A 56,426-nucleotide genomic window follows, 5' to 3' on the forward strand; every position below is an offset into this window, starting at 1 on the left:
CGTCCGGACGCTGGCCACCGGCGAGCTCGGCGGCACCTTCGACATGGTGGCCGGCCCGAACGGCGGCACCAAGGTGATCCTGGAGATCCCGGTCCGCTGAGGCCCGCCGGGAATTCGTCGCATCGGGGCGCTCGGTCGGGGCGTGCGCTCGGCGGAAGCGCCGGGTGCGCACTCCGCAAGCCCTTACGCGACGGGCGCGGAAACAGAAACGAGGCCCTGTCGACCGGGGGGGGTGGGTCGACAGGGCCTCTCAACCCGTTCCGGCCGTCGGGGGGAGTCGGCCGGAACGGGGGCTCTGGGTGGTGCGACACCTCGCCGGTGCGTTGCACACGGTGAGCGCCTCAGCTCCACAATATTGCTCTCAGTGAACAGTATCAAGTGGCTGGACGGCCCGGTGTCGCGGGACCTCGCCAGGCAAGGCCCTTTGTGCGGAAGGCTTCACCAGGAGGTGCAGGGAAGCCTTTGATCATGTGTTGATCGGTACGGCGGTTACTGCTGATGCTACGGCGTGTGATCAGACGGGGCTGATCAGGCGGTGCGGGCGCGGTTGCGGGCGGCACGGCGCTTCATCGCGCGGCGCTCGTCCTCGCTCATACCGCCCCAGACGCCGGCGTCCTGGCCGGTCTCGAGAGCCCACTGGAGGCACTGCTCCATCACCGGGCAGCGGCGGCACACGGCCTTGGCTTCCTCGATCTGCAGCAGAGCAGGACCGGTGTTCCCGATCGGGAAGAACAGCTCCGGGTCCTCTTCGCGGCAGACAGCGCGGTGGCGCCAGTCCATGGTCGTCCAACTCCTCCTGCCGCGGGGGGTGGCCCGATCGGCATAATCGAATGGCTTGTGAATGTGAACGCTTTCACGAATCCCACAACAGCAAAAGAGACCAAAGGCCCGCCGGGCCCGGGTGGTCTGTGCTTGGGGGATTCGGCGATTCGAGGGACACCCCACGGTCGGTGCTCCTGTGGTTCCGGAGTCGCCGTCGCTGCGATGCGTCCCGATCGCCATGTAGAGGTTCGCAAACCTCGGGCTCGGATACAACCCCCTTCGGGGAGGAATTTTTGATTCTTCGGTGTCGCCTAGCTCACAGCCAGTACTTCTATGGAGTGAAGGGGGCTTGTGCGTTCGAGAAGAAGGGTGAACCCCACTTCCGGTCACACAATCACACGCAGTGCCCGCCGTACGCCTGTGAAACTGACGCGACTCCGGTCTCCAAGATGGTCCCCGTCCACCTGGAATGGGACGGGTTCCTGGGAAACCAAGGTGAAGTGTTTGACGTCGTGATAGGAGACGACGTGTTTTCCGGACGGGCCGACCGCCGGGGCGCCGTCGCTCGAAGGCGCGTGCGACCGCAGGATCTGACGGATCGTTCGAGCCGTACCGAACGCCGTCATCACGGTGATTCCGAAGATGTCCAGATCCGTGTCGAAGGAGGCGAGCGGCGAGGGGTAGACCGGACGGTTGCCGAGGAAGGTCCACGGCGAGGTGTTGCTCACTATCGCCAGGACCAGGCCCGGCACGGCCTCGTGGCCCGGCAGTTCCAGGGTCACCGGGCCTCTGCGGCGCTGCTCACGCTGGGTGAAGTAGTGCCGGATCGCCTGTCCCACGTAGAGGGCGTGGGTGGACTTGCGCCCGGCCTGGCGCTGCTCCTCGACCCGGCCGACCACCCCGGCGTCGAAGCCGAGGCCGGCGGTGAAGGTGAACCAGCGGTCCGGCAGGCCGTCGGTCATCGCCTTGCCCAGCCCGATCGGCCGCTCCTGCCCCTGCTCCAGCGCGTTCAGCAGGGCGCCGGTGGCCTCCACCGGGTCGTTGGGCAGGCCCAGCGCGCGGGCGAAGACATTGGTCGAACCGCCCGGCACCACGGCCAGTCGCGGGACCTTCTCGCCGGGGCCCTGTGTCAGCAGCCCGTTCACCACCTCGTTGACGGTGCCGTCACCGCCCAGCGCCACCACCAGGTCGACCGTGCCGTCCTGCGCCGCCTCACGGGCCAGGTCGCGCGCGTGGCCCCGGTACTGCGTCTCGGCGACCTCCAGCTTGAGGTCGCTGCGCAGGGCGTGGATCAGCACGTCTCTGGTCCGGCCACTGGTGGTGGTGGCCTTGTGGTTCACGACCAGGAGAGCGCGCATGGGGAAAGCCTACGGGTCGGTACGGACCGACCGGCGGCTACCCTGCTGGAGTGACCGCAGAAACCCCCGCACCCGCACCCGCTCGCCCGGTTTCGCTCACCCTGGGCGCCGCCATCACCGCCCTGGAGGGCGCCGCGCTGGCCGTCGTCGGCGTCTCGGACATGGTGTCCGCGCTGTCCGGCCAGGCCAAGCAGCTGGCCCTGAACGAGTTCGGCGGCCTGGTCATCGTGCTGCTCGGCGTGCTGCCGATGCTGGCCGCCCGCGCGCTGCTCAAGGAGCGCCGCTGGGGCCGCAGCCCGGCCGTGCTGACCAACTCGATCTGCCTGCCGGTCGCGTACTACATGATCCAGAGCGGCGGCGGGATGATCGCGGTCGGCGCGGTGGTCGGGCTGCTCGGCCTGGTGGGCATCGGCTCGCTGCTGAACCCGAAGTCGACGGCGGCCCTGTACACCCAGCACGAGGGCTGAGCGCACAGGGCCGCCGAGGTCCTGAAGCCCGCTGGGCCGAAGCCTGCTGAGCGGCCGCTCGAAGGAGCTGAGCGGCCGTCAGTCCTACTCCTCCACCAGGAGCTTCTCCCGCAGCTGGGCCAAGGTCCGCGCCAGCAGCCGGGACACGTGCATCTGGGAGATCCCCACCTCGGCGGCGATCTGCGACTGGGTCATGTTCCGGAAGAACCGCAGCACCAGGATCTTCTGCTCGCGGGGCGGCAGTTGGGCCAGCAGCGGCTTGAGCGACTCGCGGTACTCGACGCCCTCCAGTGCCTCGTCGGTGGCGCCCAGGGTGTCCGCGACGGCCGGCGACTCGTCGTCGCTGTCCGGCACGTCCAGGGACAGCGTGGAGTACGCGTTGGCGGACTCCAGGCCCTCCAGGACGTCCTCCTCGGAGATCCCCAGGTGCTCGGCCAGCTCGTGCACCGTGGGGGAGCGGCCGTGCCGCTGGGAGAGCTCGCTGGTCGCCGTGGTGAGCGACAGCCGCAGCTCCTGCAGGCGGCGCGGTACGCGCACCGCCCAGCCCTTGTCGCGGAAGTGCCGCTTGATCTCGCCGACGATGGTCGGCGTCGCGTAGGTGGAGAACTCGACCCCGCGCTCGTGGTCGAAGCGGTCCACCGACTTGATCAGCCCGATGGTGGCGACCTGGGTCAGGTCGTCCAGCGGCTCGCCCCGGTTGCGGAAGCGCCGGGCCAGGTGCTCGACCAGCGGGATGTGCATCCGCACCAGCTGGTTGCGCAGCTCGACGCGCTCCGGGGAGCCCTCGGGCAGTGCGGACAGTCGGACGAACAGCGCGCGGGCGGCCTCCCGGTCCGGGGCGCCGGTGCGGTGCGAGCCGCCCTGGGCGGGCACGGCGCCGTGCAGCTCCGCGGCCCCGTCCGCCTGGTCCGGTGGAGGCGTGGAGGCGGGCGTCGGCTCAGACGTCGGCTCGGTCGGGTGGCTCATCCGGTGGGCGTCCTTCGGGTGCGCTTCGTCGTTGGCGGCGAGGCCGGGAACGCTCGCCTGGGTCGGTACGGCAGGGCCCGCCGTCGCGAGGCCGGTACGGTCCAGATCACTCACGGCCATTCCCCCGTTCCGTTCCGGGAGCACCGGGGCCGACGGCCTCGGCATCGTCTCGTTGGTCGTACCGCGTGGGGGGCGGTACCGGGAGCCGCCCGCCGGGCCCCGGTGGGGGAGCGGCGGACGGCCCTTGCAGGGTGCTGCTCGGTGCCCGGCTAGTGGGCGGCGGACCCGCCGCGCTTCTTGTGCAGGCTGATCGACACGGTGTTGTCCTCGTCGACCGAGGAGTCGACCTCGCCGGCCAGCGCGGAGAGCACCGTCCACGCGAAGGTGTCCCGTTCGGGCGCCTTGCCGTCCGTGGTGGGAGCGGCGACGGTCACCTTCAGCGAGTCGCCGACCAGGCGGAACTCGCAGGACAGTACGGAGCCGGGTACCGCCTGCTGGAGCAGGATGGCGCAGGCCTCGTCCACCGCGATCCGCAGGTCCTCGATCTCGTCGAGGGTGAAGTCCAACCGGGCCGCGAGTCCGGCCGTCGCTGTTCGCAGCACGGAGAGGTAGGCCCCCGCCGCGGGCAGCCGGACCTCCACGAAGTCCTGAACTCCGAGATCGCTGTCGATCTGGGACACCCTTGCCTCCTGGGTGACGCGCTGTGCTTGCTTGGTACCCCCACTGGGGGCCTTGCTACCGCTGTTACTACCGCTGTTGCTACCCCGCGAAGGGGCGCCGATGCCGCTGATCCGCCATCGCCGCAGGTGTTCCGCGCCCCGGTGCGAGAGTTACTCATGGTAAGGCATTGCGACGCTGGGTGGCAGGGCCTTTGCCCGTACTCACCGGTCGGTTCGGCGACTTCTCAGCGTCTTCTCAACAACTCTCAACGACTGCCGGCGGCGGTCAGTGCCTCGCCGGTGAGCCGGTAGACGGTCCACTCGTCCATCGGCACCGCGCCGAGCGACTTGTAGAAGTCGATCGAGGGCTGGTTCCAGTCGAGCACCGACCACTCCACCCGCGCGTAGCCGCGCTCGACGGCGATCCGCGCGAGCTCCAGCAGGAGCGCCTTGCCGTGGCCGCCGCCGCGGGCCTCCGGGCGGACGTAGAGGTCCTCCAGGTAGATCCCGTGGGTGCCGCGCCAGGTCGAGAAGTTGAGGAACCAGACCGCGAAGCCGACCGTCTCGCCGGTGGTGTCGTCCTCGGCGATCAGGCCGAACAGGGCCGGGTTGGCGCCGAACAGCGCGTCGCGCAGCTGCTCCTCGGTGGCCACCGCCTCCTGCGGGGCCTTCTCGTAGTCCGCGAGCTCGCGGATCATGGTCAGGATGACGGGGACGTCGGTGACGACGGCGGTGCGGATCATGCCGCGAGCCTACTGCTCGGGTCCGGTCTCGTCCCAGGCCTGGATCGAGGTCTGGTCGACGATCCGGCCGTCCCGCAGGTCGGCCATCGAGGACATCAGCACCCGCACGCCGTCGGGGTAACGGCAGGACTCCAGGAAGGCGACGTGGTCGCCCTGGACCACCACCTGTTCCAGCTTGTGGGTCATCTCGCGGCCGTAGATGTCGTTCAGCATGGCGCCGATCTCGTCCCGCCCGTGCATCACCAGGGGGTGGCTGGGCTGGGTCTTGCGGTCGACCACACGCAGTTCGGCGTCCTCGGCGTACAGGGCCAGCAGGGCCTCGGAGTCGCAGCGCTCGATGCCCTCGCGCAGGGCCCGGGTGTCGAAGGCGGACGGCGCCGCCATGGTGGTCATGATCTCGCTCCTCCGGTCGGGTCCGTCGGCTCGTACCTCTGAGCGTACGCCCGGCGGACCCGGTCGGAAGCGGTGCTGCCCGGGCCGGTCAGCGGGCCGGGACGGTGCGCAGGTAGTCGGCCAGGGTGCTGATCGCGGCCGGGTTGCGCGGGCTCTCGACCAGGTCGACGTAGTCCATGACCACGATCCGGTCGTTCCTGACCGCGGAGACGCCCGCCAGTGGCGGGAAGGACTTGAGGAACTTCCGCTTCTCCTCGGCGTTCGGGGTCGCGTAGTCGTTGATCACGATCACCTCGGGGTCGCGCCGCACCACGCTCTCCCAGCCCGCGGTGACCCAGGTGTCGGCGAGGTCGCCCATGATGTTGGCCCCGCCGGCCTTGTCGATGATCTGGTTGGCGGCGGCGAACTTCCCTGCGGTGTACGGCTTGTCCTGCCCGCTGTCGTACAGGAAGACGGACGGGCGGCGCTCGGGCTGCGGGACGGCGGCGATCTTCGCCTTGAAATCGGAGACCAGGCGGTCGGCGCGGTCCCTGACGTCGAAGATCTCGCCGAGGTTGGCGAGGTCGGTGTAGAGCGCCTCCAGCGGGTCCATCACCCCGCGCTCGGGGCCCTTGCCGCTGCGGCAGGACTCGCTGAGCACATAGGAGTCGACGCCGAGGGCCCTGAACGCCTGCGGGGTGACCCCGCTGCCCTCGTCGAAGCCGTAGTGCCAGCCGGCGAAGACCAGGTCGGCCCTGGCGTCCAGCGCGATCTCCTTGGTGAGCACCTTCTTGGAGAGCCAGGTGGTCTGCTGGTACCCGTCCTTCCAGGCCACCTTGTCGATCTGGCCCTTGTCGTCGGGCATCACGTAGCCGGCCATCCGGTCGGCGAGGCCGAGGGAGAACATCAGCTCGGCCATGTTGACGTCGTTGGTCACCACCCGGGCGGGCTTCTGCGCGAAGGTGAGCCGCTCCCCGCAGTTGTCCACGGTCACCGGGTAGTGGGCGGAGGCGGTGGTGGCCGCGGTGGGGGCGATCTGCGCGCCGCAGGCGGTGAGTCCGAGGGTGAGCAGGGCGGCGGTGGCAACGGCCTTGGTGCGCATGTCACTTCTTCCGGATCGGAGCGGTCTTCGAGTGGTTCAGGGGAGGCGGTCGAACAGCAGTTGGAGGGCGCCGGTGTCCGGATGCCGGATCGGGGTGGCCCGGACGCCGAACACCTCGGCCAGCAGGGCGGGCCGGAGCACCTCGTGGGGCGTCCCGGAGGCGACGATCCGGCCGGCCCGCAGCACGTACAGCAGGTCGCAGTGGCCCGCCGCCAGGTTGAGGTCGTGCAGCGCGGTGAGCACCGTCGGCCCGGCCTCCCGGGCCAGCGCCAGCACCTCCAACTGGTGGGCGATGTCCAGGTGGTTGGTGGGTTCGTCCAGCACCAGCAGCCGGGGTTCCTGGACCAGCGCGCGGGCGATCAGCACCCGCTGCCTCTCGCCCCCGGACAGGCTCAGGAAGCCGCGTTCGGCGAGGTGCCCGGCCCGGACCCGGTGCAGCGCCTCGGTGCAGCGCCGCCGGTCCTCGTCGGTCGGGCCGCCCATGCCGCGGCGGTGCGGCAGCCGGCCCATGGCGACCACCTCGGCCACCGTGAAGTCGAACCCGGCGGAGTGCTCCTGGGTCAGTGCGGCCACCCGCCGGGCCGCCCGGCGCGCGGTGAGCGCGTGCAGGGCAGAGCATCGCTTGGTAATGCCGCTAAGGGAGTTGAGCCGTTCGATTTCCGTGAACTACGGTCGGATTCGTGAAGGTCGTTGTCCGGGTGAAACTGGATCTGTTGCAGTATCAGGCGGACGCGCTCGCCGCGACGCTGCGCGCGTGCAACCTAGCTGCGAATCGTGTCTCCGGGGTGGCCTTTGCGACCGGCGAGATGCGGCGCAACGGTCTCCAGCCTTTGGTGTACCGGGAGATCAAGGACGAGTTCGGCCTCTCGGCGCAGCCTGCCGTGCGGGTAGTGAAGAAGGTCTGCGACGCTTACGCCGCGTTGAAGGCGAACATCAAGGCCGACAACCTCGGCCGGAAGGGATCGAGGCGCCGAAATAGGGCCGAATCCAAGCCGATCGGCTTCCGCGAGGACGCCGCTCAGCCTTTCGATGACCGTTGCCTCAGCTGGAACACCGATGCGCGGACCGTGAGTATCTGGACGACGGCCGGCCGGTTGAAAGGCGTCGGCTTCCGCTGCTCCGAGGCGGCCGCTGCGATGCTCGGTGCCTACCGTCAGGGCGAATCCGATCTGGTCCACCGCGACGGGTCCTGGTACCTGTTCGCGACCTGCGACGTTCCCGCGCGAATGCCGACTGAGCCGACGGACTGGCTTGGGGTGGATCTCGGGATCGTCAACATCGCCACCACCTCGGACGGCAAGGTGATGGCTGGGCGCGGCCTGAACCGCCACCGCGCCCGAATGCTCGCCCTCCGCGCGAAGCTGCAGGCCAAGGGCACCAAGTCCGCCAAGCGCGTGCTGAAGCGCATTTGCCGCCGTGAGCAGCGGCACGCAACCGACGTCAACCACCGCATTTCCAAGACCATCGTCACCACCGCTGAACGCACCTCGCGCGGGATCGCCCTGGAAGACCTCACAGGCATCCGCGAGAGGGTCAAGGCCAAGCACGACCAGCGGTACCGCCTCCACTCCTGGGCGTTCGCCCAGCTCGGAGCCTTCGTGGAGTACAAGGCCCGCAGGGCGGGCGTGCCGGTCGTGCACGTCAACCCGGCCTACACCTCCCGGCAGTGCTCCGGCTGCTGGCACACCCACAGGCAGAACCGAGTGGACCAGGCCACGTTCGCGTGCCGCTCCTGCGGGACGACCATGCACGCGGACGTCAACGGTTCCCGCAACATTCGCCATCGCGCGGACAATGCGTGGAAGCGGGCAGCAGTCAACCTGCCCACCAGCGTGTAGAGCGCTGGTCAGATGCGGACGCCGCCGACGGGGTGACTCGCCGGGCACACGGTGAACTGCAAGCCCGCCCATCAGGGCAGGTCGTTGACACCGGACTTCCCCCTCGGACGCCCTGGCAGCATAACAGCCACTCAGGCCAGGCAACCCTTACCGGGCATGGATCGGGCGTGAACGCACGACCGCCCCCGTCCGACGGGCGGACGGGGGCGGCCGGGTGGCGACGCGTCAGGCTCAGGCCTGCTTGGTCTCCCAGAAGATCTTGTCGACCTCGGCGATCAGGTCCAGCAGGGCCTGGCCGGTGGCCGGGTCGGTGGACGCCTTGGCGGCCGAGGCGGCCTTCAGGGTGTCGTTGATCAGCTTGTGCAGCTGGGGGTACTTCTCGAAGTGCGGGGCCTTGAAGTAGTCGCTCCACAGCACCGAGATGTGGTGCTTGACGGCCTCGGCGCGCTGCTCCTTGATGATGATGGCGCGGGCGCGGAAGTGCGGGTCCTCGTTGGCCTGGTACTTCTCCTGGGTGGCCTTGACCGACTCGGCCTCCAGCTTGGCCTGGGCCGGGTCGTACACGCCGCAGGGCAGGTCGCAGTGGGCGTGAGCGGTGGCGCGAGGTGCAAACAGACGAGAGAACATGGGAGTCCTTCCTTAGATCGTCTTCCCGCGCCCGAGATTACCCTTCCGTCCGCCGGGTTTCGCGATCGGGCGGTGGGCCTAGGGCGAAAGGCGGACCCGGAACCGGGGTAATCCGGACATCGAACGGATGACGGTCCGTACGGCAGACTGGGTGCGGACGGTCCGGGAGGAGGAGTCGTGGCGCGGAGCGCGGACCCGCAGGGTGGTGCGGGCGGCGGCGTGGTGCCGTTCGGGCTGATCGACGTGGCGGGCCCGTCGATGGTCCCGACCCTGCGCGAGGGCGACCAGCTGCTGGTCCGCTACGGCGCGCCGATCCGGCCGGGCGCGGTGGTGCTGTTCCGGCACCCCCTCCAGCAGGACCTGCTGGTGGTGAAGCGGGCGGCCGAGCGCCGCCCGAAGGGCTGGTGGCTGCTGTCCGACAACCGGCCGGTGGACAGTGACAGCCGCAGCTACGGCCCGGTCCCGGACGACCTGGTGCTCGGCCGGGTGCTGCTGCGGCTGCGCCCGAGCCCGGCCTGGCTGGCGCCGGGCCGCCGGCTGGAGCGGCTGCTGCTCAGCCCCCGGCTGGCCAGGGTGCCGGGCCTGGCCCGCCGTCTCGGGGTCTTCGTCGAAGAGCTCTGAGGCCTACTGCCCGGCGCGCGGCTAGTTCCCGGAGCTCAGGGCCGCCTCGGCCTCCTGGCGCTTGCGGGCCCGGTAGGCGGCCACGTTGGCGCGGGTCGCGCAGCGGTCCGAGCAGTAGCGGCGGGAGCGGTTGGTCGAGGTGTCCAGGTAGGCGTTACGGCAGGGCGCGGCCTGGCAGATGCCGAGCCGGTCGGCGCCCAGTTCGGTGAGGTGGACGGCCAGGCCCATGCAGGCGACCGCGCTGAAGTGGGCAGTGGCGGTCGGCGAGTTGTCGGCCAGGTGCAGGTGCCAGCGCGGCCGGCCGGCGTCGTCCAGGTAGTCGTGCCCGGAGACCAGCGGGCTGACGGGGTACTCCATCAGCAGGCTGTTCAGCAGGTCGACGGCCCGGACCTCGTCCCCCTCGGCGGCGGCCTCGAACACCCCGCGCAGCCTGGTCCGCACGCCCCGCAGCCGGGGCACGTCGGACTCGTCGGCCAGCGCGGCGGCCCGGGAGGAGTCGGAGAACAGGGCGCGCACCGCGTCCACCGAGGTCAGCGTGTCGGTGCCGCGCTCGGGTTCCTCGGTGTTCACCAGCCGAACGGCGAGATCGGCGTACGAGGCGAGCTCCACGGCGGTCCTTCCAGAGATTTCGGTAACGGGCCGGATGGTTCCAGCCTATTACCCGGCTGGGGAAAACGTCGGCGCCCGGCAGGAAAGGTGCCTGCCGGGCGCCGATCGTGCGGGGTCAGAGCACCTTGGAGAGGAAGGCCCTGGTCCGCTCGTGCTGGGGGTTGGTGAGCACCTCGCGGGGGTTGCCGGACTCGACCACCACGCCGCCGTCCATGAACACCAGAGCGTCGCCGACCTCGCGGGCGAAGCCCATCTCGTGGGTGACGACCACCATGGTCATGCCCTCTTCGGCGAGGCCGCGCATGACGTCCAGGACGTCGCCGACCAGCTCCGGGTCGAGCGCCGACGTGGGCTCGTCGAAGAGCATCAGCTTGGGCTTCATGGCCAGCGCGCGGGCGATGGCCACGCGCTGCTGCTGGCCGCCGGAGAGCTGCGAGGGGTAGTTCTTCGCCTTGTCGGCGAGGCCGACCCGCTGCAGCAGGGCCATACCGCGCTCGCGGGCGTCGGCCTTGCTCTCGCCCTTGACCTGGACCGGCGCCTCCATGATGTTCTCTATGGCGGTCATGTGCGGGAACAGGTTGAAGCGCTGGAACACCATGCCGATGTCGCGGCGCTTCAGGGCGACCTCGCGGTCCTTGAGCTCGTGGAGCTTGTCGCCCTTCTGCCGGTAGCCGACCAGCTCGCCGTCCACCCAGAGGCGGCCGCCGTTGATCTTCTCCAGGTGGTTGATGCACCGCAGGAAGGTCGACTTGCCGGAGCCGGACGGTCCGATCAGGCAGAACACCTCGCGCTGCTTGACCTCCAGGTCGATGCCCTTGAGGACCTCGACCGAGCCGTAGGACTTGTGCACCGCCTCGGCTCGGACCATGGGCTCGGTGGCCGCGACGGAGTCGGCGGGCGTCTTGGTCAGATCGGTCATACGTGACCACCTCCCTCGAGCCCCGGGACGACGTCGGCGGTCGTCTTCGGGGTGGGCTTCCCGGAGAACAGGCCCCGCAGCCGTTGCAGCGGGGTGGGTGGGAGGGTGCGGTTGGAGCCGCGGGCGTAGTAGCGCTCGATGTAGTACTGGCCGATGGTCAGCACGGAGGTGAAGAACAGGTACCAGAGGCTGACCACGATCAGCAGCGGGATGTTCTGGTAGTTCCGAGAGTAGATGACCTGGCCGGCCCGGAAGATCTCCTCCAGGGAGATCACGGAGACCAGCGAGGTGGTCTTGAGCATCGAGATGGTCTCGTTGCCGGTCGGCGGGATGATCACCCGCATGGCCTGCGGCAGGACGACCCGCCGCATGGTCTGGAACCGGCTCATGCCGAGCGCGTGCGCGGCCTCGGTCTGGCCCTCGTCCACCGACTGGATGCCGCCGCGGACGATCTCCGCCATGTAGGCGGCCTCGTTGAGACCGAGGCCCAGCAGCGCGGCGACGAAGGTCGGGATCAGGACGTTGGTCTGCTCCGACCAGAACTCCGGTCCCCACGGGACGCCGATCGACAGCTTGGCCCAGATCAGGCCGAGGAAGTTCCAGATCACCAGCTGCACCAGCACCGGGGTGCCGCGGAAGACCCAGATGTAGACCCAGGCGGTGCCTGCGAGCAGTGGGTTCGGGGACAGGCGCATCACCGCGAGGATGATGCCGCCGACCACACCCATGAGCATGGAGAGCGCGGTCAGCTCCAGTGTCACGACCATGCCGTGCACGATGCTGTCGTGGAACAGGTACTGCCCGACGACGTCCCACTTGAATGCGGGGTTGGTGATGAGGGCGCTCAGCAGCATTGCCGCGAGCAGGGCGATGACGACTGCGCCCGCCCAGCGTCCGGGGTGGCGAACCGGGACGGCCTTGATGGTCTCAGGCCGTCCCTGCCCAGCCGTCCCCTTGTCCAAAGAGTTCACGGTGTGGCCTCGGGGGAGAGATGAAGCGTACGAGGGGTCAGCTGACGGCGCCGTTGACGGTCGACTTGTCGATGGCGCCGGCCTCGACGCCCCACTTGGTGAGGATCTGCTTGTAGGTGCCGTCGTCGATCAGCGACTGGATGGCGCCCTGGATGGCCGGGGTCAGCTTGGAGCCCTTGGCCAGGGCGACGCCGTAGGGGGCCACGCCGTAGGTGTCGCCGAGCTTCTCCAGCTGCCCGCCCGCCTGCTTGATCGCGTAGTCGACGACCTGGGAGTCCGCCATCATCGCCTGGTCGCGGCCGGAGACCACGGCATTGGTGACGTCCGTCTGGAGGTCGAACTTGTCGCCGTCGTTCTGGATGCCCGGCTTGCCCGCCTTGGCGCAGTCCGGGTTGCGGGTGTCCTTGATCTCGTCGGCCTGGGTGGTGCCGGTCTGGACGGCGACCTTCTTGCCGCAGAGGTCCTTCGGGTCGATCTTCTCCGGGTTGCCCTTCTTGACCGCGATGGCGCTGCCGGAGTTGAAGTAGGTCACCATGTCGACGACCTGCTCGCGCTCCTTGTTGTCCGTGAAGGACGACATGCCGAGCTGGAACTTGTTCGACTGGATGCCGGGGATGATCGCGGTGAAGCCGGAGTCCTGGACCTCGGCCTTCAGGCCGAGCTTGGCGGCGATGGCGGTGGCGAGGTCGACGTCCATGCCGATGACCTTGCCGCTGTCGTCCTTGAACTCGTCCGGCGCGTAGGAGGCGTCGGCGCCGACCATGAGCTTGCCGGCCGACTTGATGTCGGCCGGGAGGAGGGCGACCAGCTTGTCGTCGGCCTTGACCTCATTGACGGTCGCGCTGGCGTTGGGCGCACCGCCGCCTTCGCTCTTGCTGCTGCTGCACGCGCTCAGCACGAGGGACACGGAGACGGCGGCCACGCCGGCCGCGAAGAGGCGGGTGCGCTGGGTACGGGCGGTCATGAGGGGGATCTCCTCCTGGGGAGAGAAATCGGGCGGAGTACGCCGCGGGGAGCGGCGCACCGGGCAGCTGGCCGTACGGAGCCGTACGGATGGGTATGTCGCTGTACGTCGTCGTACGGGCATGCCGGGTGGTGCAGTGTCCTGGGCGCAGGGGGCCGCCCAGGGTGGTGCGGGGTACTGCTTCCGCCACCCTCCGCCGAGGTGGACGTTGGCCGGAACCGCCTCGACCAGTGGTCGGCTCGATCCGAGATGGGGGGAATCCTGCCATCTGATGACGGTCAGGTGGCCCTCATCCAGATCAAAATCGGATAACAAGGGCTCGCACCGTCCGCTATTCGGACGAATCGCGTGCCCCTGTCACCCTGCGTATAAGTATGCAGATCCCTCCGCATTGCGCCCGGGAGGCCGGGCCGGGGGCCGCCCGCCCCCGGCCCGACCGCTGCCGCTCAGATGCCCCCGTTGACGACCGCGTTCTGCGCCGCGCCGGCGCTCACGTTCCACTTGCCGAGGATCTTGTCGTACTCGCCGCTGCGGATCAGCTGGTCGACCGCCTTGGACAGGGTGTCCCGCAGGTCGGTGTCCGTCTTGCGCACCGCGATCCCGTACGGGTTGGAGGTGGACTGGGCGCCGGTCACCTCGAAGCGGCCGCCGCCGTCGGTGGTCTTCGCCGCGTAGGCGGCCACCGGGAAGTCGTTCAGGCCGGCCGCGGCGGCGCCGGAGGTGACCTCGGCCAGCGCCTTGGCGTCGGTGTCGAACTTGTGCACGGTCAGCTGACGGCCGGTGCGGGCACAGACGGCCACCTGCCGGGTGCCGATGTCGTCCTGAGTGGTGCCCTGCTGGAAGGTGATGGTCTTGCCGCACAGGTCGTCCAGGGTCTTGATCCCCTTGGGGTTGCCCTTCGGGACGACGATCGAGGTGCCGGCGATGAAGTAGTCCACGAAGTCCACGCCCGGGTTGACCTGCTTGCCGTTCTCGTCCAGGCCCTCGCGGCGCTGGCGGATGTCGCTGAGCGCGGACATCGCCACGTCGAACTGCTTGCCCTGCAGGTTCGGTATCAGCTTGTCGAAGGAGGTGTCCACGAATTCGATCCGCACGTCGAGGATCCGGCCGAGGGCCGTGGCGAGCTCCGGGTCGAGGCCGGCCGGCTTGCCGTCCTGGCCGCGGAACTCCACCGGCGCGTAGTTGACGTCCATGCCGATGCGCAGCACCCCGGCCGAGCGCTGGGCCTTGGGCAGCTTGGCGCGGATGTCCTTGACCGGGTCGCTCGCGGCGGCCGGCCCGTCACTGCCGCAACCGGTGAGCAGCAGCGCGCCGGCGACGGCGAGTGCGGCTCCGGCGACGGCCGGACGACGGACCTGGGGGACATGACGCATGAGGGCTGCTCCTGTGGGTGGGACGCGCGGTCGCCGGGGTGTCAAGGTGCTGTCCGCCAAATGGCGGACAAGCGATCCTGACATCCCACCCTGCCGGGCCCGGCAGCGGGTGTGTCAGAATTCGGTACCGGGTGACCCCCGAACGCTCGAACCAGACCGACGAGCCCCGACAGGCTCGGGGTGCCCAGGACCGGAAGTCATCACGTGGCTCCGTATCCGGGGTGCCGACTCCCCTTCGGGTCTGCGTTCACTCCTGCGGGTGTGCGTGCGTTGACGCCGTTGCCGCCGCCGGAGCCCGTCGCTTCCGACGCCGGGCCCCGGCTCACGCGACAGCGCGGCGATGAACGCCATGTGACGAGGACGAAAAGGCATAGGTGCGATGTCTTTGTCCGACTTACGCTCGGCCCGGTAGCACAACGCGGACAACACAAGACCCCATAAAACCCTCATCCGAGGGCGCCACCCGACGGGCGCCCCGACCCTGACCCCGGGTCCGCTTCGGCGTACCCGGTTTCCGGTTTCCGGACGGGTCGTCCTGTCGGCCGCGCACCTCGCCAGATCAATGACGAAGAGGTCATCGTGGCAGCGGAGATCATTCACAGCAGCACCCAGGACACCGACGATCCGGTCGACGCCGTTTTCGCGCTCCACCGCGGTGGCAAGATGGAGATCCGGGCGACCGTGCCGGTGCGCGACGCGGACGACCTGTCCCTCGCCTACACCCCCGGTGTCGCCCGGGTCTGCACGGCCATCGCCGAGCAGCCGGAGCTGGTCAACGACTACACCTGGAAGTCCAACACCGTCGCGGTGGTCACCGACGGCACCGCGGTGCTGGGCCTGGGGGACATCGGCCCGGAGGCCTCGCTCCCGGTGATGGAGGGCAAGGCCATCCTGTTCAAGCAGTTCGGCGGGGTGGACGCGGTGCCGATCGCGCTCGCCTGCACCGAGGTCGACGAGATCGTCGAGACCGTGGTCCGGCTGGCGCCGTCCTTCGGCGGCGTCAACCTGGAGGACATCTCCGCCCCCCGCTGCTTCGAGATCGAGCGCCGGCTCCAGGAGGCCCTGGACATCCCGGTCTTCCACGACGACCAGCACGGCACCGCGATCGTCACCACCGCGGCCCTGTGGAACGCGGCCAAGGTGACCGGCCGTGAGATCGGCTCACTGCGGGCCGTCATCTCCGGCGCCGGCGCGGCCGGCATCGCCATCGCCAAGATGCTGCTGGCGGCGGGCATCGGCGACGTGGCCGTGTGCGACCGCAAGGGCGTGGTGTACGAGGGCCGCGGCGACCTGACGGACGTCAAGGCCGAGATCGCCGGGCTGACCAACCGCACCGGCCTCAAGGGCTCGCTGGCCGACGCGCTGGCCGGCGCCGACGTGTTCATCGGCGTCTCCGGCGGCACCGTGCCGGAGGAGGTCGTGGCGACCATGGCCGAGGGCGCGTTCATCTTCGCGATGGCCAACCCCAACCCGGAGATCCACCCCGAGGTCGCGCACAAGTACGCGGCGGTCGTCGCCACCGGGCGCAGCGACTTCCCGAACCAGATCAACAACGTGCTGGCCTTCCCGGGCATCTTCGCCGGCGCCCTGCAGGTGCGGGCCTCGCGGATCACCGAGGGCATGAAGCTGGCCGCCGCCAAGGCGCTGGCCGGCGTGGTGGCCGACGAGCTGACGCCGCAGAAGGTCATCCCCTCGCCGTTCGACGAGCGGGTCGCCCCGGCGGTCAGCAAGGCGGTGGCCGAGGCCGCCCGCGCCGAGGGCGTGGCGCGGATCTGACGATCTGACGAACCCCGCCCCCGGGCCTCCGAGCGAGCGGGGGAGTCCACCCCCCCCCGAGCCAAAGGGCGCGCCGCTGCCGAAAGCGAGGAGCGACAAGCGAGGCACGAGCGCCGGAGCGACGACCGTCGGCAGCGGGCCGGAGCGCCCGGAGGCGAGCGGGGGGAATCAGAGTCACAGTCTGAGGCCGGGACACGCGTCACACCCACGCGTGGTTCCCGGCCTCGGCCGTCCCGGCTATCGTCCGGGGCATGTTTGCTGCCTACGCCGCACGTATCGACGCCGACGACCCGCTCAGCGGGCTGGAGTTGGGTGAACTCCCCGAACCGCAGGCCCGCCCCGGGTGGAGCGTGGTCACGGTCAAGGCCGCCAGCCTCAACCACCACGACCTGTGGTCGCTGCGCGGGGTCGGCCTGCCCGCCGAGAAGCTGCCGATGATCCTCGGGTGCGACGCCGCCGGGGTCGACGAGGACGGCAACGAGGTGGTCATCCACTCGGTGATCGGCCAGACCGGCCACGGGGTGGGCCCGAACGAGCCCCGGTCCATCCTGACCGAGCGCTACCAGGGCACCTTCGCCCAGCAGGTGGCCGTGCCCACCTGGAACCTGCTGCCCAAGCCCGCCGAGCTGAGCTTCGAGGAGGCCGCCTGCCTGCCCACGGCCTGGCTGACGGCCTACCGGATGCTGTTCACCAACGCCGGGGTCAAGCCCGGCGACACCGTCCTGGTGCAGGGGGCCGGCGGCGGGGTGGCGACCGCGCTGATCGTCCTCGGCAAGGCGGCCGGCCTGCGGGTGTGGGTCACCGGCCGGGACGAGGCCAAGCGCCGCCGGGCGGTCGAGCTCGGCGCGGACGCGGCCTTCGAGAGCGGCGCCCGGCTGCCCGCCCGGGTGGACGCGGTGATGGAGACGGTCGGCGCCGCGACCTGGTCGCACTCGGTGAAGTCGCTGCGCCCGGGCGGCACCATCGTCATCTCGGGTGCCACCTCCGGCCCCAACCCGAGCGCCACCGAGCTCAACCGGATCTTCTTCCTGGAGCTCAAGGTGGTCGGCTCGACCATGGGGACCAAGGAGGAGCTGGCCGGGCTGCTGTCGCTGTGCGCGACCACCGGCGTCCGTCCGGTGATCGACTCGGTGCTGCCGCTGTCCGAGGCCCGGGAGGGCTTCGCCCGGCTGGCCAAGGGCGACGTCTTCGGCAAGATCGTGCTCAACCCCTGATTCGCGGCGCCCCTGAGCGCGGCGGGCCCGGTGCCCCTCGAACGGGGCACCGGGCCGAAGCCGTCGGGGCCGGCGACCTGTCGGGGCCGGCGGCTCAGCCGAGCAGCCGCTTCAGCCGCTCGCCGGCCGCGCCCAGCACCGAGCGGGCCTCGGCCAGCTCGTCGGCGCTCACCCCGCCGTCCCGGGCCGCGTCGCGGACCTGGTCGCGGAAGCGGTCGAGCAGTCGCTCCAACTCGCGGGCCGGGTCCTCGGCCGGGTCGGTGCGCGCCCACGACGGCAGGTCGGCGGGGGCGGTGTCGCCGTCCTTGTCCAGGTCGATCCGGGTCACCGTGATCTTCTCGGCCGGCTCGTCCGCGGGCTGGCCCCAACGGGCCGCGTCGGCCAGCCCGGCCAGGCCCTTGGTCAGCTCGGACAGGCCCTCGGCCAGCCCGGTCGGCCAGTCGCCCTTCGCGGCGTGCTCGCGCACCTGCTGCTCGACCCGGCGCTTTATCCGCAGCGCCTCCTGCTGGGCGGCATTGCGGGAGGCCTTGGCCTGCTCGCGCAGTCGGCGGGCCTCCTCCTCGGCGGCCTTCGCCTTGGCCTTGGCGGCCTTCTCCTGCTCCCGGGCGCGCTTGGCCTGCTCCTTGGCCTGCCGCTTGAACTGGGCGAACTCCTCCTTGGCGCGCTGCCAGGACTCGTTGTCGCCCCAGGGCCCGGCCCACGGGTCGCCGCCGCCCTCGGTGCGGTCCGGCCGGGGGGCCTGCTTGGCGGCCTGCCACAGTTCCTCGCGCAGGTCCTTGGCGCTGTCCCGGACGTCCTCCCGGATCGCCCCGGCGAGCTGCGCCACGGAGTCGTGGATCTCCAGTTCCAGCTCGTCCAACTCGCCCTGACGGGCTTCGAGTTCCGTGCGCCCGGCGTCGGTCAGCCGGTAGACCTTGCGGCCGCCCTCGGTGCTGTGGCTGACCAGGCCCTCCTGCTCCAGCTTCGCCAGGCGCGGGTAGACCGTGCCGGCGGAGGGCGCGTACAGGCCCTGGAAGCGCTCCTCCAGCAGGCGGATCACCTCGTAGCCGTGCCGCGGGGCCTCGTCCAGCAGCTTCAGCAGGTAGAGCCGGAGCCGGCCGTGGCCGAACACGGGGGTCATCTCAGGCCTCCTTGGTGAGGTCGGGCCCGGCGGGCGTGTCGGAGCCGGGGGCGGCCGGGAGCTCCTTGACCACCGCCTGGGCGTCGTCCTCGGGCTCGGGGCGGCGCAGCACGGTGACCGCGCCGGAGACGGTGGTGACGTTGAGGCTGCCGCGGCCCTCGCCGAGCTGGCCGGAGATCTTCTTGGCGCCCCAGGTGCTGCTCATCTTGAGTTCGTCGAAGGTGCTGGAGACCTCGCCGCTGGTGGAGCCGGCCTCGACGGTGGCGTCGGCCAGCGAGGGGATGCGGACCACGACCGCGCCGCTGACGGTGTTGACCTTGACGTCGGTCCCGCCCGCCACGTCGAGGTCGAGGGTGACGGCGCCGGTGACGGTGTTGGCCTGGACCTTGTCGGCGGTGCCGGCGATCACGGTGAGCTGTCCGGAGACGCTGTTGACCTTGAGTCGGCCGCCCACCGCCTGGGCGTCCACGTCGCCGGTGACGGTGCCGGCGTCGATCCGGCCGGTCAGGGCGGCCAGGGTGGTGTCGCCGCTGGCGCTCTGCACCGAGACGTGGCCGTCGATGCCGGTGACGCTGGTGTCGGCGGAGACGGTGCCGAGCTTGACGTCGGTGCCGGCCGGGACGGTCAGGGTGACCGCGACGGAGCGCTTGCGCTTGAAGGAGTCGAAGAAGCTGCGGACCGAGCCGATCGACTTGATCCAGTCGCCGAACTCGCTCCAGCTGTTGATGTCCTTGTAGGTGACCGTCAGGACGCCGTCCGCCAGGGTCACGTGCAGGGGATCGCCCTTGAGTTCGGTGACCTCCAGCCGGGCCGGGCCCTCGGCCGCGACCACGTTCACCGAGCCGTCGATGACGCGCACGTGCAGCGCGCGGACCGCGTCCTCGAAGGTGGTCCTGCCCGGCCCTTCGATCGTCCACTGGCTCATCTCTGCCGCCTCCCGTTGCGGATCGCGATGTATCGCGTTCTCTTCTGAAGACGATATATCGCGTTCCGGGAAATGCAAGGGCTTCCGCCCCGGACCCGCCCCGGAGGAATCCCGGAGCCGACCGCGAGGCCTCCCTTACGGGGACACACGAAGGGCCCGGGAGGCGGTTGCCTCCCAGGCCCTTCGTCCGGCGGTCACCGGGTCACTCGTCGTCGTCCTCGTCGTCGAGCCGGGCCAGCCAGGTGGCCAGCCGCTCGACCGGGATCTCGAAGTCCGGGTTGAGGTCGACGAACTCGCGCAGGCGCTCGGCCAGCCACTCGAAGGTGACCTCCTCGTCGCCGCGCCGGTTCTCCAGCTCCTCGATGCCTCGGTCGGTGAAGTACACGGTTCGCTCCGGTCGGATGGGGATTGACCTGGTCAGGATAGACCGGCCGGTCAGCCGGCCCGCCAGGTGCTGAGGGTCACCGAGGCGGCACCCGTGGTCGGGTCGGCCGTGGTGATCGCGGCGATGGCGATGTTGCGGGTCTCCCGGTCACGGATGCAGAGCAGACGGCCGGGCGCGACCCGGTTGTAGGTCAGGTCGGTGTCCGGCCGGGAGTCGATCGCGGCGGCGCACTGCTCGGCCGTCACCGTGGGCTCGGTGATCACGGCGAAGTCGGACTTCTCGTCCCCCGCGCTCTCGAAGGAGTTGGCCTTGCTGCCACTGCCGGTGTTGGTGACGCCGAGGCCCCACTTCAGGTCGCTGGAGCCGCTGCGCGGCACCACGGTGCCCGCGTTCAGGTCGATCCGGTACGCGTCGGAGGAGTACTCGGCGGCCGGGACGGAGAGCGGCTTCTTGTCCAGCAGCAGGGTGTAGCCGACCGGCCGGGCGGGGGCGGAGACGGAGCCCGGGCCGGACTTCGAGGGCGCGGCCGTCACCGGCGGGTTGGCGGCGCCGGTCGGGCTGGGGAGGGAGTCGCCCTGGGTGGGCGCCGGGTTCGTGCCGGGCTGGGCGCCCGTGCCCGGCTGGGCCGCGGTGCCGGTGCTGCTGGTGCCCTTCCTGCCGTCGTCCAGCTTCTTCATCAGCACCACGCCGCCGGCGGTGCCACCGACCGCCATCACCAGGGCGACGGTGAGCAGCACCTTCCAGGACACCCCGCCCTTGCGCCCGGGCTCCGGCTCCGGTGCCTGGGTGACGGCGGTGACCACCGGGCCGGGCGGCGGGGTGTCGAAGGACGGCGGCTCCGGCTGGAGCTGGACGGTCGGCGGGGTGGGCAGCACGGGGGCGGTCGGCGTCTCGGTGGGCGGCTGCGGCGCGCCGTACGCGCCGAGCGGCGGCGGGGCGAAGCCCGGCGGGGGTGTGGCGGGCTGCTGCGGCGGGGGCACCGCGGTGGCCGGGTGGGTCGGCGCGCCGGCCGGCTGCGGGGGAGCGGCCGGGGCCGGCGGGGTGGTGGGCGTGGCCGGCAGCGGGGTCGGCGGGGTCCTGGGCAGGTCGGAGCGGCGGGTGATCTCGGTGTTGACCTGCCGGGGCAGCCAGTCCTCGCCGAACCGCAGCTGGCCGCCGACCTCCGGGTGGTTGCGGGCGGCCTGGATGATCTCGGCGGGCTTGGGGCGGTCCTCCGGGGACTTCGCCAGGCAGCGCTGGATCAGCTCCCGCAGGTCCGCCGGGACGGCCTCCAGGTCCGGCTCCTCGTGCACCACCCGGTAGAGCACCGCGGTGTCCGGCCCGTCGCCGAACGGCGCGGTGCCGCCGGCCACGTACGCGGCCAGGGCCCCGAGCGCGAACACGTCGGTGGCGGGGGTGACGGCACGGCCCTGGGCCTGCTCGGGGGCCATGAAGGCGGGGGAGCCGATCCGGTAGCCGGTGCCGGTCAGCGCGGTGGCGTCGGCGGCCCGGGCGATGCCGAAGTCGATCACCCGGGGGCCGTCCCCGGCGACCAGCACGTTGGCGGGCTTGAGGTCGCGGTGGACCACCTCGACGCTGTGGATCGCCTGCAGCGCCTCGGCGATGCCGCCCATCAGCAGCAGCACGGTGCGGACCGGCAGTGCGCCGTTCTCCCGCACCACCTGCTGCAGGGACGGGCCCGGCACGTACGCGGTGACCAGCCAGGGGGCGTCCGAGTCCAGGCCGCCGGAGTCGATCACCTGCGCGGTGTACAGTCCGTGGATCCGCTGGGCGTTGCTGACCTCCTGCGCGAACCGGCGGCGGAACTCGACGTCCTCGGCGAACTCGGGACGGACCACCTTGAGCGCCACCGGACGCCCGCCCGGCGTGTACGAGAGGTAGACCCGGCCCATGCCGCCGGCGCCGAGCCGGGCGAACAGCCGGTAGCCGCCGACCTCCCGGGGGTCATCGGGCAGGAGCGGCTGGAAGACCGGAGGGAGCTTGCCGGGATGCGACGTGTCGGCGGTCATGCGGTGATCCCCCTGGGAGAGCGGTGAGGTCGTTCGGCCGGGGCCGCGGGCACAATGACGGGCGCCGGGCGGCGATCTGGCGAGGCATAACCTATCGATCCGTCAGGAACTCGTGCGGGCCGGTCCCCGTTTGGTTGCAGAGCTGCGACCTTGACGTGAACAGGAACGCCCGCGGCCCCCGACTCCCTGGTCGGGAGTCGGGGGCCGCGGGCGTCAGCGGTGGTGCGGGGCCTCAGCGCGTCAGAGCGCGTAGACCTCCTCGATCAGCGCCTGCTGCTCGGCGGCGTGCCGCTTGGCCGAGCCGACCGCCGGGGACGAGGCCGAGGTGCGGGCGACGCGGCGCAGACGGGCGTCGCCGCCGCTGCGGCCGATGACGACCTGCAGGTGGTCGACCAGGTTCATCGCGATGAACGGCCAGGCACCCTGGTTGGCCGGCTCCTCCTGCGCCCAGATGAACTGGACGTTGTCGCCGTAGCGGGCCAGCTCCTCCTGGAGCTCGGCCACCGGCAGCGGGTAGAGCCGCTCCATGCGGACGATCGCGGTGTCGGTGACGCCGCGCTCGGCGCGGGCCGCCGCCAGGTCGTAGTAGAACTTGCCGGAGGTGATGATCACCTTGCGGACCTGCGCCGGGTCGACGGTGGTGTCGCCGATGACCGGGCGGAACGAGCCGGACAGGAACTCCTCGGTCGCACTCGCCGCGGCCTTCAGACGCAGCATCGACTTCGGGGTGAAGACGATCAGCGGCTTGTGGTGCGGGTTGTGCGCCTGCCAGCGCAGCAGGTGGAAGTAGTTCGACGGCAGGGTCGGCGCCGCAACCGTCATGTTGTCCTGCGCGCACAGCTGGAGGAAGCGCTCCGGGCGGGCGGACGAGTGGTCCGGGCCCTGGCCCTCGTAGCCGTGCGGCAGCAGCAGGGTGACGCCGGAGTGCTGGCCCCACTTCTGCTCGGCGGAGGCGATGTACTCGTCCACCATGGTCTGCGCGCCGTTGACGAAGTCGCCGAACTGCGCCTCCCACATGACCAGCGCGTTCGGGCGGGTCAGCGAGTAGCCGTACTCGAAGCCCATGGCCGCGTACTCCGACAGCAGGCTGTCGTAGACGGTGTAGCGGGCCTGGTCCTCGGTGAGGTACTGCAGCGGGGTGTAGTCCTCGCCGGTCTTGCGGTCGATCAGGACGGCGTGCCGCTGGCCGAAGGTGCCGCGGCGGCTGTCCTGGCCGGCCAGGCGGACCGGGTGGCCCTCCATGAGCAGCGAGCCGATGGCGAGGGTCTCGCCCATCGCCCAGTCGATGGTGTTGTCCTCGACCGAGGCGGCGCGGCGCTGCAGCTGCGGCAGCAGGCGCGGGTGGACGGTCAGCCAGTCCGGGTGGTTGACCTGCGAGGCGGCGATCCGCTTGACCATCTCCTGGGAGATGCCGGTCTGGATGGAGACCGGGAAGTCGGCGACCGGCTTGCCGGTGGTGGTGCCGGCCGGCGCCTGGGCCGCGTCGCGGACCTCGGCGAAGACCTTCTCCAGCTGGCCCTGGAAGTCCTGGAGCGCCTGCTCCGCCTCTTCCATGGTGATGTCGCCGCGACCGATCAGGCCCTCGGTGTACAGCTTGCGCACCGAGCGCTTCTTGTCGATCAGGTCGTACATCAGCGGCTGGGTGAACGACGGGTTGTCGGCCTCGTTGTGACCGCGGCGGCGGTAGCAGATGAGGTCGATCACGACGTCCTTGTGGAACGCCTGGCGGAACTCGAAGGCGAGCCGCGCGACGCGGACCACGGCCTCCGGGTCGTCGCCGTTCACGTGGAAGATCGGGGCCTCGATCATGCGGGCCACGTCGGTGCAGTACATCGAGGAGCGCGAGGACGCCGGGGCGGCGGTGAAGCCGACCTGGTTGTTCACCACGATGTGCACGGTGCCGCCGGTGCGGTAGCCGCGCAGCTGCGACATGTTCAGGGTCTCCGCGACGACGCCCTGGCCGGCGAAGGCCGCGTCACCGTGGATCTGGATCGGCAGCACCGGGAAGGTGGTGCCGCCCTGGTCCAGGATGTCCTGCTTGGCGCGGGCGATGCCCTCGACGACCGGGTCGACCGTCTCCAGGTGGGAGGGGTTGGCGGCCAGCGAGACCTTGATCTGCTCGCCGTCCAGGCCGGTGAAGGTGCCCTCGGAGCCGAGGTGGTACTTGACGTCGCCGGAGCCGTGCATCGACTTCGGGTCGAGGTTGCCCTCGAACTCGCCGAAGATCTTGCCGTACGGCTTGCCGACGATGTTGGCCAGCACGTTCAGGCGGCCGCGGTGGGCCATGCCGATGACGGCCTCGTCGAGGCGGTGCTCGGCGGCGGAGTCGATGGTCGCGTCCAGCAGCGCGATCAGCGACTCACCGCCCTCCAGCGAGAAGCGCTTCTGACCGACGTACTTGGTCTGCAGGAAGGTCTCGAAGGCCTCGGCGGAGTTCAGGCGGCGGAGGATCCGCAGCTGCTCCTCGCGCTCGGGCTTCGCGTACGGCTTCTCCAGGCGCTCCTGCAGCCACTTGCGCTGCGTCGGGTCCTGGATGTGCATGTACTCGATGCCGACGGTGCGGCAGTAGGTGTTGCGCAGCAGGCCGAGGATGTCGCGGAGCTTCATCATCTTCTGGCCGCCGAAGCCGCCGACCGCGAACTCGCGCTCCAGGTCCCACAGGGTGAGGCCGTGCGTGGTGACGTCCAGGTCGGGGTGCTTGCGCTGCTTGTACTCCAGCGGGTCGGTGTCGGCCATCAGGTGGCCGCGGACCCGGTAGGAGTGGATCAGCTCCATGACGCGGGCGGTCTTGTTGACCTCGTCGTCGTGGGTGGTGGCGACGTCGGTGGCCCAGCGGACCGGCTCGTACGGGATCCGCAGCGACTCGAAGATCTCGTCGTAGAAGCCCTTCTCGCCGAGCAGCAGGCGGTGGATCTCGCGCAGGAACTCGCCGGACGCCGCGCCCTGGATGACGCGGTGGTCGTAGGTCGAGGTCAGCGTCATGATCTTGGAGACGCCGAGGCGGGCCAGGGTCTCCGGGGCGGAGCCCTGGAACTCGGCCGGGTACTCCATGGCGCCGACACCGACGATGGTGCCCTGGTTCTGCATCAGGCGCGGCACGGAGTGCACGGTGCCGATGCCGCCGGGGTTGGTCAGCGAGACCGTGACGCCGGTGAAGTCGTCCATGGTCAGCTTGTTGGCGCGGGCCCGGCGGACGATGTCCTCGTAGGCCTGCCAGAAGCCGAAGAAGTCGAGGGTCTCGGCCTTCTTGATGGCCGCGACGACGAGCTGGCGGTCGCCGTTCGGCTTGACCAGGTCGATGGCCAGGCCCAGGTTGACGTGCTCGGGCTTGACCAGGAAGGCCTTGCCGTCCTCCACCTTGTAGCTGTGGTTCATGCCCGGGGCGGCCTTGATGGCCTGGACCAGGGCGTAACCGATCAGGTGGGTGAAGGAGACCTTGCCGCCGCGGGCGCGCTGCAGGTGGTTGTTGATGACAATGCGGTTGTCGATCAACAGCTTGGCCGGGACGGCGCGGACCGAGGTCGCGGTCGGCACCTCCAGCGAGGCGTCCATGTTGGTGGCGACGGCCTTCGCCGGGCCACGCAGCTGGACCAGCTCGGGGCCGGCCGGGGCGGCGGCCGCGGCCGGGGCAGCGGCGGCGGCCTTCGGGGCCGGCGGCGCGGCCGGCGCGGCGGCGAGCGGGGCAGCGGCCGGGGCCGGAGCGGCCGGGGCGGCGGGCGCGGCCGGAGCAGCAGCAGCGGCGGGCGCGGGGGCAGCGGCAGGGGTCGGCGTGGGGCCGGCCTGGGTCGCGGCCTGGGTCACTGGGGTCACCTCGGTACCGGGCTTGTAGTCGGCGAAAAAGTCCCACCAGGCTCGGTCGACCGAGTTCGGGTCCTGGAGGTACTGCTGGTAGATCTCATCGACGAGCCACTCATTGGGACCAAAGCCAGTGGAGCTTGCCGAGCTGGGGGTTTCAGGATGTGGCGACACGGCGGCAACCGCCCTCTTCCGCTTCCTTTTGGGATGTTTGGACAGCGGGGATTAAGGCTACGCCCCTGACCAGTGATCGCGCAGTCCCCGGGCCCCAGGCGTCGCCCAGATCACAGTCCTGACCTGCAGATTGGCTGAAAAACTACGTTAGAAAGCCGTATCTGAGGGGAACCGATCGGGCCCGATCGCCCCCCATATGTGGACGAAACCGGACAAAGCCTCGACTGGACCGTCCGATGACCTTCGTGTGCGTCTGTGTCGGATCTGTGACAAATGTCCCGGCCCGCTCAGCGCTGCCCGGGCAGCCGGACCTCGATCCGGCAGCCGCTCGGGGACTCAGCCACGGCGATCCGCCCGCCGTGCAGGTCCACCGCCCACCGGGCGATGGCCAGGCCCAGCCCGGTGCCGCCGTCCGCGCCCGCTCCGGAGGCGGTGGCGGTGCCGCTGCGGCTGAACCGCTCGAAGACCCGGGTGCGGTCGGCCGGCGGGATGCCGGGGCCCTCGTCCTGGACCTCCAGCAGCAGGCCGCCCTCCTCGCCCTCGGGCCGGGCGCGCACGGTCACCGTGCCGCCGGGCGGGGAGTGCTTGCAGGCGTTGTCGACCAGGTTGGCGACCACCTGGTGGAGCCGTTCCGGGTCCGCCACGGCGGTCAGGCCGGCCGGGTTGACCTCCAGGGCCAGCCGGACGTCGCCGCGTCTGGAGAAGGCGCCGCCGGCCGTCGCGCCGTCCACGGTGACCCCGCGCAGCACGCCGTCCAGGAACTCGCGCACCTCGAAGGGGCGGGCGTCCAGGTCGACCACGCCGTCGTCGATCTTGGAGAGGTCCAGCAGGTGGGTGACCAGGCGGCCGAGCCGCTCGGTCTGCTCCAGCGCGGCCTCCAGGGTCGCCGGATTGGGCTGGACGACGCCGTCCACCACGTTCTCCAGCACGGCGCGCAGCGCGGCGATGGGCGTGCGCAGCTCGTGCGAGACGTTGGCGACCAGCTCGCGGCGGTGCTGGTCGGCGGCCTGCAGGTCGGCGGCCATGGCGTTGAAGGCGGCCGCCAGCTCGCCGATCTCGTCGCGCGAGTTCACCTCGACCCGGCGGCTGTAGTCGCCGGAGGCCATCGCGCGGGCGGCGTCCGTCATCTCGCGCAGGGGGGCGGTCAGCCCGTGCGCGAGGAACTGCATGAACAGCAGCGAGGCGATCATGGAGAAGACCATGATGATCCGGATCTGGGTCTCGGACCGGATCGCCACGACCACCATCCCGGTGGCCAGGAACACGGAGACGATCACCAGCAGGGCGAGCTTGCCCTTGATCGAGCGGACCGGGTCGAGCGGGCGGATGTCGGCCCAGACCCGGCGGGCGGCGCGGGCGGCCAGCGTCTGCGGGCGCGCGCCGTCGGCGTCCCCGTTGCGTTGCTGTGGAAAGGTCATTGGTCCCTTGTGATCCCCGCGCGGTGGCACGGCGGTCTCGGGACGCGGGCCCCCCGGTGGCCCGTCGCCCGAAGCTCCCGCCGTCAGGAGAGCGGGGCCTCCAGTGCGTAACCGACGCCGTGGACGGTACGGATCCAGCTGGCGCCGATCTTGCGCCGCAGCGCCTTGACGTGGCTGTCGACGGTGCGGGTGCCGGACGCGTCGGTCCAGTCCCACACCTCGGCCAGCAGCTGCTCGCGGGTGAGCACCGCGCGCGGCTGGGCGGCCAGGCAGGCGAGCAGGTCGAACTCGGTGGGCGTCAGGTGGACGTCGCCCGAGGCCAGCCGGACCCGGCGCTGCACGTGGTCGATCTCCAGCTCGCCGAAGCGCAGGCTGCCGAGCGCGGGCGTGCGGGCGGCCTGCTGGGCGCGCTCGACGCGGCGCAGCAGCACGTTGACCCGGGCGGCCAGTTCGCGCATCGAGAACGGTTTGGTCATGTAGTCGTCGGCACCGACGCCGAGGCCGACCAGCAGGTCCGTCTCGTCGTCGCGCGCGGTCAGCATCAGCACCGGCACCGGACGCTGCGCCTGGATCCGGCGGCACACCTCCAGGCCGTCGAAGCCGGGCAGCATGATGTCCAGGACCACCAGGTCCGGCTGCCAGGTGTGGAAGCCGTCCACCGCGCCCGGACCGTCGTGGGCCACGGCGACCTTGAAGCCCTCCGCGCCCAGTCGGGCCGCGATCGACTCCGCGATCGTGGGCTCGTCCTCCACCACCAGCACTCTGCGCTGGCTGCTCACCGTGCCACCGGCGTTGTGGTTGTCCTGCTGAATTTCTGTCACGGTCACGCCACCGCCCCCAGGGCTGCGGGCCGGCCACCTGTGGGGATGGCGGGGCTCCGCTCGTAGTCTTGTTCCGTCGTGGACTGTGCCGGGTCCGCCGTCCCGTCGCGCGCCCAGGAGAGCGGAGGACGGGTGGTTCCCCGTCCACGTCTCCCGCGCACATCGCAGCGTACGGACAGCGGATGCTTTCCGGCAGGTGGACCGGACGTTTCCGGCCCGTGGGGCGGCCGTTCGGCCGCCCGCGGACCCACTGCACGAGTGGGCACGGGCCGATACCTTACCCGGCGAATTTTCACTGCGTAACGGTACGTATGCAGTCCAGTTGACGCCAAGTCGCCGGTCAGAGGCCCTACTGACGCGTCAATCGGAAGAAGGTCTGGACCTATACCGGTAATCCGGCCGGTCCCCGGGGTAACGGTCTTCACGGGCTTTTCTCAGGTGCCTCTCAGAACCTCGACGTACCGTGGCCACGACAACGCTCCGCCGGGTGGAATCAGGGCCCCGCGCCGGTACGTTGGGCTGCGGCGAGGACCGATGGCTGCGGGCGTGGAGCGGAGGCGGCATGGCTGGACTGCGGCGCGACGCCGGCGGGAGCGTGGCCGCGCGGGTGCCGTACGGAATGCTCCGCCACGGGCTGCGCACCGGTGTCTTCGAGTGGCTGCTGGAACGGGTTCCGACACCTCGGCGCAACCCCTTCACGCTCGGATATCTCGCCGTGGTGGGCGCCACCACGACCTTCGCCACGCTCGCCGATCCGGAACTCGTCCAGCGGCTGCAGGAGGCCTCCAGTTCGGACGGCCACAACCTGCTCCAGCATCCTTTGCGCGCTCTTGTGCTGAGTGGGTTCTGGGTCGCCGGGAACGTGTGGATGCCGTACCTGTGGGGCTTCGCCTTCACCCTCGCGCCGCTGGAGCGCAGGGTCGGACCGGCCCGGGCGGCGGCGGTGTTCGCGATCGGGCACGTGTCCGCGACGCTGCTCTCCCAGGGTGTGGTGATCACCGCGGTGGAGACCGGGCGGATGGCGCCCGAGGCGATGGACTACCTGGACATCGGGGTCAGCTACGGCGTGCTCGCCTGCCTGGGTGCGGTGGCCGGGCTGCTGCCCCGGCGCGGGCGGCTGCTGGCGCTGGGCGGCGCCGGGCTGATGATCGCCCAGCAGATCGCCACCGAGAAGGACGTGGTCACGGCCGTGGGGCACCCGGCCGCGGTGCTCGCCGGAGTGGCGCTGTGGCGCTGGCTGCGCGGGGCCGAGCGGCGCCGGCCCCGGCCGCGCCGGCGCTCGGCGACGGTCCCGGCGGCCGGGTCGGCCCCCGCCGCGGTGCACGCCGCCGCACGGCCGTCCGCCGCGGCGCGCTGACCGACCGGCCGCCCCGTCCGGCTGACCTTTCCCCGCGCTTTTGACGGTGCCGTCCGCCGGGTCGTCCCGTGGTCTCCCTGTTCGCTCATGGCGAACAAGGCGCCGGGAACATTCGGTGGGCGCCAGGCCTTAGTCAGGTCGACTCAAGTTCGCTGACTGGGGAGAGATCATGGCTTCGACGTCCACTCCGCTCACCCTGCCCGTACTGCCGCTCGACGACGAGGTCGTGCTCCCGGGCATGGTCGTCCCGCTGGACCTGAAGGACACCGAGGTGCGCGCCGCCGTCGAGGCCGCCCGCGCCGCGGCCACCGGCTCCGGCAAGCCGCAGGTCCTGCTGGTCCCGCGGGTGGACGGCTCGTACGCGGCGGTCGGCACGCTGGCCACCGTGGAGCAGGTCGGCCGCCTGGCGGACGGCCCCGACACCGCCGGGCAGCCGGTGGCGCTGGTGCGCGCCGTGCGCCGGGTCCGGATCGGGGTCGGCACCACCGGCCCCGGCGCCGCCCTCTGGGTGGAGACCACGCCGTTCCGGGAGTCCTCGGTCGGCACGCCGGTGGCCGGGCGGGCCGCCGAGCTCGTCAAGGAGTACAAGGCGCTGTCCACCCAGTGGCTGCGCAAGCGCGGCGCCTGGCAGATCGTCGACCGGGTGGCCCAGATCGAGGGCGTCGGCGAACTCGCCGACAACATCGGCTACGCGCCCTTCGTCACCGCCGAGCAGAAGCTCAAGGTGCTGCTGGAGGCCGACCAGGTCGCCCGCCTGGAGTACGCGCTGACCCTGCTGCGCGACCACCTCGCCGAGGAGGAGGTCAACGACACCATCCGCAAGGACGTCGAGGAGGGCGTGGCCAAGCAGCAGAAGGAGTTCCTGCTCCGCCGCCAGCTGGAGGCCGTCCGCAAGGAGCTCGCCGAGCTGAACGGCGACCCGGCCGACGAGGAGGGCGACTACCGCGCCCGGGTCGAGGCCGCCGACCTGCCCGCGAAGGTGCGGGAGGCCGCGCTCAAGGAGGTGGACAAGCTGGAGCGCGCGTCCGACCAGTCCCCCGAGGGCTCGTGGATCCGCACCTGGCTGGACACCGTCCTGGAGCTGCCCTGGAACGAGCGCACCGAGGACGCGTACGACATCTCCGGCGCCCGCGCCGTGCTGGACGCCGACCACGCCGGGCTGACCGACGTCAAGGACCGGATCGTCGAGTACCTGGCCGTCCGCAAGCGCCGCGCCGACCAGGGGCTCGGGCTGGTCGGCGGCCGCCGGGGAGGCGCGGTGCTGGCCCTGGTCGGGCCCCCCGGGGTCGGAAAGACGTCGCTCGGGGAATCGGTGGCCCGCGCCATGGGCCGCAAGTTCGTCCGGGTCGCGCTCGGCGGCGTCCGGGACGAGGCCGAGATCCGCGGCCACCGGCGCACCTACGTCGGCGCGCTGCCCGGCCGGCTGGTGCGGGCGATCAAGGAGGCCGGCTCGATGAACCCGGTCGTCCTGCTCGACGAGATCGACAAGGTCGGCTCCGACTACCGGGGCGACCCGGCCGCCGCCCTGCTGGAGGTGCTGGACCCGGCGCAGAACCACACCTTCCGGGACCACTACCTGGAGGTCGAGCTCGACCTGTCCGACGTCGTCTTCCTCGCCACCGCCAACGTGCTGGAGGCCATCCCCGAGCCGCTGCTCGACCGGATGGAGCTGGTCCGGCTCGACGGCTACACCGAGGACGAGAAGGTCGTCATCGCCCGCGACCACCTGCTCCCGCGCCAGCTGGAGAAGGCCGGCCTCGGCGACGGGCAGGTCAGCGTGGACGAGGAGGCGCTGCGCAGGCTCGCCGGGGAGTACACCCGGGAGGCGGGCGTGCGCACCCTGGAGCGCTCGATCGCCAGGGTGCTGCGCAAGATCGCCGCACAGGCCGAGCTGGGCGAGCGCGAGCTGCCCGCCACGGTCGGCGCGCAGGACCTGCGCGCCCTGATCGGCCGGCCGCACCACGTGCCGGAGTCCGCCCAGGAGCCCGCCGAGCGACGCACCGCCGTCCCCGGCGTGGCCACCGGCCTCGCGGTCACCGGCGCCGGCGGCGACGTCCTCTACATCGAGGCCTCGCTGGCCGACGCCGAGACCGGCGGCACCGGGCTGACGCTGACCGGGCAGCTGGGCGACGTGATGAAGGAGTCCGCGCACATCGCGCTCTCCTTCCTGCGCTCGCGCGGGGCCGAGCTGGAACTGCCGGTCACCTCGCTGCGCGACCGAGGCGTCCACCTGCACGTCCCGGCCGGGGCCGTCCCCAAGGACGGGCCGAGCGCCGGCATCACCATGACCACGGCGCTGGCCTCGCTGCTCTCCGGCCGCAAGGTGCGCACCGACGTAGCGATGACGGGCGAGGTGTCGCTGACCGGGCGGGTGCTGCCGATCGGCGGGGTGAAGCAGAAGCTGCTCGCCGCCGACCGGGCCGGGGTCACCACGGTGATCATCCCCAAGCGCAACGAGGCCGACCTGGACGACGTCCCGGCCGAGGTGCTGGAGCGGCTCACCGTCCACCCGGTGTCGGACGTGCGGGAGGTGCTGAAGCTGGCCCTGGAGCCGGCCGAGGTGCTGGTCGCCGCCGCGGCGTAGCGCACGCCGGGGCCGACGGCAGCTCCGCGTGCCACACTGCGGAGATGCCGTCCCCCACGCAGCGCGTCCTGGCCCGGGTGCCGGCCCGGCTGCGCCCGCTCCTGGTGCGGCACAGCCGGCTGGTGAAGTTCCTGGTGGTCGGCGGCGGCTGCTTCGTGCTCACCGCGGTGATCGACGTCGGGCTCAAGTTCACCGTCCTGGAGCACAAGCCGGTGGTCGCGCTGACGGTGGCGACGGTGATCGCCACCGTCGTCTCCTACGTGCTCAACCGGCGCTGGGCCTTCCGCACCGACGGACACGGGCGGGAGGCCCTGCTGTTCTTCCTGGTCAGCGCGGTGGCGATCGGCGTCAACGACGTTCCGCTGGCGCTCTCCCGGTACGCCCTGGACCTGCGCGAGCCGTACGTCGACCCGCTCACCCAGGAGTTCGCCGACTTCCTCAGCGGGATGGTCGTCGGGACCTTCGTCGCGATGCTGTTCCGCTTCTGGGCGGTACGGCGGTGGGTCTTCACCGGTCCCGCCGAGCGGGCGCGGCCGGGTTACGCTGCACCCGAGATGCCACGGGATGTCTCGTAAGACCGTGAGGTGAGAGTTATGCGCGGCGAGCCGGACGGCGTCCGGACCGGGCCCGCCAGCCAGCAGGGGATGCGCCGGGCCAACCTGGCCCTGGTGCTCGGGGTGATCGCGCGCGGCCCGCGCTCGCGCGCCGAGGTGGCCACCGAGACCGGGCTGACCAGGGCCGCGGTCTCCTCGCTCGCAGAACAGCTGATCTCCGCCGGTCTGGTCATCGAGGAGGGCCCCGCCGCGCCGAGCGGCAAGGTCGGCCGCCCCGGCACCGCGCTCGGGCTCAACCCGCTCGGGCCCGGCGGCCTCGGCGCCGAGATCGGCGTCCGGCACCTGGGCGCCTGCGTGGTCGACCTGCGCGGGGAGGTCCGTGCCTGGCGGCGCCAGGAAGTCGTCAACCGCGGCCGGCAGCCCGCCGCCGTGATGGCCGACCTCGCCCGGCTGGTGCGATCCGCCGTCGCCGAGTCGGGCCTGCGCCCGGCCGGACTGACCCTGGCCGTGCCCGGACTGGTCGGCGCCAGCGGGGTGCTCCAGCGGGCCGCCAACCTCGGCTGGCAGGACGTCCCGCTGGCCCCCGAACTGCGCCCGGCGCTGCGCAGCGCCGGGGACCGCCTGGCCGAACTGCCGGTGCAGGCGGACAACGAGGCCAACCTCGGCGGACTGGCCGAACGGTGGCTGGACGAGGGCCCGGAGGACTTCCTCTACGTCTCCGCCGAGGCCGGGGTCGGCGCGGCGATCGTGGTCGGCGGCCGGCTGCTGCGCGGCGCGCGCGGCTACGCGGGCGAGTTCGGCCACGTCCCCGTCCACCCGGAGGGGCCGCGCTGCGCCTGCGGGGCGCACGGCTGCCTGGAGCAGTACGCGGGCGAGGCGGCGGTGCTGCGGGCGGCCGGGCTGACCGGTGCGCGCGGCGACTGGGTGACCCTGCTGGCCGAACGCGCCGGCGCCGGGGACGAGCCGGCCCAGGCGGCGCTGGCCGGGGCCGGCTCGGCGCTCGGCATCGCGGCGGCCGGGGCGGTCAACCTGCTGGATCCGGCCGAGGTGGTGCTGGGCGGCGGCTACGCCCGGCTGGCGCCCTGGCTGCTGCCGGCGATGCGCCGCGAGCTGGCCGCCCGGGTCACGGTGCGGCCCTGGGCGCAGGACCGGCTGACGGTCTCCACGCTCGGGCGGCGCGGGCCGCTGCTGGGCGCGGCGGTCGGCGTGGTGCGGGCCATCGTCGCCGACCCGGGGTCGCTCGCGGGCGGCTGAGGCCGGCGCTCCCGGAACCCGGAGGAGCCCCCGGCCGACACTCGGGCCTGCCCGGCGAGGGTCCGTCGGACAGGCCCGAGGTCAGCGGTGCTTCGAGGCCGGGGGGCTCAGGCCTGCGCGGGCTCGGCGACGATCTCGCGGCCGCCGGAGCGCGGGCCGCGCAGCACGGCCAGGTAGGCGACGCCGATGCCGACCAGCGCCCAGATCACCAGGACCAGGATCGGCATCCCCAGGTTGGTGGAGCCGAAGTAGGCGATGGACTTGGTGGCGCTGGTGCCGGCGCCGTTGGGGATCAGCGAGCCGATCGCCCGCCAGAACTGCGGCATCATCGGGGCCGGGTAGACACCGCCGGCGCTCGGGTTGCCCAGCACCACGAAGACCAGCACCGCGATGCCGATGCCGATGACGTCGAACAGGCACTGCAGCGCCATGGTGAACGCGCCGACCGTGAACACCACCAGGGCGCCGATGCCGGTCAGGGCCAGGACCGAGCCGGGCAGCGCGTCCAGGACCGGCCCGGCGATGATCGTGCCGCCGAGGCCGGCGCCGACCGAGTACAGCGCCAGGGCGCCGAGGCGGATCAGCAGGCGGTGGACGTTGGCCGGCTTGGAGCCGGCGCTGATGCCGAGGATCGAGGCGACCAGGTAGCCGCCGACGCACCAGCCGATGACCAGGTAGAAGGCGGAGAGGCCGTTGGTGTCGCCCTTGGCCAGCGGCACGACGTCCTCGACCTTGACCGTACGGCCCTGGGCCTTGTCCAGTGCGGTGGTGACGGTCTCGGCGGCCTTGGCGGCGGAGGTGCCGCGGGCGCCGCCGACCAGCAGGGTGTCCTCGGTGCCGGTCGGGTTCACGACCAGCGCGGCGTAGATCTTCTGGTCCTTGATCTGCTGGGTCGCCGTCTCGGCGTCCGGCGCGGTGACGGGCTTGACGGCCTCGGCCGGCACCGACTCCAGGGCCGCCACCAGCTTGGGCGTGACCTGCGGCGGGGCGACCACCGCGATCGACAGCTTGTGCGGGGCCGGGTGGTGCAGCGCCCCGACGTACGAGGTGATGAAGCCGAGCTGCAGCAGCAGCACGCCGATCACGAGCAGTGCCGCACGCGGTGTGACCGCGCCCTTCAGTTCCGCGACGAAACCCTGCCCCGGGGCGGCCATCCACATCTCCTTGCGTATCGGAAGAAATCGGATACTTAATACCATGAACTAGTTGGCTCGTCTCAACTCCCGTACCGCTTTCCGGCCACCGCCGCTGGGCGATACTGGCGCCGTGACGGACGAGGAAGCCCTGGTGGCGGTGGAGCGCGAGGTCGGGCTGATGTTCCGGCGGGGCCGCGCCAGAGTGGCGGAACTCTCACGCCGGGTGCGCCCCGAGCTGGAGGGCCTGGGGTACAGCATGCTCGCCTACATCGAGCAGGCCGGGCGGGTGCGGGTGACGGACGTCGGCGTGCACTTCGCGGTCGGCAAGCCCACGGTGAGCCGACAGATCCGCGCGCTGGAGGAGCTCGGCCTGGTCGCCCGGGAGGTGGACCCGCAGGACCGCCGGGCCGCGCTGGTCTCGCTGACCGAGGACGGGCGCGAGCGCTATCTGGCCGCGTACGACGTGCGGATGCGGCGGGTGCGCGAGGTGATGGGCGGCTGGTCGCAGGAGGATGTGGCCCGTTTCGCCGAGCTGCTGCACCGCTTCAACGACGTGCTGGGGGAGCCGCCCGCGGAGTGATCGGGCCCCGCCCGGGGGCTTTGCTTCGGCTTGAAGAAAGTTGCCTTAGTCAACCATCTACCCTATGGTTGCTTAAGGCAACGAATTTTCCTGCCCGCGCATCCCCACCGCTCCCAGCGAAGGACTCAGATGACCGTCACAGCCGAGGCGGCAGCCGGAGCCGCCGTCGACGACCGACCGATGACCCACCGGCAGGTGATGGAGGCACTGTCCGGCCTTCTGCTCGGCCTGTTCGTGGCCGTGCTCTCGTCGACCGTCGTCTCCAACGCCCTGCCGCACATCCTCGCCGACCTGCACGGCGGCCAGTCCGCCTACACCTGGGTGATCACCGCGGCCCTGCTCACCCTGACCGCCTCCACCCCGATCTGGGGCAAGCTCTCCGACCTCGCCAGCAAGAAGCTGCTGCTGCAGATCGCCCTGCTGATCTACATCGCCACCTCCGCGCTGGCCGGCCTCTCGCAGAACACCGGCGAGCTGATCGCCTGCCGCGCCCTGCAGGGCATCGGCGCCGGCGGCGTGGTCGCGCTCGGCCAGATCTGCCTGGCCGCGATGGTCCCGCCGCGCGAGCGCGGCCGCTACAGCGGCTACTTCGGCGCGGTCTTCGCCCTCGCCACCATCGGCGGCCCGCTGATCGGCGGCGTCATCGTGGACACCTCCTGGCTGGGCTGGCGCTGGTGCTTCTACGTCGGCATCCCGTTCGCGCTGGCCGCGATCCTGGTGGTGCAGCGCACCCTGAAGCTGCCGGTGGTCAAGCGCCCGGCGAAGATCGACTACCTGGGCGCGCTGGTCATCACCGGCGCCGTCAGCCTGCTGATGATCTGGATCACGCTGGCCGGCAAGAACTACGCCTGGCTGTCCTGGCAGACCGTGGCCATGGTCGGCGGCGGCCTGCTGCTGGGCGCCCTGGCGATCGTGGTCGAGCGCCGCGCCGCCGAGCCGATCATCCCGCCGGACCTCTTCAGGTACCGCACCGTCACCCTGGCCGCGATCGCCAGCGTGCTGGTCGGCGTCGGGATGTACGGCGCGACCACCTTCCTCAGCCAGTACTTCCAGCTGGCCCGGGCCAAGTCCCCGACCATGGCCGGCCTGATGACCCTGCCGATGATCATCGGCCTGGCGGTCTCCTCCGCCGTGGCCGGCCGGCTGATCACCAAGTACGGCAAGTGGAAGGCCTACCTGGTCTCGGGCACCGCGCTGCTGGCGATCGGCTTCGGCCTGCTCGGCACCGCCAGGGTCGACACCAACTACGGGCTGCTCTCGGTCTACATGGCGATCACCGGCGTCGGCCTCGGCCTGACCAGCCAGAACCTGGTGCTCGCGGTGCAGAACACGGTGCCCCGGCACGAGCTCGGCGCGGCCAGCTCCGTGGTCACCTTCTTCCGCACCATGGGCGGGGCGATGGGCGTCTCCGCGCTCGGCGCGCTGCTGAGCACCAAGGTCGGCGACTACCTGGCGGCGAACCTGGCCGCGGCGCACATCCCGGCCGGGCACGGGGCGGCCGGCGGCGGCATCCCGGACCTGGCCAAGCTGCCGGCCCCGATCGTCCCGCTGGTGACGGACGCCTTCGGCCACGGCATCGGCACCGTCTTCCTGTGGGCCGCCCCGTTCGCGGCGCTGTCCTTCGTCACGGTGCTGTTCATCCGGGAGACCGCGCTGAAGACCACCCAGGAGAACTGACCGGCGAGTCGGGGACGCGCGAGAACGGGCCGGGGAGTGATCGACACTCCCCGGCCCGTTCGGCGTTCCGGAAGGACTACGGCGCGGCGATCAGCATCAAGCCGTAGAGCACGGCCGCCGCGCAGACGGCGAAGCAGGCGTACGCGCCGGCCAGCAGGACGGGCTGGGCGCCGCCGGAGGCCCGGCCACCCTCGCGGGCGCCCAGCGCGGCCTCGCGGCGGGACAGCGCCAGGATGCCGAGGGCGAAGACGGCGACCACGGCGACGGTGACGCCGAAGCTGATGCCGGCGGTCTGGGCCAGGGCGGTCCACTTGATGTGCATGGTGAGTGCTCCGAGGACGTGTCTTGTGGGTTTTGTCGGATCAGGCCGCGGCGTTGGGGTGCGTGCATCGCAAGGCGGAGGAGGGAGCCACTGCGGAGCATTGGCGACCGACGACAACGCGGCGAGGTGCGTGCACCGGCGTCGCGGACCCGGCAAGGACCCTCAAGACACGCCCTGGGCCTGCGGCGCTCAGGCCGCGACCGTGGTCGAGGCGGGGGTGGGGGCGGCGTTCGCCGAGGTGGCGGCGACCTCGACCGGGGTGACCTCGGCGATGTCGTTGACGTTGTCCGCGCTGACCGGCTGGCGGCGGGAGATCATCCACATCGCGCCCGAACCGGCCACCAGCGCGGCGCCGACCACGGCGACGCCCCAGGTGCCCTGCCGGGCCAGCGCGGCCGCGCCGCCGGAGACCACGGCCGCGGCCGGCAAGGTCAGGCCCCAGGTGTAGACCATGCGGCGGACCAGGCTCCAGCGCAGCTCCGGCTTCGGGCTGCCGAGGCCGGCGCCCATGATGCCGCCCGTGCAGACCTGGGTGGTGGAGAGGCCGAAGCCCATGTGCGAGGAGGTCAGGATGACGGTCGAGACGGCCGACTCCGAGGCGAAGCCCTGCAGCGGCTTGATGTCGGCGAGGCCCTTGCCCATCGAGCGGATGATCCGCCAGCCGCCCATGTAGGTGCCGAGCGCGATGGCGGCGCCGGCCGAGACGATCACCCAGGTGGGGGGCAGCGCGCCGTGCGGCAGGGCGCCGACCGAGACCAGGGTCAGGGTGATGATGCCCATCGTCTTCTGGGCGTCGTTGGTGCCGTGCGCGAGCGAGATCAGCGAGGAGGAGAAGACCTGGCCGGTCTTGAAGCCCTTGTCCGTGGCCGCGGCGTTGCCCTTGCGGGTGATCGCGTACGCCAGCTTGGTGGCGCCCCAGGAGGCGAGACCGGCGACGACGGGGGAGGCGACTGCCGGGATGATGATCTTGGTGATCACGGTGTCGAAGTTGACGCCGTTCATGCCGACGCCGACGATCGTGGCGCCGATCAGGCCGCCGTACAGGGCGTGCGAGGAGCTGGACGGCAGGCCGCGCAGCCAGGTCAGCAGGTTCCAGAGGATCGCGCCGGCCAGTGCGGCGAAGATGATCTCGGGATGAACGCCGGCCTTCTCGTTGACGATGCCGCCGGAGATGGTGGTGGCGACCTTCACGGACAGGAACGCACCCGCGAAGTTGAGCAGGGCCGCGATGGTGACCGCGACCTTCGGACGAAGGGCCCCGGTCGCGATCGCGGTGGCGGCCGCGTTGGCGGTGTCGTGGAACCCGTTGGTGAAGTCGAAGGCGAGCGCTGTGATGATCACAACGGCAACCAGGAACGAGATGTGTTCCATACCCAAACAATCGTCGTAGTTGTCGCACGGACGTTGGTGACGTCGCGACCGTAGGTCGGTTTGGTAAACGGAAGGTGAACTGAGCCGGGAATCGTGGTTCCGCTGGTGGCCTGACGATGTCCGGCAGCTTTCGGAAGGGTGACCTGGACCGCGCTGAGCTGGACCTTAGCGAAGAACGTCCGGGTTCGCCCGCTTTTGCTGAGAGCTGTCTCACAGATCAAATCGAGAATTAACCTCCAGGTCCGCGTGCGCCCTGTTTCCGGTGAGTAACCCGTGGGAGGATCGGCGGGATCCGGCTGGACCGGGGGCAGGGCAGGGGCAATCGGGCGGGGAGGACCACCCATGGGCGGGGCTGCACAGCGCACGGAGTCGACGGGCGTACGCCCCTGGGTACGGGCGGCCCTGCGCTGCGGAGCCGTCCTCGCGGCCGCCGCGCTCGCCCTGCCGGCGGCCGCCCAGGCCGCCTACGCCGCGCCCGACCCGGGAACGGGCGTCGCGGTGGCCCCGGGCGCGGACCCGCTGGCCGAGGCCAAGGCCACCCTCGGGCCGCTGCTCGACCAGCTGCACGGGCTCTACCAGAGCGCCGAGGCCGCGACCGAGCAGTACAACGGGTCGGTCGCCAAGGTGGCCGAGCAGCAGGCCGCGCTCACCGACCTCCAGGGCAAGCTGGACCGGCAGCAGAAGCAGGTCGACACCGGGACGGACATCGCCGCCCAGCTCGCCGCCGCCCAGTACCGCAACGGCGCCGCCTCCGCGTACGCCGAACTGCTGCTCTCCAAGGACCCGTACGAGGCGGTCACCATCGCCGAGCTGCTGGCGGCGGCCAGCCGCTCGCAGTCCGAGTTCCTGGACAAGCTGAAGGCCGACCGGCAGGCGCTCGACGGGCTGAAGAAGCAGACCGAGGAGGCGCTCAAGACCTCCCAGGCGCTGGTCGCCCAGCAGGACGCCGCCAAGGCCAAGGTCGCGGCCGACCTCGCCTCGGTCGAACAGCTGGTCGCCTCGCTGACCGGTGCGCAGCGCACCGAGCTGGAGCAGGTGGAGAAGGCCAAGGCCGACGAGGCCCAGCTCGCCTTCCTCGCCTCCGGCGTCCTCGGCAAGGGCGAGCGCACCCCCTCGCTGGCCGGGCGCGCGTCGGTGGTCTTCGCGCTGGCGCAGCTGGGGAAGCCGTACCTGTGGGGCGGCATCGGCCCGGACTCCTACGACTGCTCAGGCCTCACCTCGCAGGCCTGGCTGCACGCCGGCAAGCCGATCCCGCGCACCAGCCAGGAGCAGTGGGCGCAGCTGCCGCACGTCCCGCTGAACCAGCTGCGGCCGGGCGACCTGGTGATCTACTTCCAGGACGCCTCGCACGTCGCGATGTACATCGGCGGCGGGCTGATCGTCCAGGCCCCGCGGCCGGGGGCGTTCATCAAGGTCTCCCCGATCGGCTCGATGCCGATCCTCGGCGCCGTCCGGCCCGACCCGGACGGCGCGGCGGACGACGCCGGCGGCGCCTGGAAGGTGCCCGACCTGCCGAAGGGCTGGGACTCCGTCACCCCGATCGCGCCCAGCCCGGCCAACCAGGTCACGCCCACGCCCGCACCGGGCAGCCCGGCGACCCAGCAGCCGGCCACCCCGGGGACGCCGAGCGGGACGCCCTCCGGCACCGGCACCCCGTCGGGCCCGGGCACGCCCACCGGCTCCGGCACTCCGAGCGACCCGGGCACGCCGTCCGGCAGCGGCACCCCGACCCAGACCCCGACGCAGACGCCCACGGGCACCCCGACCGGTACGCCGACCCAGACGCCCACCGGGACCCCGACCGGCACTCCCACCCAGACTCCGACGGGCCCGGGCTCCCCGAGCACCACCGGCTCGGCCGGCGCCTCGGCCCCCGGCAGCGCCACGGCGACCCTGCCGCTGGGCGGTCTGCTGCACTGACGCGGTACCACGGAGGCCGCCCCACGTCCGGTGACGTGGGGCGGCCTCCGTGCGGTGGCTACTCGGCCGCGCCCGAGTCGGGCTCGAAGCGGATGACGACGGCCTTGGATGTGGGGGTGTTGCTGATGTCGGCGGTGGAGTCCAGCGGAACCAGCACGTTGGTCTCGGGGTAGTAGGCGGCGGCGCCGGCCCGGGCCACCGGGTAGTGGACCACGCGGAAGTGGGGGGCGCGGCGTTCGGTGCCGTCGGTCCACTCGCTGACCAGGTCGACGTACCGGCCCTCGACCAGGCCGAGTTCGGCGGCGTCGGCGGGGTTCACCAGCACCACGCGGCGGCCGCCCTTGATGCCGCGGTAGCGGTCGTCGAGGCCGTAGACCGTGGTGTTGTACTGGTCGTGGGAGCGCAGGGTCTGCAGCAGCAGGCGGCCCGCCGGGATCTCGGGGGCGACCAGCGGGTTGACCGTGAAGTTGGCCTTGCCGGTCGCGGTGGGGAAGGTGCGGGAGTCGCGCGGGCCGTGCGGGAGGGTGAAGCCGCCGGGGCGGCGGACCTTCTCGTTGTAGTCCTCGAAGCCGGGCACGACCCGGGCGATCCGGGCGCGCAGGCTGTCGTAGTCGGACCCGAAGTCCTCCCACGGCACGGTGTCCTGCGGCCCGAGGGCGGTCCGGGCGAGGCGGCAGATGATCGCGGTCTCGGAGAGCAGGCCGGGGGCCGGCGGGCGCAGGCCGCCGCGGGAGGCGTGGACCTGGCCCATCGAGTCCTCGACGCTGACGAACTGGGCGCCGTGCGCGGTGACGTCCCGGTCGGTGCGGCCGAGGGTGGGCAGGATCAGGGCGCGGGCGCCGGTGACCACGTGCGAGCGGTTGAGCTTGGTGGAGACGTGGACGGTCAGCCGGCAGCGCCGGATCGCGGCCTCGGTGACCTCTGTGTCCGGGGTGGCCGCGACGAAGTTGCCGCCCATCGCGAAGAACACCTTGACCTTGCCGTCGCGCATCGCCCGGATGGTGTCCACCGAGTCGTAGCCGTGCTCACGCGGCGGCTCGAAGCCGAACTCCTTGCCCAGGGAGTCGAGGAAGGCCGTCGACGGCCGCTCGAAGATGCCCATCGTCCGGTCGCCCTGGACGTTGCTGTGCCCGCGCACCGGGCAGACCCCGGCGCCGGGGCGGCCGACGTTGCCGCGCAGCAGCAGGAAGTTGACCACCTCGCGGATGGTCGGCACGGCGTGCTTGTGCTGGGTGAGGCCCATCGCCCAGCAGACGATGACCTTCTTCGAGGCCAGCACCAGCCGGCCGAGCTCCTCGATCTGCTCCCAGGGCAGGCCGGTCGCGGCGAGGACGTCCGCCCGCTCGGTCTTGCCCGCCTGCGCCTCGAACTCCTCGTAGCCGTGGCAGTGTTCGGCGACGAAGGCGCGGTCGACGCCGTCCTGCTCCAGGATGATCCGGTTGAGCGCGCGGAACAGCGCGAGGTCCCCGCCGGGGCGGATCTGCAGGAAGAGATCGGTCAGCTTGGTGCCCTGGCCGACCAGGCCGCGCGCGTGCTGCGGGTTCTTGAACCGCTCCAGGCCCGCCTCCGGCAGCGGGTTCACGCTGACGACGGTGGCGCCGGCCCGCTTGGCGCGCTCCAGGGCGGAGAGCATCCGGGGGTGGTTGGTGCCCGGGTTCTGGCCGGCCACGATGATCAGGTCGGCCTGGTAGAGGTCCTTGAGGCTGACGCTGCCCTTGCCGACGCCGAGCGTCTCGGTGAGCGCCGAACCGGACGACTCGTGGCACATGTTGGAGCAGTCCGGCAGGTTGTTGGTGCCCAGGCGGCGGGCGAACAGCTGGTAGGCGAAGGCGGCCTCGTTGCTGGTGCGGCCGGAGGTGTAGAAGGCGGCGCCGTCCGGGGTGTCCAGGGCGCGCAGCTCCTCCGCGATCAGCGCGAAGGCGTCGTCCCAGGAGACCGGGGTGTAGTGGGTGGCGCCCTCGTCGAGCAGCATCGGCTGGGTGAGCCGGCCCTGCTGGCCCAGCCAGTAGCCGGAACGCTCGGCGAGGTCGGCGACCGGGTGGGCGGCGAAGAACTCGGCCCGTATCCGGCGCTCGGTGGCCTCCTCGGCGACGGCCTTGGCGCCGTTCTCGCAGAACTCGGCGGTGTGCGTCTTGTCCGGCTCGGGCCAGGCGCAGCCGGGGCAGTCGAAGCCGTCCGGCTGGTTGACCTTGAGCAGGGTGGCGAGGGTGCGGCGGGCACCCATCTGCTCGGCGGCCATCCGCAGGCTGTGGCCGACGGCGGGCAGACCGGCGGCCGCGTGCTGGGGCGCGGACACCTCGGGGGCGTCCTGCACCGGGTCGCTCTGCGGGGCCTGCTTGGCCATGACTGCGCTCCTCGGGTTCTGCTGGGACGAACCGCCGCACCGTCGCGGGGCTCACGGCCGCCCATCCTCCCACCTGCGCCGCGGCAACGGGAGGGCCGTCGGTAGAGTCTGGGCGTCATCACGGGAGGGGAGGGGCGCGTGCGAGTCGGTGACGTCCTCGACGGCCGGTACGAGCTGACGGAGAAGCTCGGGCAGGGCGGTTTCGGGGTGGTGTGGCGGGCCCAGGACAGCCGGATGCGGCGGCCGGTGGCGGTCAAGGTCATCGGGCACCACGGCGACAACCAGGCGAAGGCCGCGCTGCGGTTCGTCCGGGAGGCCTGCGCGGCCGGCAACCTCTCGCACCCGCACATCGTCACGGTGCACGACCTCGGGCAGTGCGAGCTCGGCGGCCAGGAGGTCACCTTCCTGGTGATGGAGCTGCTCACCGGCCGCACCCTGACCGAGGTGCTGCGGGCGGGGGTGCCCGAGCCGGCGCTCAGCCTGCGCTGGGGGCAGCAGATCAGCGGTGCGCTGGCGGCGGCGCACGACGCGGGCATGGTGCACCGGGACATCAAGCCGGACAACGTCATGATCACCGAGGCCGGGCACCTGAAGGTGCTGGACTTCGGGATCGCTCAGCTGGACACGGGGGCGGGCGGACTGACCACCACCGGGACGATCGTCGGCAGCCCGGCGTACATGGCGCCCGAGCGGTGGACCGGCGGCCGGGTGGACGGGCGGGCCGACCTCTACGCGCTGGGCTGCGTGCTGGTCGAACTCTTCACCGGGGCACGGCCGTTCGGCGGGGACTCGACGCCGGTGCTGATGTATCAGCACCTGAACGAGGTGCCGGCGCCGCTGGACCCGGCGCAGTTCGGGCTGCCGCCGCAGGTGGCCGGGCTGGTCGCGGAGCTGCTGGCGAAGGACCCGGCGGACCGGCCGGCCGACGCCCGTACGGTCGAGCGGCGGTTGGCGGAGCTGGCGGGGTGGCAGGGCGGCGGCGCGGGGGCCGGCGCGGGGGTGCCGACGGTGGTGGAGCGGTCTGCTCCGGCTCCGGATCCGGTGCCGACGCCGGTTCCGGTGGGCCCGGTGGTGCCGCCCGCGCCGACCACGCCCCCGCCCGTACCTCCGGTCGCGCCGCCCGTGCCGCCGGCGGCCCCGCGCACGCCGCCGCCCGCGTCGGCGGTGCTGTCCCCGCTCACCACCCCGCCGGTGGTCGCAGCCCCGCCGACCGCGGAGGCCGTACGGGCCGGGCTGCGCGAGCGCCGCTCGGCCGCCTACCGGGCGGCGACGGCGGGCGAGTCGGCGATCCAGCTGCAGGCGATCGCCCAGGAGTGCGTCACCGCGCTCGGCGCGACCGACCGGGACACGCTGGGCACCTGGCGGGACTTCACCTGGTACCTCAGCCGGGCCGGGGACCTGGACGGCGCGATCCGGCTGCTGTCCACCGTGGTGGCGGACATGGCCTCGGCGCTCGGCCCGGCCGATCCGGACACCCTGGGCGCCCGCTACCACCTGGCGTGGTGCATCGGCGAGAGCGGCTCGACCGTCACCGCGATCCGGCTGCTGCACGAGCTGCTGCCGGACCTGACCGCGGCCTGGGGCCCGCAGGACAGCCGGGTGCTGAAGGCCCGGCACGACCTCGCCGTCCACCAGGCCAACCGGGGTGACCTGCAGAGCGCCGTGGTCCAGCTGCACGCGCTGCTGCCCGACCTCGCCCGCAGCCTGGGCGAGCACCACCCGAGCACCGTCCAGGTCTGGCAGGACCTGGCCCGCTACCAGCAGCAGCTGGCCCAGGCCGGCCGCAAGGGGCTCGGCGGTCCGAACCGCCGCAAGGCGCCGAGGATGAGCCCGATCGAGGCGCTGGTGCTGGTCCGGCGGCTGCGGGTGTGGGACTTCGCCACCGACCAGGAGGCCCGGGCCTGCATCGACGCGTTCGACCGGGGGATGGGCCTGAAGGGTCTCGTGGACCTGGTGTTCGAGGCCCCGGACCACGTCTCGGACGAGGACCTGGTGGAGGAGATGTTCGGGCCATGAGCCGTCAGCCCGCCATCGCCGGGGCCGGCAGGGCGGCCAGCGCGCGCAGCAGCGCCCGGGCGGCGGCGTCGTTCTGCCGGAAGGCCGGCGCGTTGGTGCGCGGGCGGGCGAAGGCGGCCGCCGAGCGCAGGCTGGTGTGCGGGCCGAGTGCGGTGCGGCGGGGGTGCGGGGCGCCGCCCAGGGCGGGGTCGAGCAGCCGGCTGTCGGCGGGGGCGATGGTGACCAGACCGGAGCGGTGGGTGTACTCCTCGTCGCTGACCACCTCCTCCACCACCCGTCCGGCGCCGTGCAGTCGGCGCAGCACCGGGTCGAGGGTGCGGGCCAGCGCGTGCTTGGGCAGGTACCCTTCGACCAGCGCGGTGGCGGTCACGGTGTGGCCGGGCACGGTGGTGCCGGAGGCCCGCCAGGTGCCGGTGGCCTCGTCCCGTTCGACCCGCACGCCGGCGCCGAGGAAGCGCACCACCCCGGCCTCGGAGAGGGCGAGCAGCTGGCGCAGCCGGAAGCCGGGCGGGCCGGAGGCGAGGAAGCTGAAGTAGCCGAAGAACCACTCGTCCACCTCCTCGGCGACCGAACGGGCGGTGAGCCGGCCGGCGGCGAGCACCCGGGGGAGCTGGCCGAACAGCGAGAGCAGGGCGAGGAAGGCGCCGAGGTCGGCGCTGTGCGCGGGGTCGCGGCGCCGGTCGGCGTCGGCGGTCACGTAGTCGCGCAGGTGGGTCTGGAGCTCCTCGGCGGAGCCGAGTTCGAGCCCGGCCAGCGGGTGGTCGAGCCGTTCGAAGTCGATCCGGTCGGCCGGGTCGGGGACGGCCTCGGCGACGAGGGCGGCGAGTTCGGGGGAGTACCAGGTGTGCCGGTCGTACCGGGCGAGGAACTCGGGCCAGGGCAGGGCGGTGCGCTCGGGGTGGGCGTGGAACAGCTCGTGGTAGTGCCCGAAACCGACCTCCTTGGCCATCAACGGCCAGACGTCGCGCCGCAGTTCGAGCGGCCGGTCGGTGGCGAGCAGGGCGTCCACGGCGGCCGCGTCGAAGTACCGGGGGAGCGGGGCGGGCGGGCCCTGGAGCCGGTACTCGGTCTTGGAGTGGTACGGGACGCCGCGCCGGGAGCCGAGGTGGAGTACCGGTTCGCGGCCGGACGGGCGGTAGCGCAGCCCGGGCCCGTCGCCGTCGGGTTCGAAGCGGCCGCCGCGGCCCTCGGTGAGCAGCGCGACCAGGTCGACCGAGGCGAGGCCGAGGCCGCGCACCACCACCTGCTCGCCGGGGGCGATCCCGGCCAACTCGGCCTCGACGTCGGCGGAGTAGGCGGGCGGGAGGTGGAAGCGACGGTGCCGGGCGGCGAACTCGGCGTCGGCGGCGTGGCGCGGGTGCGGGGCGGAGTCGAGGTGGCCGAGGGTGAGGACGACGTGGTCGGCGGTGAGCGTCCGGTCGGTGAGGTGGACGGTCTGCGGGCCGTCGGCCGGGCCGTCGATCCGGTGGGCGGTGTCCCGGTGGACGGTGACGGTGATGTGCGGCGGCAGGTCGGCGACGGCGCGGCGGAACACCCAGTCCAGGTAGGCGCTCTGGGCGCGCCGGGTGGGGAAGTCGGTGGGCGCGAGGTCTTGCAGCTCGGCCCGTACGGACGGGTCGGAGACCTCCCGGTAGGGCGCGAACTCGCCCTGCCGCCGGGCCCATTCGGCCAACGAGGGGCCGGGGCGGACCGGGCCGTCGACGGTGGCGCGTTCGTCGGTGAACATGGTGACGTCCTCGGCCATCGAGTTCATCCGCAGCAGCGGAGACTGGTCGTGGCGCCAGATCCGGCCCGCGCCGGGCGGGTACGGGTCGACCAGGTGGACGTCCAACGGCCGCTCGGCGGGCAGGAGTTCGGCGGCGTTGGCGGCGATCCGCTCCAGCAGCCCGGTGCCGCGCGGTCCGGCGCCGACGATCACGAGCACGGTCATGCCCGCACCACCTTGACGAAGGCCGCGCGGGTGCGCTGGAGCGGGGTGGGCGGCAGGCCGTCCCGGGTGGCTCCCCTGGCGTAGTGCCGTTCGACGTAGTACTGCCCGATGGACAGCAGGGTGGTGACCACCAGGTACCAGATGGTGGCGACCATCAGCATCGGGATGACCCGGTAGGACTGCAGGTAGACCAGCTGCACCGAGTAGAGCAGGTCGGAGACGGCCAGCACGCTGACGATGCTGGTGCCCTTGAGCGCGCCGATCAGCATGTTCCCGGCGGTCGGCACGATCGAGCGCATCGCCTGCGGCACCACGATCCGGCGCAGCACCCGCCGGCGGCCCAGCCCGAGCGCGGCCGCCGCCTCCAGCTGGCCGCGGTCGACGGAGAGGATGCCGCCGCGGATCACCTCGGCGGCGTACGCGGTCTCCAGCAGGGTGAGGCCGATGACGGCGGTCAGGGTGGGGCCGATCAGGTTGACGGTCTTCACGGTGACGAACTCGGGGCCGAAGGGGATACCGAGGCCGAGGGTCGGGTAGAGCGCGCCGATGTTGAAGAAGAACAGCAGCTGCACCAGTGGCGGGGTGGACCGGAAGATCCAGATGTAGCCCCAGCTGAGGGTGCGCAGCACCGGGTTGGCGGACATCCGCATCGTGGCGAGGACGGTGCCGAGGGCGAAGCCGAGGGCGAGGGTGACGGCGGTCAGCCAGAGGGTCAGGGTGAGGCCGCTCAGCACGGACCGCGCGGTGAACCAGTCGGCGACCACGCTCCACTGGAAGGCCTTGTTGCGGATCACCGAGTTGACCGCCATCGCGGCCAGCAGCAGCGCGACCGCGGCGGCGGCCCACTGGCCGGGCTTGCGGCGGGCGACGATCCGGGCCTCGGGCTCGGGGGCCGGCGGCGGGGCGGGGCTCTCGGAGCGGGCGGGGGCGGGCAGGACGTCCTGCGGGGTGGCCATGGCGGCGGCTCCTGGGCGGAGTGCGGGCGGGGACGGGTACGGCGGTGGTCACGTACGCGGGTCTCTGGCGTCGGCCCGCGTCCCTCAACACGGCCGGCGCCTGGCACTGCACTCCGCGTCGATCGTACGCATGCGCGATCGACGGCTGTCAAGGGTGACCAAGGCGTGGTCGGGGCCGGTCGGAGCATGTTGGAAAAGCGACAGGAGATCGCAACAGTGCGGCAATGATGGGTGGTTGACGTACCGCTCGGCCGACTGCTCAACTTGAGGCCATGTACGCCGAGCAGCCCCTGGTCACCCGCGACCACATCGACTTCGGTCGGGTGTGGTCCGCGGCGTGTCGCGGCTGACCCGGCAGCGGGCCGCACGTCCGGCCTGATCTCCCGGCGGGGGGCCCTCCCTCGGTTCGCCCCGTCACGGGCCGGTGGCCGTCGCCGACCGGCGACGCGTCAGGCCATCGCTGCCGCCGACGACTTCGCACCGCACTCCGGCAGTTCCCCGCCCTCGCACTTCACCGTCACGTGCCCGACGGCCGCCCCGCCGCGGCCGCCTCCGGCCTGCCCACCCGCAGTCCACCGGACTCCGCTCACCCGAAAGGTTCCGCCATGCCCGTCGAATTCCTCGGCATCGCCGCCACCGGCGACGGTTCGGAGACCGCCCCGCGTACCACCGCCGCCTTCGACCGCGACCAGCTGATCGCGGTGCAGGCGTGAGCGACGGGCGCGGCAGCGGGTTCCGACGGGTCACCCTGGACGACCCGCTGGTCGAGCCGCTGCTGCGCGAGCTCACCCACGAGTACGTCAGCCGCTACGGCCCCGACGCGCACCAGGAGATGACCCGCTACCCGGATGAGGCCTTCGCCGAGCCGCACGGCGTGCTGCTGCTCCTGCTGGAGGACGGCGAGCCGGTGGCCGGCGGCGCGTACAAGCGGTACGACGAGCACACCGCCGAGCTGAAGCGGATGTGGACCCTCCCTCCTTGCCCGCCAGCGGGCAGGAGGGGCCCATCGCGCACCGTCGCCGCGGCCTGGCCCGCCGGGTGCTGGCCGAGCTGGAGCGGACCGCGGCCGCCGCCGGGTACCGCCGGTTGTACCTCACCACCGGCCCGCGCCAGCCCGAGGCCAAGGGCCTCTACCTGGCCGCCGGCTACACCCCGCTGTTCGACGTCACCGCCGACCCGATGACCATCGGCCCGCTCCCCTTCGAGAAGCCCCTGCCGGTCCTGCTCCCGACCCACTGAAAGGCCCCTCGTGAGAACCACCACCGCCTCCCGCCGCCTGCTCGCGGCCGCCGCCCTGCTGCCGTTCCTGGCGCTGGCCGCGTGCGGTTCGGACCCGAAGATCGCGGGCGCGGCGGGGGCGAGCGGGTCCGCCGCCGCCACCGAGGACGTCGTCTCCGGCCTGGCCAGGTCCGAGGCCGCCGCCGCCCTGCTGCCCGAGGAGGTGCGCTCCTCCGGTGTACTGAGGTTCGGCTCCTCCTTCGGCGCCCCGCCCAGCGCCTTCTACGCCGACCAGTCCGGCAAGAAGCCGGTCGGGGTGGACGTGGACTTCACCGACGCGGTGGCCAAGCTGCTCGGCCTGACCGTGCAGCGCGAGGACGCCGCCTTCGAGACCATCCTGCCCGCCCTGGACAGCGGCAAGTTCGACGTCGGCACCGGCAACTTCGGGGTCACCACCGCCCGTCTGAAGACCATCGACTTCGTCACCTACATCGACGACGGCCAGGGCTTCGCGGTGAAGAAGGACAACACGGCGATCCAGCCGATCAGCGACCTGACCCAGCTCTGCGGGCTGACCATCGGCACCGGCGCCGGCACCACCTTCGAGACCACGCTCAACGGCAAGAAGGGCGTCTGCGCCGACGCCGGGAAGAAGCCGTACGAGGTCAAGGCGTTCAGCGAGGGCGGCGCGTTGCTGACCAGCCTCCAGCAGGGCCGGGTGGACGTCGAGATGTCCACCATCAACGGCCTGCGCCACCAGGCCGCGCAGGAGGCCGCCGGGACCCGCTTCCTCAACGAGTTCCACCGGCTGGACGTCGGCTTCGCCTTCAAGAAGGGCTCCAAGCTCACCCCGGCCTTCCAGGCGGCGGTCAACCAGCTGATCAAGGACGGGACGTACCAGCGGATCCTCGAGAAGTGGGGGCTCGCCGACTCGGCCATCCCGCAGTCGCAGATCAGCCCGCCCGAACACCCCTGACCGAAGGGCCTGTTTCCCAATGACCGCCAGTACCCAAACACCGTCGTCCCCGCCGAGAGCCGGGGCCGCGGCCGGCCCCGGCTCTCGGCGGGGACGAACTGGACGGCCTACGGACCGTCCCCGCTCGGCACCCGTGGCGCTCGGCGGTCGGGACCGCCGCCCTCGTCGTGCCGGTCCAGGTCTTCCACGACCTGGCCACCAACCGTTCCTGTGGACTGATCGGGAGTGACCTCCGATGAGCCGCACGCCCCGAACGGTCTTGGGCGCACTGGTCCCCGGCGTACTCAACCCCGCTGGGCGACACGCATCGTGTGCGTGGTCCGTCCCGGGAGGCCGGTTCCCTCACGAGCTGGCCAAGTGGGTCCGGCCAGAGGCGACGGAGAGGTCCCAGACCATCTCGCTGGTGGCAAGGGAGCCCCGCGCGCTGGCACCGAACCCGGCGTCCCAGATCGCGCGACAGACGCTACGCGACGATGCTGCCACCGCGCGGGTCGCCAACCAGAAGTCACTCAAACGAGCTAACGCACACCCCTGCGCACTTCAGTACAAGCAGCTCAGAACCCGCGCATGGGACTGGGCTACCTTCCGGCTCTACTTCACCGCCGACACCATCCTCCAGGCGATCGGCCGAACCCTCGAACTCACCGCCTACGGCACCGTGCTGGGCTTCGAGCTCGGCGCCGTGGTGGCCGCGATGCGGCGTCACGGACCGGCCGGGTGGTGCCGCTGCTGATGGTCGCCACCGTCTGGTACGTGGTGCTGACCACCGTGCTGTCGATCGGCCAGTACTACGTCGAGCGCTACTTCTCCCGGGGTGCCCGGCGCACCCCGCCGCCCACCCCGCTGCAGCGCCTGCGGGCCTTCGCGCGGAGCCTGCCCGCCCGTACCTCCGGAGGACGTCCATGACCACGCTCACGAAGCCGCAGACCGCCCCGATGGTGCAGGTCCGCGGCCTGCACAAGAGCTTCGGCCCGCTGGAGGTCCTGCGCGGGGTCGACCTGGACGTCCCGGCCGGCTCGGTCACCGTGGTGCTCGGCCCGTCCGGCTCCGGCAAGTCCACCCTGCTGCGGGCGATCAACCACCTGGAGAAGCTCGACCGCGGCTACGTCGCGATCGACGGCGAGCTGATCGGCTACCGGCGCTCCGGCGACCGGCTGTACGAGCTCAAGGAGCGCGAGGTGCTGCGCCAGCGCACCGGCATCGGCTTCGTGTTCCAGAACTTCAACCTCTTCCCGCACCTGACCGTGCTGGAGAACCTGGTCGAGGCGCCGATCGCCGCGCTGGGCCGCCCCCGCGCCGAGGCCAGGTCCACGGCGCTGGCGCTGCTGGAGCGGGTCGGGCTGGCCGACAAGGCCGCCGCGTACCCCCGGCAACTGTCCGGCGGGCAGCAGCAGCGCGTCGCCATCGCCCGGGCACTGGCCCTGCAGCCCAAGGTGCTGCTCTTCGACGAGCCCACGTCGGCGCTCGACCCGGAGCTGGTCGGCGAGGTGCTGGACGTCATCAAGGACCTCGCCCGCAGCGGCACCACGATGATCGTGGTCACCCATGAGATCGGCTTCGCCCGCGAGGTCGCCGACACCGTCGTCTTCATGGACGGCGGGGTGGTGGTCGAGCAGGGCCCGCCCGCCGAGGTCCTGGACCGCCCGCGACACGAGCGCACCCGGGCCTTCTTGGCCAAGGTGTTGTAAATCCGGCAAATCCCCCGAACCCCCTTTCGCCGAGCAGGAGTTCCGCCATGTCCCTACCCCGTCGCGCCCTCGTGACCGCCGCCGCGCTCGCCGCCGCCCTCACCCTGGCCGGCTGCGGCAGCGGGGCCACGGGCGCCGCGGCGGACCTCGCCCCGGCCAAGGGCAGCACCGCGCCGAACGGCACCGTGGTGAACCTGTCGGCCAAGCAGGACCGGGTGACCACCGCCGAGGTCGACGCGATCGCGGCGCTGGTGCCGCAGGAGATCAGAAAGCGGGGCACCCTGAAGGTCGTCGACTCCATCGGCACCACCCCGCCGCTGGACTTCTACGCCGACGACGACAAGACGATCATCGGCGTCGAGCCGGACATCGCCTCGCTGATCGGCGACGTGCTCGGCCTCAAGGTCGAGTTCAACCCGGTCTCCTGGGAGAACATCTTCGTCGGCCTGGACAGCGGCAAGTACGACGCCGGCCTGTCCAACATCACCGTCACCGAGGAGCGCAAGGAGAAGTACGACTTCGCCACCTACCGGCTGGACGTGCTCGGCTTCGAGGCGAAGAAGGGCAGCGGCCTCAAGGTCACCGGCGCCAAGGACCTGGCCGGCCGCACCGTCGGCGTCGCCACCGGCACCAACCAGGAGAAGCTGCTGCTCTCCTGGAGCGAGGAGAACGTCCGGGCCGGCCTCAAGCCGATCGACATCAAGTACTTCTCCGGCACCGAGTACTACCTCGCGCTCTCCTCCGGCCGGATCGACGTCTACACCGGGCCCAACCCCAGCCTGGCCTTCCACGCCGTGCAGACCGGCCAGACCGAGGTGGTCGGCACCTACTCGGGCGGCGGCGCGGACGTCCTCGGCAAGATCGCGGCGACCACCCACAAGGACAACGGCCTGGTCAAGGCGCTGAACGGGGCGATCAACGAGGTGATCAGGAACGGCACGTACGGGCAGGTGCTCAAGCGCTGGGGCCTGGACAGCGAGGCGGTGCAGACCTCCGAGATCAACCCGGTCGGCCTGCCCAAGCCCAAGCCCTGAGGGCCTGCCCGTTCACCTGCTCGTCCCCGCCCGCCGCTATGGTGACCCATCCGACGGCGAACGACGTACGGGCGCGGTCGAGTTGGGGGAGGGCATGCACAAGGGCGAGGTGCTCGACGGTCGCTTCCGCTTGGACGACCTCCTGGGCAGGGGCGGCTTCGGCGTGGTCTGGCGGGCGACCGACACGTGGCTGGAGCGGGAGGTCGCGGTCAAGCTTCTGCTGGCCGAGCACGCCGCCGACCGGGAGGCCGTCGGGCGCTTCGTCCGCGAGGCCAAGGTGGCCGGCGGCCTCTCCAACCCGCACATCGTCACGGTGCACGACTACGGCCGGGTCGCCGACGGTGACGGGGAGACCCACTACCTGGTGATGGAGGTGGTCCGCGGCCGGCCGCTGTCCGCGATCCTCAAGGACGGCTCGCCCGACCACGGGCGCGCGCTGGCCTGGATGGAGCAGGTCTGCGAGGCGCTCGACGCGGCGCACCGCAGCGGCGTCATCCACCGGGACATCAAGCCCGAGAACGTCATGATCGCGGACGGCGGGGACCGGGCGAAGGTGCTGGACTTCGGCATCGCCCGGCTGCTCACCCAGTCCACCGGACTCACCTCCACCGGCAGCGTGGTCGGCACTGTCCCGTACCTGGCGCCCGAGTGCTGGTCCGGCGGCACCGTGGACGGCCGGGCCGACCTCTACGCGTTCGGCGTGATGCTGTACGAGGTCAGTACCGGCCGACGGCCCTTCCACGCCGACTCCCCGTACGAGTACATGCACAAGCACATGGCGGTGACCCCGCCGCGGATCCGCAGCCACGACCCGGCGCTGGCCGACCTGGTCGCCCAGCTGCTCGCCAAGCGGCCCGCCGACCGGCCGGCCGACGCCGCCGAGGTGCTGGAGCGGCTGCGCCGGATCCGGCCCGGGATGCTGCGGCCGGACGACCCCAGCCCGGAGCAGCTGCGCCGCCGCGCCGACCAGGCCTGGCAGCGCGGGGCCGACGGCAGGGCGGCGGAGGCCGTGGAGATGCTGCTGAAGCTGGTCCCCGACTTCGCCCGGATCTGCGGCCGGGCCGACCCCCGCACCCTGCGCACCTGCCACGACCTGGCCCTCTGGCTGGCCCGGGACGGCAGCCGGGGCGCCGCCGTCGAACTGCTGGAGGCGCTGACGCTGGAGCCGGGCGCCGCCCCGGAGGCCCGGGCCGACCTGCGGCGCGACCTCGCGCACTGGCAGCGGGAGGCCGCCCGGCTCGGCCCGGGCGAGCGGAGGAACCTAGACCCGGGGGTGCTGCTCGGCGGCGGCGCGCAGGGCCGCTGAGGCGCCGACGGCGATCGGGTCGCCGTGCCCGAAGACCACCGTTTCCACCGGCAGGGCGGCCAGCCGGTGGAAGGAGGCGAGGGACTGCGCCGGGTCGGTGTTGAACACCCCGGGCCGGGTCCGGCCCTGGACGTTGGACACGGTGTCCCCGGTGAACAGCACCCCGGGCCCGGGCAGGTGCAGCGCGATGCTGCCGTCGGTGTGCCCGGGCACGTGCACGACCACCGCGCCGCCGCCGACGTCCAGCACGTCCCCGTCCTCGACCTCGCGGTGCACCGGGCAGGGCTCGGCGGGCGGGATCGGCGGCAGGCCGTCCCACAGCTGCTGCTCGAAGGCGTTCAGCACGGGCGGCGCCGCCGGCTGCTCGCGGCGGATGACCGGCGCCTCCAGCCGGTGCGCCACCACCTCGGCGCTCCAGCGGCGGGCCAGCTCGGCGGCCGAGCCGGTGTGGTCCTCGTGGTGGTGGGTGAGCACGATCCGGCGCAGTGCGGCCGGATCCAGCCCGATGGTGCGGATGCCCTTCTCGATCCCGTCCGCCGACCCGGCGATGCCGGTGTCGATCAGGGTCAGTCCGTGGTGGTCCCGCCACAGGTAGGCGGTGCCGAACTCCAGGGTGATCATGTGCAACTCGTCGCGTACCCGGGTGATCTCCATGCCCGCATCCTGCGCCCGCGGGCGCCGTCGCACGCCCGCGTTCGCTCTGGGCCTGTCCCCGGCGCCGGCGGCCCGCTCCCGGCGGATCCGGGTGTCAACCGTACGGGTCGCCGATTCGGACCCCCGGGCTCCTGTGGGATTTGATGGGAATTCGCCCATCGGGACGGTCTGGTCCGCCGCCCCGGGCCGTTGATATACCTCGTTGCCAGACTCGGGAGCGGTGTCCGCGCCGCCCCGGTGAACTGCGACGAAAGGCTGGTGACGGATCGATGAAGCTCCTCCGCGTCGGACCCCCGGGCGCCGAGCGCCCGGTCGTGCTGGGCGAGGACGGCACCGCGTACGACCTCTCCGGGCGGGCCCGCGACCTCGACGGGGCCTTCCTGTCCGGGCTGGACACCGCCGAGCTGGCCCGGGAGGTGGCCGCCGGACTGCTGCCGGTGGTGGACCTGGACGGCCTGCGGGTGGGCGCGCCGGTGGCCCGGCCCGGCAAGGTGGTCGGCATCGGGCTCAACTACCGCGACCACGCGGCGGAGGCCGGGGCCGCGATCCCGGCCGAGCCGGTGATCTTCCTCAAGCCGAGTTCCACCGTGGTCGGCCCGTACGACGAGGTACTGGTGCCGCGCGGCGGCGAGAAGACCGACTACGAGGCCGAGCTGGCGATCGTGATCGGCCGCACCGCCCGCTACCTGGACTCGCACGCCGAGGCCGCCGGGGTGATCGCCGGCTACACGATCGCCAACGACGTCACCGAGCGGGCCTTCCAGTTCGAGCGCGGCGGCCAGTGGGACAAGGGCAAGTCGGCGGAGACCTTCACCCCGCTCGGGCCCTGGCTGGTCACCGCCGACGAGGTGGCCGACCCGCAGGCCCTGGAGCTGCGGCTCTGGGTCAACGGTGAGCAGCGGCAGCACGGCAACACCGCCGAGATGATCTTCCCGGTGCTCGAACTCGTCCGTTACGCGAGCCAGTTCATGGTGCTGGAGCCCGGCGACGTGATCGTCACCGGCACCCCGGCCGGGGTCACCCTGGGCCGCCCGGGCACGCCGTTCCTCGCCCCGGGCGACGTGGTCGAGATCGAGATCGACGGCCTCGGCCGCCAGCGCCAGGTGCTCGGCAAGGCCTGAGGCCTGTCCGGCCCCGGGCGCACCCGACCCTTGGCACGGGGGTCGGGAGCCCAGCCCGGGTCACCGCCCGCCCAGCACCTCGCGCAGCCGCGCGGCCCGGTCCGTCCGCGGACCGTCCAGCGCGAGCAGCCCCGCCAGCACCTCCGCCGTCTGCGGGTCGTGCAGCGCCGTCGCCGCCGCCATCGCGGTGAACTGGTCCACCAGCCAGTCGCGCAGCTCCGTCACCGGCAGCGCGCGCCCCTCGTCCAGCCAGCTCAGCGACGCGCCCTCGACCACCGCGATCCACGAGCGCACCAGCAGGGTCAGCCGCGGCCCGGGCTCCCGCACCCCCAGGTGCCGTACCGTCCGCTTGAGCGCCACCCGCCGGACGTCGTCCACGATCGCCGAGGTGCGGGCCGTCTCCACCACCGAACCGCCGCGCAGCAGCGCCGAGTAGCCGG

Annotated in this window: 48 protein-coding genes and 3 pseudogenes (2 of these 51 cut by a window edge); 22 read left to right on the top strand and 29 right to left on the bottom strand. The window is 72.0% G+C overall.

What is annotated here, in order from left to right; translation table 11 throughout:
* Positions 1-100 carry the 3' portion of a sensor histidine kinase gene (locus tag ACGF12_RS03755; RefSeq protein ID WP_387629037.1) on the top strand. Its footprint begins 1,421 nt before the window's first position, so only the last 100 of its 1,521 coding nucleotides appear in the window; its start codon lies off the left edge, out of view; it ends in the stop codon at positions 98-100.
* 428 nt (positions 101-528) lie between these two features.
* On the opposite strand, the gene ACGF12_RS03760 is transcribed toward ACGF12_RS03755, so the two are convergent.
* Together ACGF12_RS03760 and ACGF12_RS03765 are read right to left on the bottom strand one after the other, a co-directional pair.
* Positions 529-780 carry a WhiB family transcriptional regulator gene (locus ACGF12_RS03760; protein WP_014138019.1) on the bottom strand — a complete coding sequence of 84 codons (252 nt, stop codon included), beginning with the start codon at positions 778-780 and terminating at the stop codon, positions 529-531.
* 368 nt (positions 781-1,148) lie between these two features.
* A complete protein-coding gene (locus ACGF12_RS03765) occupies positions 1,149-2,120 on the bottom strand; it encodes a diacylglycerol/lipid kinase family protein (RefSeq protein ID WP_393025017.1) in 972 nt (323 codons plus the stop codon).
* Positions 2,121-2,170: 50 nt separating this feature from the next.
* Between ACGF12_RS03765 and ACGF12_RS03770 the strand changes: the two genes are divergently transcribed.
* On the top strand, positions 2,171-2,587 hold the full coding sequence (locus tag ACGF12_RS03770; protein WP_393025020.1) for a hypothetical protein: 417 nt from the start codon (positions 2,171-2,173) through the stop codon (positions 2,585-2,587).
* An 84-nt stretch (positions 2,588-2,671) separates the two neighbouring features.
* Here ACGF12_RS03770 and ACGF12_RS03775 read toward each other — a convergent pair whose 3' ends face one another.
* The 6 genes and pseudogenes from ACGF12_RS03775 to ACGF12_RS03800 form a co-directional block, all read right to left on the bottom strand.
* Positions 2,672-3,553: an RNA polymerase sigma factor SigF gene (locus ACGF12_RS03775; RefSeq protein ID WP_387629084.1), complete on the bottom strand. Its 882-nt coding sequence runs from the start codon at positions 3,551-3,553 to the stop codon at positions 2,672-2,674.
* 269 nt (positions 3,554-3,822) lie between these two features.
* Positions 3,823-4,233: an anti-sigma regulatory factor gene (locus ACGF12_RS03780; protein WP_359966134.1), complete on the bottom strand. Its 411-nt coding sequence runs from the start codon at positions 4,231-4,233 to the stop codon at positions 3,823-3,825.
* Positions 4,234-4,478: 245 nt separating this feature from the next.
* The gene (locus ACGF12_RS03785; protein ID WP_393025025.1) at positions 4,479-4,955 is read right to left on the bottom strand and encodes a GNAT family N-acetyltransferase; all 477 of its coding nucleotides are present in this window, start codon (positions 4,953-4,955) and stop codon (positions 4,479-4,481) included.
* 9 nt (positions 4,956-4,964) lie between these two features.
* Complete coding sequence (locus ACGF12_RS03790; RefSeq protein WP_393025027.1) at positions 4,965-5,348, bottom strand: nuclear transport factor 2 family protein; 384 nt, start codon at positions 5,346-5,348, stop codon at positions 4,965-4,967.
* Between the two features lie 88 nt (positions 5,349-5,436).
* On the bottom strand, positions 5,437-6,429 hold the full coding sequence (locus ACGF12_RS03795; protein ID WP_393025030.1) for an ABC transporter substrate-binding protein: 993 nt from the start codon (positions 6,427-6,429) through the stop codon (positions 5,437-5,439).
* 36 nt (positions 6,430-6,465) lie between these two features.
* A pseudogene (locus ACGF12_RS03800) lies at positions 6,466-7,038 on the bottom strand (ABC transporter ATP-binding protein); the annotation flags it as partial.
* Positions 7,039-7,109: 71 nt separating this feature from the next.
* Here ACGF12_RS03800 and ACGF12_RS03805 point away from each other — a divergent pair.
* The gene (locus ACGF12_RS03805; RefSeq protein ID WP_393025033.1) at positions 7,110-8,267 is read left to right on the top strand and encodes an RNA-guided endonuclease InsQ/TnpB family protein; all 1,158 of its coding nucleotides are present in this window, start codon (positions 7,110-7,112) and stop codon (positions 8,265-8,267) included.
* A gap of 231 nt (positions 8,268-8,498) precedes the next feature.
* On the opposite strand, the gene sodN is transcribed toward ACGF12_RS03805, so the two are convergent.
* The gene (sodN, locus tag ACGF12_RS03810; protein ID WP_030057980.1) at positions 8,499-8,894 is read right to left on the bottom strand and encodes a superoxide dismutase, Ni; all 396 of its coding nucleotides are present in this window, start codon (positions 8,892-8,894) and stop codon (positions 8,499-8,501) included.
* Positions 8,895-9,152: 258 nt separating this feature from the next.
* Between sodN and sodX the strand changes: the two genes are divergently transcribed.
* The gene (gene sodX, locus ACGF12_RS03815) at positions 9,153-9,515 is read left to right on the top strand and encodes a nickel-type superoxide dismutase maturation protease (protein WP_393025202.1); all 363 of its coding nucleotides are present in this window, start codon (positions 9,153-9,155) and stop codon (positions 9,513-9,515) included.
* 21 nt (positions 9,516-9,536) lie between these two features.
* Here the strand turns inward: sodX and ACGF12_RS03820 are convergent, their stop codons facing one another.
* From ACGF12_RS03820 to ACGF12_RS03840, 5 genes are all read right to left on the bottom strand, one after another.
* The gene (locus ACGF12_RS03820) at positions 9,537-10,124 is read right to left on the bottom strand and encodes a CGNR zinc finger domain-containing protein (RefSeq protein WP_393025036.1); all 588 of its coding nucleotides are present in this window, start codon (positions 10,122-10,124) and stop codon (positions 9,537-9,539) included.
* 115 nt (positions 10,125-10,239) lie between these two features.
* On the bottom strand, positions 10,240-10,992 hold the full coding sequence (locus ACGF12_RS03825; protein WP_393025205.1) for an amino acid ABC transporter ATP-binding protein: 753 nt from the start codon (positions 10,990-10,992) through the stop codon (positions 10,240-10,242).
* A gap of 47 nt (positions 10,993-11,039) precedes the next feature.
* On the bottom strand, positions 11,040-12,014 hold the full coding sequence (locus ACGF12_RS03830; RefSeq protein ID WP_393025039.1) for an amino acid ABC transporter permease: 975 nt from the start codon (positions 12,012-12,014) through the stop codon (positions 11,040-11,042).
* A gap of 37 nt (positions 12,015-12,051) precedes the next feature.
* Positions 12,052-12,978, bottom strand: a complete 927-nt coding sequence (locus tag ACGF12_RS03835) for an ABC transporter substrate-binding protein (protein ID WP_393025042.1) — start codon at positions 12,976-12,978, stop codon at positions 12,052-12,054.
* A 446-nt stretch (positions 12,979-13,424) separates the two neighbouring features.
* Positions 13,425-14,351 (bottom strand): ABC transporter substrate-binding protein, encoded by a 927-nt coding sequence (locus tag ACGF12_RS03840; RefSeq protein ID WP_393025045.1) that lies wholly within the window; start codon positions 14,349-14,351, stop codon positions 13,425-13,427.
* A 579-nt stretch (positions 14,352-14,930) separates the two neighbouring features.
* Here ACGF12_RS03840 and ACGF12_RS03845 point away from each other — a divergent pair.
* Both ACGF12_RS03845 and ACGF12_RS03850 read left to right on the top strand, forming a co-directional pair.
* Positions 14,931-16,127 (top strand): NADP-dependent malic enzyme, encoded by a 1,197-nt coding sequence (locus ACGF12_RS03845; RefSeq protein WP_393025047.1) that lies wholly within the window; start codon positions 14,931-14,933, stop codon positions 16,125-16,127.
* Positions 16,128-16,378: 251 nt separating this feature from the next.
* Entirely contained in the window at positions 16,379-17,341 is a 963-nt protein-coding gene (locus ACGF12_RS03850; protein WP_380614423.1) for a zinc-binding dehydrogenase, read from the top strand.
* A gap of 94 nt (positions 17,342-17,435) precedes the next feature.
* Here the strand turns inward: ACGF12_RS03850 and ACGF12_RS03855 are convergent, their stop codons facing one another.
* From ACGF12_RS03855 to ACGF12_RS03885, 7 genes are all read right to left on the bottom strand, one after another.
* Positions 17,436-18,461, bottom strand: coding sequence for a PadR family transcriptional regulator (locus ACGF12_RS03855; protein ID WP_393025050.1), 1,026 nt, complete (start codon positions 18,459-18,461; stop codon positions 17,436-17,438).
* A 1-nt stretch (position 18,462) separates the two neighbouring features.
* A complete protein-coding gene (locus ACGF12_RS03860) occupies positions 18,463-19,386 on the bottom strand; it encodes a DUF4097 domain-containing protein (RefSeq protein ID WP_393025053.1) in 924 nt (307 codons plus the stop codon).
* A 202-nt stretch (positions 19,387-19,588) separates the two neighbouring features.
* On the bottom strand, positions 19,589-19,771 hold the full coding sequence (locus ACGF12_RS03865; protein WP_270144164.1) for a DUF6104 family protein: 183 nt from the start codon (positions 19,769-19,771) through the stop codon (positions 19,589-19,591).
* A gap of 50 nt (positions 19,772-19,821) precedes the next feature.
* A complete protein-coding gene (locus tag ACGF12_RS03870) occupies positions 19,822-21,780 on the bottom strand; it encodes a protein kinase (protein ID WP_393025057.1) in 1,959 nt (652 codons plus the stop codon).
* A 240-nt stretch (positions 21,781-22,020) separates the two neighbouring features.
* Positions 22,021-25,749, bottom strand: a complete 3,729-nt coding sequence (locus ACGF12_RS03875) for a multifunctional oxoglutarate decarboxylase/oxoglutarate dehydrogenase thiamine pyrophosphate-binding subunit/dihydrolipoyllysine-residue succinyltransferase subunit (RefSeq protein ID WP_393025059.1) — start codon at positions 25,747-25,749, stop codon at positions 22,021-22,023.
* 287 nt (positions 25,750-26,036) lie between these two features.
* Positions 26,037-27,167: a sensor histidine kinase gene (locus tag ACGF12_RS03880; RefSeq protein WP_393025062.1), complete on the bottom strand. Its 1,131-nt coding sequence runs from the start codon at positions 27,165-27,167 to the stop codon at positions 26,037-26,039.
* Positions 27,168-27,250: 83 nt separating this feature from the next.
* Positions 27,251-27,988, bottom strand: coding sequence for a response regulator transcription factor (locus ACGF12_RS03885; RefSeq protein ID WP_181970677.1), 738 nt, complete (start codon positions 27,986-27,988; stop codon positions 27,251-27,253).
* A 562-nt stretch (positions 27,989-28,550) separates the two neighbouring features.
* On the opposite strand from ACGF12_RS03885, the gene ACGF12_RS03890 reads away from it, so the two are divergent.
* The 4 genes from ACGF12_RS03890 to ACGF12_RS03905 all read left to right on the top strand — a co-directional run bounded on the left by ACGF12_RS03890 (position 28,551) and on the right by ACGF12_RS03905 (position 33,737).
* Positions 28,551-29,345: a rhomboid-like protein gene (locus ACGF12_RS03890; RefSeq protein ID WP_393025065.1), complete on the top strand. Its 795-nt coding sequence runs from the start codon at positions 28,551-28,553 to the stop codon at positions 29,343-29,345.
* A 169-nt stretch (positions 29,346-29,514) separates the two neighbouring features.
* Positions 29,515-31,929, top strand: coding sequence for an endopeptidase La (gene lon / locus ACGF12_RS03895; protein ID WP_393025068.1), 2,415 nt, complete (start codon positions 29,515-29,517; stop codon positions 31,927-31,929).
* A 44-nt stretch (positions 31,930-31,973) separates the two neighbouring features.
* A complete protein-coding gene (locus tag ACGF12_RS03900; RefSeq protein WP_393025071.1) occupies positions 31,974-32,504 on the top strand; it encodes a GtrA family protein in 531 nt (176 codons plus the stop codon).
* Positions 32,505-32,522: 18 nt separating this feature from the next.
* Positions 32,523-33,737, top strand: coding sequence for an ROK family protein (locus tag ACGF12_RS03905; RefSeq protein WP_393025074.1), 1,215 nt, complete (start codon positions 32,523-32,525; stop codon positions 33,735-33,737).
* A gap of 107 nt (positions 33,738-33,844) precedes the next feature.
* Here ACGF12_RS03905 and ACGF12_RS03910 read toward each other — a convergent pair whose 3' ends face one another.
* A complete protein-coding gene (locus ACGF12_RS03910; protein WP_393025077.1) occupies positions 33,845-34,891 on the bottom strand; it encodes an ABC transporter permease in 1,047 nt (348 codons plus the stop codon).
* Between the two features lie 112 nt (positions 34,892-35,003).
* Here ACGF12_RS03910 and ACGF12_RS03915 point away from each other — a divergent pair, with 112 nt between their 5' ends.
* Both ACGF12_RS03915 and ACGF12_RS03920 read left to right on the top strand, forming a co-directional pair.
* The gene (locus ACGF12_RS03915) at positions 35,004-35,453 is read left to right on the top strand and encodes a MarR family winged helix-turn-helix transcriptional regulator (protein WP_393025080.1); all 450 of its coding nucleotides are present in this window, start codon (positions 35,004-35,006) and stop codon (positions 35,451-35,453) included.
* 129 nt (positions 35,454-35,582) lie between these two features.
* Positions 35,583-37,130, top strand: a complete 1,548-nt coding sequence (locus ACGF12_RS03920; protein WP_393025083.1) for an MDR family MFS transporter — start codon at positions 35,583-35,585, stop codon at positions 37,128-37,130.
* Between the two features lie 76 nt (positions 37,131-37,206).
* Here ACGF12_RS03920 and ACGF12_RS03925 read toward each other — a convergent pair whose 3' ends face one another.
* Together ACGF12_RS03925 and ACGF12_RS03930 are read right to left on the bottom strand one after the other, a co-directional pair.
* Positions 37,207-37,452 carry a hypothetical protein gene (locus ACGF12_RS03925; protein ID WP_393025086.1) on the bottom strand — a complete coding sequence of 82 codons (246 nt, stop codon included), beginning with the start codon at positions 37,450-37,452 and terminating at the stop codon, positions 37,207-37,209.
* Between the two features lie 189 nt (positions 37,453-37,641).
* Positions 37,642-38,823, bottom strand: a complete 1,182-nt coding sequence (locus ACGF12_RS03930; RefSeq protein WP_393025089.1) for an anion permease — start codon at positions 38,821-38,823, stop codon at positions 37,642-37,644.
* Between the two features lie 342 nt (positions 38,824-39,165).
* Here ACGF12_RS03930 and ACGF12_RS03935 point away from each other — a divergent pair, with 342 nt between their 5' ends.
* On the top strand, positions 39,166-40,743 hold the full coding sequence (locus ACGF12_RS03935; protein ID WP_393025091.1) for an NlpC/P60 family protein: 1,578 nt from the start codon (positions 39,166-39,168) through the stop codon (positions 40,741-40,743).
* 58 nt (positions 40,744-40,801) lie between these two features.
* Here the strand turns inward: ACGF12_RS03935 and ACGF12_RS03940 are convergent, their stop codons facing one another.
* Positions 40,802-43,087, bottom strand: a complete 2,286-nt coding sequence (locus ACGF12_RS03940; protein ID WP_393025094.1) for an FdhF/YdeP family oxidoreductase — start codon at positions 43,085-43,087, stop codon at positions 40,802-40,804.
* A gap of 138 nt (positions 43,088-43,225) precedes the next feature.
* On the opposite strand from ACGF12_RS03940, the gene ACGF12_RS03945 reads away from it, so the two are divergent.
* A complete protein-coding gene (locus tag ACGF12_RS03945; protein WP_393025097.1) occupies positions 43,226-45,103 on the top strand; it encodes a protein kinase in 1,878 nt (625 codons plus the stop codon).
* 4 nt (positions 45,104-45,107) lie between these two features.
* On the opposite strand, the gene ACGF12_RS03950 is transcribed toward ACGF12_RS03945, so the two are convergent.
* Together ACGF12_RS03950 and ACGF12_RS03955 are read right to left on the bottom strand one after the other, a co-directional pair.
* The gene (locus ACGF12_RS03950) at positions 45,108-47,033 is read right to left on the bottom strand and encodes an FAD/NAD(P)-binding protein (protein ID WP_393025100.1); all 1,926 of its coding nucleotides are present in this window, start codon (positions 47,031-47,033) and stop codon (positions 45,108-45,110) included.
* The gene (locus tag ACGF12_RS03955) at positions 47,030-47,989 is read right to left on the bottom strand and encodes an amino acid ABC transporter permease (RefSeq protein ID WP_393025103.1); all 960 of its coding nucleotides are present in this window, start codon (positions 47,987-47,989) and stop codon (positions 47,030-47,032) included. The genes ACGF12_RS03950 and ACGF12_RS03955 overlap by 4 nt, the downstream gene beginning before the upstream one ends.
* A gap of 709 nt (positions 47,990-48,698) precedes the next feature.
* Between ACGF12_RS03955 and ACGF12_RS03960 the strand changes: the two are divergent.
* The 7 genes and pseudogenes from ACGF12_RS03960 to ACGF12_RS03990 all read left to right on the top strand — a co-directional run bounded on the left by ACGF12_RS03960 (position 48,699) and on the right by ACGF12_RS03990 (position 54,211).
* A pseudogene (locus ACGF12_RS03960) lies at positions 48,699-49,228 on the top strand (GNAT family N-acetyltransferase).
* A 10-nt stretch (positions 49,229-49,238) separates the two neighbouring features.
* A complete protein-coding gene (locus tag ACGF12_RS03965; protein WP_393025105.1) occupies positions 49,239-50,183 on the top strand; it encodes an ABC transporter substrate-binding protein in 945 nt (314 codons plus the stop codon).
* A gap of 403 nt (positions 50,184-50,586) precedes the next feature.
* Positions 50,587-50,916 carry a hypothetical protein gene (locus tag ACGF12_RS03970; protein WP_393025210.1) on the top strand — a complete coding sequence of 110 codons (330 nt, stop codon included), beginning with the start codon at positions 50,587-50,589 and terminating at the stop codon, positions 50,914-50,916.
* Positions 50,889-51,089 (top strand): annotated as a pseudogene (locus ACGF12_RS03975) (amino acid ABC transporter permease); the annotation flags it as partial. The gene ACGF12_RS03970 and the pseudogene ACGF12_RS03975, both read left to right, overlap by 28 nt.
* Positions 51,086-51,871: an amino acid ABC transporter ATP-binding protein gene (locus ACGF12_RS03980; RefSeq protein WP_393025108.1), complete on the top strand. Its 786-nt coding sequence runs from the start codon at positions 51,086-51,088 to the stop codon at positions 51,869-51,871. The pseudogene ACGF12_RS03975 and the gene ACGF12_RS03980, both read left to right, overlap by 4 nt.
* Before the next feature lie 47 nt (positions 51,872-51,918).
* A complete protein-coding gene (locus ACGF12_RS03985) occupies positions 51,919-52,905 on the top strand; it encodes an ABC transporter substrate-binding protein (RefSeq protein WP_393025110.1) in 987 nt (328 codons plus the stop codon).
* Positions 52,906-52,999: 94 nt separating this feature from the next.
* Positions 53,000-54,211 (top strand): protein kinase, encoded by a 1,212-nt coding sequence (locus tag ACGF12_RS03990; RefSeq protein ID WP_393025112.1) that lies wholly within the window; start codon positions 53,000-53,002, stop codon positions 54,209-54,211.
* Here the strand turns inward: ACGF12_RS03990 and ACGF12_RS03995 are convergent.
* The gene (locus tag ACGF12_RS03995; protein WP_393025115.1) at positions 54,167-54,865 is read right to left on the bottom strand and encodes an MBL fold metallo-hydrolase; all 699 of its coding nucleotides are present in this window, start codon (positions 54,863-54,865) and stop codon (positions 54,167-54,169) included. The two genes, ACGF12_RS03990 and ACGF12_RS03995, sit on opposite strands and share 45 nt — an antisense overlap.
* A gap of 269 nt (positions 54,866-55,134) precedes the next feature.
* On the opposite strand from ACGF12_RS03995, the gene ACGF12_RS04000 reads away from it, so the two are divergent.
* Positions 55,135-55,986 carry a fumarylacetoacetate hydrolase family protein gene (locus ACGF12_RS04000; RefSeq protein ID WP_393025117.1) on the top strand — a complete coding sequence of 284 codons (852 nt, stop codon included), beginning with the start codon at positions 55,135-55,137 and terminating at the stop codon, positions 55,984-55,986.
* A 60-nt stretch (positions 55,987-56,046) separates the two neighbouring features.
* On the opposite strand, the gene ACGF12_RS04005 is transcribed toward ACGF12_RS04000, so the two are convergent.
* Positions 56,047-56,426, bottom strand: partial view of a TetR/AcrR family transcriptional regulator gene (locus ACGF12_RS04005; RefSeq protein ID WP_393025120.1) — the 3' portion only. 376 nt of this gene lie beyond the right edge of the window; the window shows 380 of its 756 coding nt (coding positions 377-756); its start codon lies beyond the right edge, outside the window; the stop codon is at positions 56,047-56,049.

It is taken from the genome of Kitasatospora sp. NPDC048296 (assembly GCF_043201815.1).
In the GTDB taxonomy this organism is placed as follows: Bacteria; Actinomycetota; Actinomycetes; order Streptomycetales; family Streptomycetaceae; genus Kitasatospora.

Bases quoted from the DNA above. Each gene is read 5' to 3' on its own strand.
- ACGF12_RS03775 (WP_387629084.1), bottom strand. From the start codon at position 3,553: ATGAGCCACCCGACCGAGCCGACGTCTGAGCCGACGCCCGCCTCCACG.
- ACGF12_RS03840 (WP_393025045.1), bottom strand. From the start codon at position 14,351: ATGCGTCATGTCCCCCAGGTCCGTCGTCCGGCCGTCGCCGGAGCCGCA.
- ACGF12_RS03765 (WP_393025017.1), bottom strand. From the start codon at position 2,120: ATGCGCGCTCTCCTGGTCGTGAACCACAAGGCCACCACCACCAGTGGC.
- ACGF12_RS03980 (WP_393025108.1), top strand. From the start codon at position 51,086: ATGACCACGCTCACGAAGCCGCAGACCGCCCCGATGGTGCAGGTCCGC.
- sodX (WP_393025202.1), top strand. From the start codon at position 9,153: ATGGTCCCGACCCTGCGCGAGGGCGACCAGCTGCTGGTCCGCTACGGC.
- ACGF12_RS03910 (WP_393025077.1), bottom strand. From the start codon at position 34,891: ATGGCCGCCCCGGGGCAGGGTTTCGTCGCGGAACTGAAGGGCGCGGTC.
- ACGF12_RS03860 (WP_393025053.1), bottom strand. From the start codon at position 19,386: ATGAGCCAGTGGACGATCGAAGGGCCGGGCAGGACCACCTTCGAGGAC.
- ACGF12_RS03880 (WP_393025062.1), bottom strand. From the start codon at position 27,167: ATGACCTTTCCACAGCAACGCAACGGGGACGCCGACGGCGCGCGCCCG.
- ACGF12_RS03905 (WP_393025074.1), top strand. From the start codon at position 32,523: ATGCGCGGCGAGCCGGACGGCGTCCGGACCGGGCCCGCCAGCCAGCAG.
- ACGF12_RS03940 (WP_393025094.1), bottom strand. From the start codon at position 43,087: ATGGCCAAGCAGGCCCCGCAGAGCGACCCGGTGCAGGACGCCCCCGAG.
- ACGF12_RS03835 (WP_393025042.1), bottom strand. From the start codon at position 12,978: ATGACCGCCCGTACCCAGCGCACCCGCCTCTTCGCGGCCGGCGTGGCC.
- lon (WP_393025068.1), top strand. From the start codon at position 29,515: ATGGCTTCGACGTCCACTCCGCTCACCCTGCCCGTACTGCCGCTCGAC.
- ACGF12_RS03850 (WP_380614423.1), top strand. From the start codon at position 16,379: ATGTTTGCTGCCTACGCCGCACGTATCGACGCCGACGACCCGCTCAGC.
- ACGF12_RS03920 (WP_393025083.1), top strand. From the start codon at position 35,583: ATGACCGTCACAGCCGAGGCGGCAGCCGGAGCCGCCGTCGACGACCGA.
- ACGF12_RS03935 (WP_393025091.1), top strand. From the start codon at position 39,166: ATGGGCGGGGCTGCACAGCGCACGGAGTCGACGGGCGTACGCCCCTGG.
- ACGF12_RS03795 (WP_393025030.1), bottom strand. From the start codon at position 6,429: ATGCGCACCAAGGCCGTTGCCACCGCCGCCCTGCTCACCCTCGGACTC.
- ACGF12_RS03855 (WP_393025050.1), bottom strand. From the start codon at position 18,461: ATGACCCCCGTGTTCGGCCACGGCCGGCTCCGGCTCTACCTGCTGAAG.
- ACGF12_RS04000 (WP_393025117.1), top strand. From the start codon at position 55,135: ATGAAGCTCCTCCGCGTCGGACCCCCGGGCGCCGAGCGCCCGGTCGTG.
- ACGF12_RS03825 (WP_393025205.1), bottom strand. From the start codon at position 10,992: ATGGTCCGAGCCGAGGCGGTGCACAAGTCCTACGGCTCGGTCGAGGTC.
- ACGF12_RS03925 (WP_393025086.1), bottom strand. From the start codon at position 37,452: ATGCACATCAAGTGGACCGCCCTGGCCCAGACCGCCGGCATCAGCTTC.
- ACGF12_RS03995 (WP_393025115.1), bottom strand. From the start codon at position 54,865: ATGGAGATCACCCGGGTACGCGACGAGTTGCACATGATCACCCTGGAG.
- ACGF12_RS03930 (WP_393025089.1), bottom strand. From the start codon at position 38,823: ATGGAACACATCTCGTTCCTGGTTGCCGTTGTGATCATCACAGCGCTC.
- ACGF12_RS03955 (WP_393025103.1), bottom strand. From the start codon at position 47,989: ATGGCCACCCCGCAGGACGTCCTGCCCGCCCCCGCCCGCTCCGAGAGC.
- ACGF12_RS03785 (WP_393025025.1), bottom strand. From the start codon at position 4,955: ATGATCCGCACCGCCGTCGTCACCGACGTCCCCGTCATCCTGACCATG.
- ACGF12_RS03890 (WP_393025065.1), top strand. From the start codon at position 28,551: ATGGCTGGACTGCGGCGCGACGCCGGCGGGAGCGTGGCCGCGCGGGTG.
- ACGF12_RS03760 (WP_014138019.1), bottom strand. From the start codon at position 780: ATGGACTGGCGCCACCGCGCTGTCTGCCGCGAAGAGGACCCGGAGCTG.
- ACGF12_RS03870 (WP_393025057.1), bottom strand. From the start codon at position 21,780: ATGACCGCCGACACGTCGCATCCCGGCAAGCTCCCTCCGGTCTTCCAG.
- ACGF12_RS03900 (WP_393025071.1), top strand. From the start codon at position 31,974: ATGCCGTCCCCCACGCAGCGCGTCCTGGCCCGGGTGCCGGCCCGGCTG.
- ACGF12_RS03990 (WP_393025112.1), top strand. From the start codon at position 53,000: ATGCACAAGGGCGAGGTGCTCGACGGTCGCTTCCGCTTGGACGACCTC.
- ACGF12_RS03985 (WP_393025110.1), top strand. From the start codon at position 51,919: ATGTCCCTACCCCGTCGCGCCCTCGTGACCGCCGCCGCGCTCGCCGCC.
- ACGF12_RS03790 (WP_393025027.1), bottom strand. From the start codon at position 5,348: ATGACCACCATGGCGGCGCCGTCCGCCTTCGACACCCGGGCCCTGCGC.
- sodN (WP_030057980.1), bottom strand. From the start codon at position 8,894: ATGTTCTCTCGTCTGTTTGCACCTCGCGCCACCGCTCACGCCCACTGC.
- ACGF12_RS03950 (WP_393025100.1), bottom strand. From the start codon at position 47,033: ATGACCGTGCTCGTGATCGTCGGCGCCGGACCGCGCGGCACCGGGCTG.